This is a genomic window from Sediminibacillus dalangtanensis (assembly GCF_017792025.1).
In the GTDB taxonomy this organism is placed as follows: domain Bacteria; phylum Bacillota; class Bacilli; order Bacillales; family Amphibacillaceae; genus Sediminibacillus; species Sediminibacillus dalangtanensis.
Genome location: NZ_CP046956.1, coordinates 2,708,716 through 2,766,386 on the forward strand (window position 1 = coordinate 2,708,716; position 57,671 = coordinate 2,766,386).

Sequence of the window (57,671 nt, forward strand, 5' to 3'; positions counted from 1 at the left end):
CGTGTGTAACCGAAAATCCGCCTGCCTTGGAAAACTTTTCAGTGATCAGAGAAGAACTGATTTTATCCAGCCCCAATCCACCATACTCTTCTGGAACATCTACTCCAAGCAGACCTAATTCTCCTGCCTGCTTCAATAATTGAACGGAATGTTCAAATTCATGGTTTTCCAGCTGATCAATTTTCGGAACTACTTCTCCAGCAACAAAGTCCTCGGTTGTCTTGGCGATCATATGATGCTCATCCGTGAAATCTTCCGGAGTAATAATATCATCCGGTTCTAAGTCTTCTATAATGAATGCGCCGCCTTTAAACATTCTTTCTTTTGTTTCACTCATGTTTTTCGCCCCTTTTCCTTATTAAATAGAAATGTTTTAAACCAGTTCGAATACGCCTGCAGCTCCCATTCCTCCTCCAATACACATGGTGACGACACCAAACTGCTCATTCCGACGTTTCATTTCATGAATAAGACTGAGTGTCAATTTTGTTCCGGTGCAGCCGAGCGGATGCCCAAGAGCGATTGCACCTCCGTTCACATTTACTTTATCCTCATCCAGTCCCAGGGCACGAATCACGCGCAACGACTGGGAAGCGAACGCTTCATTCAATTCAAACAACCCAATATCAGCGAGATCTAAACCAGCAAGTTCCAAGGCTTTCGGAATGGCCTTTATCGGTCCAACACCCATGATTTCCGGTTCTACTCCTGCTAAAGCAAACGAACGAAATTTAACCAGTGGCGTCAGTCCTTCCGTTTCTGCTTTTTCTCTGTCCATTACAAGGACGGAAGCAGCTCCATCACTCATTTGCGAGGAATTACCGGCTGTTACCGTCCCTTTCAATGCAAACGCAGGCTTTAATTTTGCCAGCACCTCTTCTGTCGTATCGGCTCGTACTCCTTCGTCCTTACTAAACGAAAACGTTTCTTCTTCGACTTTGTTTTGCGAGCCGATTTTGCGGGTGGTAACTTCAACCGGAACCACTTCGTCGTCAAACTTCCCCTCTTTCAGAGCGTTGGCTGCTTTCCTATGGCTGTTAGCCGCAAAAGCATCCTGGTCCTCACGGGAAATATCAAACCTTCGGGACACTTCTTCAGCAGTATGGCCCATTGCCATGTAATAGCCAGGCGCATTTTTCACCAGCTCCAGATTCGGTTTGATGACATGGCCTCCCATAGGAATCAAACTCATCGATTCGGCTCCGCCAGCGATGATCGTATCGCTATGGCCCAGCATGATGCGTTCTGCAGCATAGGCGATGCTTTGCAGGCCAGACGAACAATAACGATTGACTGTAATGCCAGGAACCTCCAATGGCAATCCTGCCAGTCCGGCAATATTACGGGCCATATTCATGCCTTGTTCAGCTTCCGGCATCGCACAGCCGATAATCACATCATCAATATTGCCTTGATATCCGTCAGCCCTTTTCAATGTTTCTTTGATGGTCAAAGCTGCAAGATCATCGGGACGGACATTGGCTAAAGCGCCTTTTTTTGCCTTTCCGACCGGTGTTCTTGAGCCAGAAACAATCACTGCTTCTCTCACAGCACTTCCCCCTCTTCTAAAATAAGTGTGGCATTAATTGCGCAATGGTTTCCCCTTAAGCAGCATGTGCTGCATTCTTTCTTGTGTTTTTCTTTCACCGATCAAACTTAAAAATGCTTCCCGTTCCAAATCAAGTAAGTATTGTTCATCGACAAGGGTGCCTGGCTTCAGGCGTCCGCCTGCAAGTACAAATGCCAGTTTGTCTGCAATCTTTACATCATGCTCAGATGCATATCCCCCAAATGCCAGCGACTTGGCGCCCAGCAGCATGGCTGCATAACCAGCCTCTCCAACAACAGGAATTTTCTCCCGTTTTGGCGGTTGGTACCCGGCCTTACTTAAAGCAAGCACTTTTTGCTTGGCGTCATGCAGTAAATGGTCTGTATTCACACTTATTGCATCCCGGTTGTTTAGAAAGCCGTTTTCTCTGCCTTCAGCTGCCGATGTCGATACTTTGGCCATCGCAATTGTCTCAAAAACTTTATTGGCAGCTTTCTGCAAATCAAAATCGATTCCCTGCGGCAAATCTCTTACTTGTTTGATGTATAATTCTTTGTTGCCGCCTCCACCAGGAATAAGTCCTACACCAGCTTCCACCAGCCCAATATATGTTTCCTGGGCAGCCTGAATGGAGCTGGCAGGCAGACAAACCTCTGCACCCCCACCGAGCGTCATCCCAAACGGCGCCGCCACAACTGGTTTCTCTGCATATTTGACTTTCATCATGGCATTTTGAAAGTGCTTCACAACCATTTCGATCTCGAAGAAATTATCATCCTGCGCTTCCATCAGCATCATCGCCAGATTGGCCCCAACGCAGAAGTTTTTGCCTTGATTGCCGATGACAAGACCCTGGAAGTTCTTTTCAACTTCTTCCACGGAGTAGTTGATCATTTGGATGATGTCAAGACCAATCGCATTGCTCTTCGAGTGGAATTCCAATCCGGCCACACCGTCGCCTAAATCAATCAGACTCGCTCCAGTGTTTTTCTTGATGACTCCCTTTCTGTCTTTCAAACCTTTTATATTGATTTCTTTCTGGTTTGCCTGCTTCTGGCGGTATTCACCATCCTGATAATAAAACAGATTACCGGCTTCTTTTTTATAAAAAGATTCCGAGCCAGTGGCAAGCATCTGTTCTATCCAATCAGGAATGGCTTCGCCATCAGCCTTCATGCGTTCTACCGCTTTTCCGACGCCGATTGCATCCCACATTTCAAATGGTCCGAGCCCCCAGCCGAATCCCCATTTCATTGCTTCATCAATCGAAACAATGTCGTCTGCGATTTCTCCTGTGAGTCGCGCAGCATACAACAAAACAGGTTTCGTAATGGACCAAATCAAATCGCCTGCCGGATCATCTTCCGAATATACAAGCGCTTTCATTTTTCTGCCAGGGCCTTTTTCTTGTTTTGCTTGTTCAGTGGCTTTGGTTTTCAATTTCTTACGCTCCTGGTACTCCAGAGTGTCGGGATTCAATTCATATATCGTGCTGCTTCCGCCTTGTTTTTTCTTTAAATAGAATCCCTGACCGCTCTTTTGACCCAACCAACCTTTCTCATTCATACTTTGAATAAATTCCGGGATTTCGAATACTTGTTTTTCGTCTCCTTCGACCTGATCATAGACATTTTTAGCCACATGGATAAAGGTGTCAAGTCCTACCACATCCAACGTGCGGAAAGTAGCACTTTTCGGTCTCCCGATCATGGGACCGGTGATCGAATCCACTTCCCCGATACTCAATCCCTGTTTCCTCATCTCTCTCACGGTTACAAGCAGCCCATAAGTCCCGATACGGTTAGCGATGAAATTGGGCGTGTCTTTCGCCTCGACTACTCCTTTTCCGAGGATGTCTTCGCCAATTTGCTTCATTTCCCGTAAAACTTGCTGATCTGTCCATTTGGTCGGAATGACTTCGAGCAGTTTCAGATAGCGTGGTGGATTGAAGAAATGCGTCCCGAGAAAATGTTGTTTAAAATCATCCGAACAGTCTTCAGCCATTTTTTCTATAGAGATGCCCGACGTGTTAGAACTTACAATCGCTCCCGTTTTTCGGTACTTATCTACGTTCTGGAAAACCTGCTTTTTTACTTGAAGATTTTCCACGACTACCTCGATGATCCAGTCGACTTTTCCAAGCACATCCAGGTCATCCGACATATTTCCCGTATGGATCAAATCAAGACTGCCTTTGCTGGTAATCGGTGAAGGCTTTTGTTTTAGCAAAGCTTTTTTACTTTTTTCCGCGAACTTATTACGTATCACTTTGTCTTCTAAGGAAAGTCCCTTGGCCTGCTCCTTATCCGTTAATTCCTTGGGTACGATATCAAGCATCCAAGTTTCAATGCCGACATTTGCAAGGTGTGCAGCTATTCCCGATCCCATCACACCTGAACCTAAAACAGCTGCACGTCTGATTTTTCGAGTCATGCCTTTATCCCCCTATCGTTTTGAATGAATACTCATTCACTATGCATGTAAAAAAAGTAGATAGTTTCCTATCTGCGTCTAATTCAACTATAAAGTATTTTCAGATATTTCGCAATCGTTTTTTTCAGGTTAAATGTAGAAAACTTCCAGATTATATCAGTCCCTGCGCCATGCAGGGACTGACCGGGAGTTATTTACCGAAGACTCCTTTAAGAACAAACGCCACATTGGCCGGACGTTCGGCCAGACGCCTCATAAAATATCCATACCAGTCTGTACCGTAAGGAACGTACACCCGCATTTTATATCCTTCTGCTGTCAGTTCCTCCTGTCTTTCAACCCGGATGCCGTAAAGCATTTGAAATTCAAATTGATCCCTGGGAATCTCATGTTCTTTCTCCAATTGCTTCGTATAAGCGATTATTTCGTCGTCATGAGTAGCAATGGCGGTGTAATTTCCATTGAGCAAATGCATTTTGATGATTTTCTTATAATTTTCGTCCACATCCTGTTTATCCGGAAAAGCAACCTTCGGTGATTCTTTATAAGCACCTTTGACCAGCCGGAGATTCGGATGATAAGCATTCAATTCTTCTATGTCTCCTACAGTGCGGTATAGATAAGCCTGGATAACGGTACCGATATTTTCATACTCTTCCTTTAATTCTTTGAATATATCGATCGTCTTTTGGCAGCGCTCATAATCTTCCATATCGATCGTCACAAAAACACCATGTTGTTTACCGGCAGCAAGAATTTTTCGCATGTTTTCCATAACCAATGCTTCCGATATATCCAGTCCCATGGAAGTCATTTTTAAAGATAGCTGAGAGTCAAGGTGATGCTCGGCAATTTTTTCAATCATCTCCACGCATTCATCAGCTGCCTGGCGAGCTTCCTGCTCGCTATCGATAAACTCACCAAGATGATCAACGGTAACGACCATCCCTTTTTGATTCAATTGCTTAATAACCTTTGCGGCATTTTCTACCGACTCCCCAGCTACAAAGCGGCCGGCCCCGAAGCGAAGACCATATTTTTTGGCCAACTTGGTAAAAAATTTGTTTTTGGATAAAAATAAAAAGAAGTTACGCAGGATTTGTTCCATTATAAGCCCCCCCAGTAATCATCCAGTACAGCGGAACCGCTTTCTTGAAAATGCGAACGGTTGCTTATCTATTTCCGCCGCAGCCGATGTGAAAACTTTCAAACTAGTATGCTTTCTTGTACTATTCTATCATTTTTGTTGGGAAAGAGGTACTTTTTGCATACAAATTTCGTCATGGTATTGCAAGCAGAATATCCATCATTATATTGGTAATACTAAAACAGGATTCGACAGACACTTTTTGTAAAGGAGGAATTTCCTTGAACCAGCAACCTATGCAGCAGCCGCCGAATATGATTAGTTCAAAAGATTTGCTTTATTTGACCGATATGCTGTCTTGGAACTTGAATGCCAGCAAAAAGGCCAACTTCTACGCGGGGCAATGTCAAATGCCGGAAATTCAGCAAGCACTTGAAACAACCGCACAAATGCATCAACGCCACTATCAGCAGATTCTCAACCATTTGAATAACCAGCCTGGAACTGTCAATTAGAAAGGGGATTAGCATGAACCAACAGCAAAAAGTACAAAATACGGAAACCCAAGTACCGAAGACACCGCAAATGAGTGAAAGAGACTTTGTCAATGATGTATTGGCTTCAGAGAAATATTTAACCGGCGCATATAGTATCGCTTTGAATGAGGCGAGCAATCAAGGGCTATATCAGGACTTGGCGGCTATTTTCAAAGAAACACAGGATTGCCAGCGGAACCTTTACAATTTGATGTTCAAAAACGGCTGGTATTCACTGGAAAAAGCCGATCAGCATAAGATTCAACAAGCGTACCAGCAATACAGCGGATATATGAATCAGTTTCCGGCACAGTGACTTGATAAGAACCTTTCTAGTGAAAAAACGCTTTTAGGAGTGAGAGTTGACCTATATACAACCCTCTTTGCACTTTAGGCTAAAACCGAGAATGAGAAATTACCTCATTTCATATGCGATACCAGATAGGAAGCTTTAAAGGAACTTCTTTATTTATCCGGTTGTTACACAAAAGCTTGCAAAAGCGGAGTTAGGTAACAATAAAAAGGACAAAAGCGCAAGCGCCTGTTTAAAGGAGTACAGGCTAAAGCCGCCACGTCCTGTGGCAACGCCTGCATGACCCACATCGTTTGGGCCTTCGACAAGCTTAAGAACAGCCTCGGCGTGGCGCTTTTTGCCACACAGAGGGTGGGCTTAAGACCTCGAGGGGGTAGGCGCTGGAGCTGGACGTGGCTGGTTCAGCCAATAATGATCCACAGACAGTTAAATTTATCATTTCCTATACTAAAAAGAAAAACCGAACGGGATCGAATGCTTTGGAATTCGAACCATCGTTCGGTTTTTGCTTTACCTATACTAATTTTGTCCCAAGCAAGTTTTGGTACGACACTTGTATTATCTTTCCTGTACAACCAGGACACAACCTAGCGGCTCCACGATGGCAAGCTCGCGGCGTTCTTTATTCAGGTATGTAATTTAACTTTTCTAATTGATTTCTTTCTTAAAGACTCCTTGGAAGCATTGTCACTTATATCAGGTGGAGACTCCGTCGAGTATTGTCATATGATAGAGATACTTGTAGGATTTTGGACATCCAACGCCAATCCTGCCGCGTTATGCCGAAACTTCGTTTCTAATAAAAATGCGGAGTTGCATCGGTGGCATACTCGTAATCTAATGTACTGTACAAAGGGCTTTTAGGTGCTTCTCGATTACATTACTAAACCACAGCACAGACGAGAATCCCCTCAGCTTAAAACAACTTGACTCGCCTGCACAAGTCCTCCGAATGTTCGGTTTTATCCAGTTTTACAGCAGACAATCTATTTCGCGTACGCTGTAATAAATAACTTCTCACCTTATTACTATCGTTGATTAGTAAGAGCAATGCATGAACCGGATTTACCCTATGGAAAGATACTCCATAGAATTCCATTTCGGTTTCTGTAGCAGATAATTAGGAAGTCATATACCGGGGAGGGAATATATAGTGATTACGGTGGCCTACCAATCAAGGGACGTCTACTTCTTGAAGACATTTGGCAGCCGACTGCGCCAGTATCGGCTTCATCATCGGATGACGCAAGAAGAATTGGCTGATTTGGCTGGTTTTTCAAGATCCTATTACACAGAAATTGAAACCGGAAAAAGGAATATATCCTTGCTGAATATCCGCAGGCTCGCCGAAGCACTTGATATTCCCATAAAGGATTTATTCGACTTTCCATCTGAATAAAGTTTTGGGGAGGGAGCCTATGAAAACGAAGACGATATCTCAAGTGCTGCCGGAAGACATTTTGGCAGCGGACATTTATGTAGGAGAAACATTGATTATCAAAAAGGGAACAAAAATGACGGAAAGGCTTATCAACCGTTTAAAAAAACGGGGAATAAAGGAACTGAAGGTTTCACTTTCCGATCCTTACACCATGACGAAGCGAAAACCAACAACTGACTCGTTACCAACTGCAGGAAAACCGACAGAAACAAGTAAGGAGCAAAAATCAGAAGAGGAACTGGCAAAACTGTTTTTTCACATACTCGGAAAAATAGGTTATGAATATCGCTACGGAAAACTGCTGAACAGACAAGAAACGTTGTTGTTTCTAAAGCAGTTATTCATCAGCATCCATAAAAGTTACCGTATCACAGACACGCTTGCAGCTCTTTATAAATGGGATGCCTATGCATATATCCACTCCTTTGATGTTTTTATCCTCGGGAGTCTTATGGCGGAAAAACTAGCTGTTACAGACATAGAATCCTGCGCGGCAGGATTTCTGTTTCACGATATTGGAAAAATAGAAACCCCACGCGATATATTACATAAACCAGCTAAACTTACGGGAGCCGAATTTAAACAGATCCAGCAGCATACAACGGACGGAGAACGGATTCTTCATTCTCTGGGCTACGAACAGTTGGGAAGCTTTGCCCGCTCCCACCATGAACGACTGGATGGATCAGGATATCCTGACGGCCTTCATGGTGGACAGCTGCCATTAGAATTACGCATCTTATCTATTGTGGATGTCTTCTCGGCATTGACATTAAAGCGGGCATACAAAGAGGAACTACCGGCACATGAAGCGATAAAGCTATTGCTAAAAGATCAACAACAATTCGACTGGCATATTCTTTATCATTTTATCGATTCGCTCATGATTTATCCCTATGATGCAACAGTATTACTATCCAATAACGAGCAGGCAAAAATTTCAGGTGTCAGTAAATACTATCCCACTGTACCCCAAGTACGCCTGTTGAATGGAGGCGAACAATTTTCACTTCCGACCAATTTTTCGCTCACGGTACAGAAAATTTTGTCGTTTCAGCCACAATCGGAGGAACAATTGTTCAATGAATTTTTACATTACCTTTCTGCCGGTGACCATAAAGCAGTAAAATCCTTGTATCAGACGCTTGCTGACGGACTTCACTATCATCATATTTTCGAAAAGATTTTGCATCCTGCAGTGGCCAAAATTACTCAAATGGCAGCGTCGAATCAAATATCATCGATTGCCTTCCAACAGAGCGAGAAAATAATCAACGCGTTACTGGTCCAAATAGAACAGGAGACGGAACGTTATACAAATTTCCAATCAACCGCTATCATCTTATATCCGGAGCATGATAGCGCCCGCTTGCACGCACGATTGTTAGCCGGTTTTTTACGCCTGGAAGCCGTTCACGTAAAACTGACAACGAAGTCTGCAGGCCGCTTTGATCCGAACAAGTTTTCCAAAAATCAACACACGGATCACCTCCTCATCCTGAGTTTTTCGGATGACTGTCCTGCAGAGTTTACATGGAAGCAACAAGCTCAATTAACGCTATCTTCCTTCGATGAATCTAACACCAGGCTTCTGGTGGAATCCCTCCAGAAAAACAGGGAAGTATTGATTCATATCCCATTGGATGCTCCTGTCGTCCAACCTTACTAGTAACTTCAACTTGGACAGGTTCATCACCTTATCCAGACTGTGTGATTGCAAACAACTGCCCTCCCCTTCTATCTTCATTTAATGGCTCGCCACCCGCGAGTTTTCTTTGTCTATAAAAAGTAGCCGATGTCTACTCAAGCGTCATCTCACGAGGTCTAAATCCCATTCTCTTATGGAGATGAGCAAGACATCTGCTATTTTTCACTCTTCTTTAAAACGTAATCATTATTATTTACAAATCAAAACCATTACGATAGAATGAATGGTAATCTTTTTTATGGACAGGAAGAACAATAAGATGAAGTTGGTAAGATATCTTGCTTACCACACAAATAGAAAACGTGAAGAAACGAGGACAACGATGAAATGGAAGGTACTATTGCTGCTTCTATTCAGCGGAATCTTGCTACAAGCCGGATGCAGCCCCTCTTCTGGACAAAATGAACAAAAGACGGAACCTACTATCTATACGACTGTCTATCCCATCCAGTATATCATGGAAAGATTGGCCGGTGACTTCGTGGAGGTGACTACCATTTACCCTCCTGGCGCCGATGCTCATTCCTATGAGCCCACTGCCAAGACAATGACCGATATTGCGAAGGGAGATGCTTTCGTTTATCTTGGCGAGGAATTGGAGACATTTTCTTCGACCACAGCTGAAGCTTTGCAACAAGAAAAGGTCCGGTTGATCGGGCTTGCTGGACATGAGGAATTGTTTCATGACGAAAGCACAGCGGATAGGGATGACCATCCTGCTGAAACAAACCATGACGAGCATAAACACGGTAACCATGACCCACATGTTTGGCTTGATCCTCAAAGAATGCAGGAAATGGCTCTTATCATAGAAAAGCAATTAACGGACATATATCCAGACCGAAAGGCTGTCTTGCAGCAAAATCTTTCTTCCTTACAAGAAAATTTAAGGAAGCTTGATCGACAATTCGTAAAAACACTGCGTTCCAGCAAGCATAAGGAAATTTTGGTGTCCCATGCTGCATATGGTTATTGGGAAGAACGCTATGGGATTAAGCAGATTGCCGTCAATGGCATTTCGAACAGCAGTGAACCATCTCAGCAGGATCTAATCAACATTATAGAACAGGCAAGGACGCTCAAGATGGATTATGTGATTTTCGAGCAAAATGTCCAGGATAAAGTATCCAAGGAAGTTCAAAAGGAAATAGACGGAAAAGCCCTGCAAATTCATAATTTGGCTGTCCTGTCGGAACAGGATATAAGCCGAGGGGAAGATTACCTTTCTCTGATGAAACAGAACCTTGATGTACTCAAGACAGCTACAGATTAACCAGCAAAAAGAGGAGGATGGATGAATGGAGAACACGGTGATATCGATGAAAAATGTCGACTTCGAGTATGATCAAAAGCCAGCTTTACAACATATCAATTTTGAAATCCCACAAGGGGCATTCATGGGGCTGGTTGGTCCGAACGGCGGAGGGAAAACGACCCTGATCAAGCTGATCCTCGGTTTACTAAAACCTCAACGCGGATCAATCGAGTTACTTGGTACTCCGATCAATAAATTTAAAAACTGGAATAAAATCGGATTTGTTTCTCAAAAGGCCAACACCTTTAACCGAGGGTTTCCTGCTACAGTGGAAGAAGTGGTATCAATGGGCTTGACTGCCAAAGTCGGTTATCTTCGTTTTTTCTCCCGTAATCATCGGGAGAAAATAAAAGAAGCGGTCGATCAGGTCGGCATGGCCGCTTATCTCCATGAGAATATTGGTGATTTATCTGGTGGACAGCAGCAACGCGTATTTATCGCCAGGGCGCTTGTGAGTGATCCGGAACTATTGATTCTTGATGAGCCGACTGTCGGGGTAGATACAGAGCATGTGCAGAAATTTTACGAGTTGCTTCACAAACTCAATCAGGAAAAAAACATTACCCTGTTGCTGGTCACGCATGATATTGGGACCATGACACGCCATGCGACAAATATTGTATGCTTGAATAAAACCATGCATTTTCATGGGAATCCGGATCAGTTTTCTTCTTTATCCGACGCTGAACTATCCAACTACTATGGCCATGCCTTGAATTTGGTGTCACATGAGCATTAAGGAGCGAAATCAACATGTTAGCTAATTTTTTTCAATATGAGTTTTTACAAAACACTTTATATACCGGATTGTTGATCGGATTGATCGCTCCGCTTCTCGGTTCGTTTATTGTGGTCAGACGGCTTTCCTTGATTGCCGACGCTCTGTCCCATGTGACGCTGGCCGGGATTGCGTTTGGTTTACTGCTCGAAAAGAAATTTGCCGCCGGCTTTATAACCCCCTTCTATAGCGGAATGGGATTTTCGGTGATCGCTTCCATCTTCATCGAACAGTTGCGTGGTGTGTATAAAGCTTATCAAGAGCTGGCCATTCCCATTATCCTGTCTGGGGGTGTTGGCTTGAGCGTTGTCTTTATCTCGCTCGCCGATGGGTTCAATACAGACCTATTCAATTACTTGTTCGGCTCAGTCTCCGCAGTCAGCCGTTCTGATTTATGGACAATCATCGTTATTTCTGTGATTGTACTGGCGGTTCTATTTTTATTTTTTAAAGAGCTGTTTATGTTATCATTTGATGAAGAACATGCAGTCGTTTCAGGGATCCATGCAAAACGGATTCATTTCTTATTTATTTTGTTGACGGCCCTCGTCATTGCGGCTTCTATCAGGATTGTTGGTGTTTTACTTGTTTCAGCCCTAATGACGCTGCCGGTAGCGGCAAGCATCCGGCTTGCAAAAGGATTTAAACAATCCATCATATTGTCCGTTGTTTTTGGTGAAATTTCCGTTATTGCTGGATTGATTTCCGGCTACTATTTTGAAATACCTCCCGGAGGAACAATCGTCATGACATCTATTATCATTCTATTGGCTGCATTGGCCGTGAAACGTCTCCGGATGAATTTCTTTACAAGGAGGACGCAGCAATGAACATGGAAGAAGCATTGGGTATCTTGAAACAGAAGGGGTATAAGTACACCAAGAAAAGAAAAGATATCTTATCTTATTTTGACCAGGAAGACGGTTACCGCAGTGCGAAGGATTTGTTACATTTCATGGAGCCAGCCTATCCGGGCATCAGCTTTGATACGATTTACCGGAACCTTCATTTATTCGACGAACTGGCGATTTTGGAATCAACCGAACTGGAAGGGGAAAAACATTTCAGGATCAGTTGTGTCGGTCATCATCATCACCATTTCATCTGCAAAAAATGCGGAATTACCAAAGAAATCGATACATGTCCAATGGATAATGTCAAAGGGGAATTGGGCGGCTTCCAAGTTGAAGACCACAAGTTTGAAATATACGGGCGTTGTCCGTCGTGTCAGGCTTCCTGACAAATTAAATGCTGACTAAAAGGGCTTTCCCATAAGTTTTCATTCTTACGGGAAAGCCCTTTTTTCTATTCTGTCTCCTTTTAACGATCAATGTTTTATAGTACGGTCGATTTCATCCTTATTATTTGTGAAACCTGTATAAATAATATTTTTCTTTTTACCGATAAAGCCTTCTTGTTCAATCACGATAGTTGGCACTAAGTTTGTACCTGCTGCTGACTGCAACTGTCTTTGTTTTTCTTCGGATTCGGTAATGTCGACTTCTACGTACGGTACCTGGTCCTTCGACAAAAATTCTTTCAGCGACTGGCTTTCCTGGCAAGCTGCTTTTGTATAAATCTTTACCACTTGTTTCACCTTTATCGTCTCCTTTAACCAGTTTAATTTGCCTGGTACAGGGCCAGGTCCCCTTTTCTTCGAAGGCTGAGCCAACTATTTTTGTGTTGATTTGTTACCCGATTCCCAGTTTGGTTTTTTTTGAAACCGATTACGTTTAAATTCTTACGAAAGTACTATAGTCAGCAAAATAAACATGATTGATTACCTATTCCAGTGATTTGAAGCTGCGACATCCTCTCCCTGCCACATTTTATTCTTCCTCCTCTTTTCGCATGCACAGTAATTATTATTATCGCCATCCCTTATTGTTTCTTCTGAGGACTAAGTAATCGCAGTCCAAAAGAAATCAAAAGCCCATACAAGGAATATATAATTATCATTGTTTTAGACATACGCAGACTATCTAGTGAAATGGGTTTCCACAGCGCAATACCCCACACCGAGGGTGGGCTTAAGACCTCGAGGGGGTAGGCGCTGGAGCTGGACGTGGCTGTTTCAGCCAATAATGATCCACAGACAGTTAAATTTATAATTTCCTATACACTAAAAAAACATCGCCTTTTCACCAGGTGGGGGACTCCTTAACTGAAAAGACGATGTTTATTCATTATTGCTTCCATTTCTTCTTAATCATTAAAAATATACTTTTTTTACTAACTATTATGCCACGACTTTTTCAATCACTTTCATTTCTTCATGATCAAGCATATTCTTTCCTTCCACTTGATATATTTCCTTGTTCATATAGGATTCCATATCTTTTGCTTCTTCTTTCTCCCCTACGAGATAGATGCGGTCCCATTGATTGTCTTTGGCGAGTTTATCCAGCTTCGGTGCCAACCCTTTATACCACCGCTGCTGGTTCGCATTCACCCTCGCATTAAAGCTGTCACGGCTAGGATCCTTACCGCCTTTTCCCATCGACATCGGCCGTTTTTGTTCGGCAGTATATTCCCGCCAGTCCTCTGTATCAAGATCCAATTCATAATGCTTCGTTTCCAAAATCGTGCCTAATTCAGCTTCAATCACCTTTACCTGGTTCTGTTGAACAAGAATAACACCCGATTTTGGGAATGTATTCCATAATTTTTTCAGTTGATCGATAACCGGAGCATCTTCCCAATGAAACTCCGTTTGTATCCTCATCTGTAATCGCTCAGCAAACCATACCTGCTCATCTGCAGAAGCGAACAAAACAATGCCTTTTTTTAGTGCCTGTTCATTCCCCTGCACAAAGCGCTCCACTTTTTCACGGACTGCTTGAAAATTTTCCAACTCTTGTTTGTCTCCGCTTTCTTTCAAATAACTTTCAAAATGGCTAAGTCCGTTTTTTAAATGAATTTTCCATTCTCCGCCTTGTTGCTCTGGATCGGAAGGGTCTGTATTTAGATACATGGAGAGCACTCTGTTAGGACGTTGTAATTGAACATTTTCCAAATACTTCAGCTGATTATCGAAATTCATCAAGGCTCACTCCTTTAGAAGTGTTTTCCATTTATATAAAGTGTGTATCCCTTCAAGCAATAATTAAAACCTGTTTCGATCGGTGTTCCAAGCGGTTATGATAAAAGGGGAGAAAACGAAGGGCAGTGTATTTTTACGTTTAGTTGGAAACATGATAAACTTATAACCTAATCCCCAGAAAGAGAAGGATCATATGGCCAAAAAAGTAAAAGCACAGATACTTCAATTCAGTTTTATCGGTCTTGCCAACGCAGCGATCGACATCGGCGTCTTAAACCTCCTGTTGTGGATATGGCCGACAGAAGAAACGCGCATGCTGTTTATCTTGAACACAATCGCCTATTTTCTAGCGATATTGAACTCCTATATATGGAATGTAAAATATACTTTCAGTCATCATGCCCGGGTTAGTACAAAGGAAATTGGATTATTTACGTTACAGGCGATTGTCGCCTGGGTCATCAATAACGTTGTTTTTATCGGGTTGAGCAAGCTGCTATTCCAGTTTTCCGCCCTGCCACTATCAAGCTTTTTTGTACACAATATCGCCAAAGGAGCAGCAATGTTCCTTTCGTTCTCTACCAGTTTTCTTTTGATGAAGTTTATCGTCTTCAGAAAGAAAAAAATAAAAAAAGTCATGAAAAAAAGATAAGAACGGATATTAAAATGTCCTTTACAAAGGGTACACATTATATCTGCTCTTATCTTTTTTAAGTTAACTACTTCACAATCATAACCGGACAATTTGCCCGTTTTGCCACTTTGTGACTGACACTTCCCAACACCATTTCCTGCAACGAATTCAACCCGCGGCTGCCGATCACACAAACATCAAACGCTTTTTCATTCGCATATTTTACAATGCTTGGACCAGGATCTCCATGAAGAATGTTGATCTGATAACGTACTCCGGCATGTTTTAACTTTTGCTCCGTAAATGCAAGCTTTTCTTTCCGTTTAACGTCAATATCAGCTGCATTCCAATTTTGCAAAACGTCTGCCTTTGATTTGTCCCTATCCACTACATACACCACTTCAATGAAAGCGTTTGAATTGTTTTGCGCCAAAAGCAATGCTTTTTCTACTGCTCTGATTGCATGTTCAGAGCCATCTGAGGCTAATAATATTTTATTAAACATTCCATGTCCTCCAGAAAATCAGATTCCCTTTTCCCATTATAACAAACATTCTTTCCTGTTAAAGATGAATTTCTCTGGCGAAAAGAAAAAGGACAGGAGCTTTTATTCAGCATCCTGCCCGCATCTATCAATGGTTGGCCGCTTTTGCGTCGGGTTTATTATATACCGCGCGCTTCTCGACCAACATGGAACTCTCGTGATTCAAACCTATAACATTTACTTTTATTCCATTATCCTGATACTTTAAAACAATTTTATCGATTGCGCCGACAGCTGAATCGTCCCATAGGTGCGCTGCTTTCAAATCGATATCTATTTCCTCGCATGATTCTTTATAATCAAATGAAGCTACAAACTCATTGACCGATGCAAAAAACAATTGGCCTGTCACCACATATACCTTTTTACGTCCTGCTTCGACCTGTAGACTGTGGACATGGACCTTCGATATCTTGGCAGCGAAGAAGATGGCGCTCAACAATACGCCGACCAGTACACCGATTGATAAATTGTGGGTCAGCACAACAGCTCCCACCGTGACAACCATAACAACTGCGTCCGTTTTCGGCATCAAGTGCAAATGACGGAGTGATGACCAATCGAAAGTACCAATCGAAACCATAATCATCACACCGACTAGGGCAGCCATCGGAATTTGTACCAATAAATCATTGAATACCATGATCAGAATCATGAGGAAAACACCGGCAGTCAGGGTAGATAAACGTCCATTGCCTCCCGACTTCACATTAATAACCGATTGACCGATCATGGCACAGCCTGCCATACCGCCAAAGAAACCGGCAACGACATTCGCGATGCCCTGTCCTTTTGTTTCTTTATTTTTGTCACTTTCTGTGTCTGTCATATCGTCGACGATTTGGGCAGTCAACAGAGATTCTAACAATCCGACTACAGCCAGGGCAAGGGAATAAGGAAAGATAATCATCAATGTTTCCAAATTGAACGGGATATCCGGCAGTAAAAATAACGGAAGCGCTTGGGTAAGCTCTCCCATATCTCCAACGGTCCGGACTTCGCTTCCCGTATAGACCGCAATTAAGGTAATGACAACGATAGCGATAAGAGGAGCAGGTACAGCTTTAGTGAAGCGCGGAAGAATATAAATAATGGCCAACGCTCCTGCCACCATCGCATACATCGGCCAAGACTCGCCGACAAAATGCTGTAATTGAGAAGTAAAAATCAAAATAGCCAGCGCATTTACAAATCCGATCATCACCGATCTAGGAACAAATTTCATAAACCTGGCAAGCTTGAATATTCCCATCACAATCTGGATAATCCCAGTCAATATCGTAGCAGCCAATAAATACTGCAAACCATGTTCAGCAACCAAGGTGACCATGACCAATGCCATCGCCCCTGTTGCTGCGGAAATCATTCCCGGTCTGCCGCCGACAAAAGCAATAACGACAGCAATACAAAAGGAAGCATATAAACCGACCATGGGGTCGACACCGGCAATAATCGAAAAAGCAATTGCTTCCGGAATTAATGCCAAGGCTACGACCATCCCAGCTAATATGTCTCCCTTGATATTGCCAAACCAACTCTGTTTAATCGCAGTTAGGTTCAACACGACACCTCTTTCTTTTCTATTTAAAACTTTCTTCATGAAAGTAATTCCGCTCAAAACAAAGTGAATCTTACCACATCAGCTTTAATTAGACAAACCCGATGTAAACGTAAGTCATAGTCTTTTCTCTTTTATTTTCTCTTTTTTTCTTATCTTTTCGGCATTGTTTGTAAGAGGGGTTTTTTTAACTTTTGTCAATAATTTTTATCATTCCGTACAGAATAAGCTTGAACGTATATTTTAGCTTTAAAGGAGAGAATACCATGGAACATGTAAGAGCACTGGTCATCAAATTCGCAGTGACCGGGATTGTCCTTTACTCGATTCTAGGCATTTTTTATACAGCAACTGTCGGGGATATCTTTATCATCACCCTGCTTGTCACCGGAGTTGCCTACTTGCTTGGAGATCTATTTATCCTGCCGCGTTTCGGCAATCTGACTGCCTCCATAGCAGACTTCGGCCTAGCGTTTGCCGCAGTCTGGATATTGAGCGCCTTCTTTATCGGAACCGACGTATCCGTTGTCAATGCAGCGCTGTTTTCTGCCTTGTTCATCGCAGCTGCTGAGGTCATTTTCCATATGTACATGCAAAACAGGGTACTGGATGATGAACCGGATTACGAGGAAGCAAATAGACAAACAACTGCTCGTCTGCAAACAGAATTTGCAGACGAAAGTGAAGGGCAAGATATTATCGAATTGCAGGATGGCAAAACAGAAGAAAAAAAGGATGAGTAACCGGCCGTCCATGCCAGTCTGTCAGGTAGTTCACTGGACAGGCTGGCCGATTAAAGCGGGAACATAAAGGAACTATGGATTGGTGAGAAGTTTGCTGGCTTCTTCTGCAAGCAGCAGTCCAATCGACTGATTTTGTAGCCATATCGCAGGATAATATTCGACAGGAACTGGCCGGGGGCCAATGTATGGAGAAATTTCAGGGGTGAACGCCGGTCTTTTCATCTCTGTTAAAAACCAATCTGTGTATCCGCCCCCGCTTGGATCGGGACCTGGATCAACAAGGCGGTAACTGGTTTTTTCGCTTATCCTTTTGGCGATTTCATGGCTGATAGCCAGCAGATTTCCATCAATTTTGTACTTCCAATATATTTCTTCTCCTGATGAGTGGTAAGCAGCAGCGATATGGAAGCGATGCTTTTTTGTGAATTGATAAACAGCCTTTGCTTCCGGTTCGCTTAATGGGTGAGGTCCTTTATAATTCATTGGACCTGGACTGTCAGCAGATGGTTTGATTGTTTCCCAGCCTGCAGGATACTGTCGATTAAGATCTACCCCTCTTATGTTTGCCTTCCACCCAGAAAAGTCCGTTCGGTAATCGTTGAACCGTAAAACAGCATCTGGCTGCTGGGTTGCTTCCGCCCCCTTTTGCACAAGGTTGACGCCATCAGGATTGACCATCGGAATAAACCAAATGGAGGCCCTGTTGAGGAGATCGCGGACATCAAATCCGGTGATGTTTTCTTTACTAGACCAAGCCTGGGTGTAAGCCTCCGCCATTTGCATCAACAAATAAGAGGTCAGCCATTCCCTCGCATGATGCGATCCGTTTAAAAGCACTTTTGCCCTTCCTGTTCCCACTTTTAAAGCATAGAGGGGCCTGCCTTCTACTGATTCGCCGATTATTTCAACTTGAAAAAAGTCCGGATAATCTCTTTTCAATTCTTGAATATCCGCTTCCATTTTCTCAAAAGTATAGGGGAAATCATTTGTAATCAAGTGCGTCATAGAAATGTCTCTCCTCGATTCATTGGTTTCTGACAAAATGAGCGCGATCAAACATGGAATGATTTGCATCCCATCAGTAAAATGGTACTATATATATATTAACAAATGGATCGATAGGTGATGGGGTTCACCTTTAACCGCCAACAGGCTGATGACTCCTGCCAGTATATGCTCTGGCAGGAGTCATTTTATATTGGAAAATTTTGGAGGTATCTGCATGATTTATCTTTTTGTCGGGATAGCTGGATCACTTGGTGCCATGTTACGGTATGGAATCGGACTGGCTTTTTACCAGGCCGATGCCGCATTCCCAATTTCTACTTTACTCATCAATTTAGCGGGAAGTTTTCTGCTAGCATGGCTGACAGGATTTGTTTTCACTAAAGCAAACCTTTCGACCGCCGTTCAATCGGCTATTGGCACAGGGTTTGTCGGCTCTTTTACCACTTTTTCTACATTAAGTGTCGAAACAGTTGATTTGTTCCATGATGAAAGGCTGCTGCTCGCCATTCTATATGTATTGACCAGCATAATCGGCGGCCTTACAATGAGCAAGCTGGGATATCAGACGGTAGTGAGGGATGAATCGAGATGAGCGAAATAGTATTTATCTTAGTAGGAATTGGCGGGTTTGTTGGTGCGATCGCCCGCTTTGCCATCAGTCAACTTGTAAAACGCAACTTTCGATTTACCATTCCGGCTGCGACCGTGTTTGTTAATGTTGCTGGTTCTTTTTTGCTCGGTTTATTGAACGGTTTGCATGTCGGTGAATATATCCTTCTTCTGGCGGGAACCGGCTTTTGCGGTGCCTTCACTACTTTTTCCACGTTCAAGCTGGAAGCAGTCCAACTTCACCTCCGCGAACAAAAAAGAGCATTTATTTTCTATACTATTTTTACTTATGCAGGCGGTATCGCTCTTGCTTTTGTCGGCTATCAGCTCGGTATGTTGTTCCATTAAACCAAACAGCAGCCCGGATCAGCCAGGCTGCTGTTATTTTAAACAGATTTCAACGCTTTTCCGGCAAGCATTTGAATGACCATATCATCCATTGGCGGATTATGAAGTCCCGCTCTCACATTGCGATAATAGCGTTCAAAGTTGTACTGTTTCGACAAACCTCTGCCACCAGCAATCCGTAGTGCCAAATCCACTACTTCATTGGACGCATTGGTTACGGATGTTTTGACTGCTGCAAGCTCTGCACCAAGCTGTTCTCTCGACTCAGGTGATTCATCCCATTTGCGTGCGACCGCGTACATGAAATAATGTGCTTGTAATAATTTCAAATCCATCTCGCCGATTTTTTGCTTGATATGCGATACTTCGGAAATGGGCGTATTTAAGCTGTTTGGCTGATAATTTTTAGCGAAGGTGACAGCATCGTTGCGTGCGGCCACTGCGATCCCCAGATAACATGCCGGGATGTGAAGCAGCCAGCCCTTCGGTTTGGAGGGTTTTCCTTGATTCACTTCAACCAAAGCCTGTTCAGGCAACCTTACCTCCTTGAGGACCAGGTCATCACTGCCCGTTCCCCGCATCGCCATGGTGTCCCAGGTATGTTCAACCTCGACTCCTGGTGTACCACGCGGGATTAAAAAAGAGCCGACTGCTTCTTTTTCTTCTACATAAGCAGTTACGAGATAGTAGTCGAGTACGCTGGCCATGGTGGTAAACGTTTTTCTTCCATTGACAATGTAATGATCATCCTGCCTGATTGCTTTTGTTTCGGGTATGCCCCCACGAGTGGGACTTCCGGTGGCCGGCTCGGATGCAGCTCGATTGACAACCAGCTTTTTTTCTCCGAGTTCACGGGCAAAAGCTTCAAACTGATCCTGTCGCCATAGCTGTTGTTCACTGAGTTCCATTACCACTCCCATATGCCAGCCAATGGACAACGCTGCAGATCCGTCTCCTTCCGCCAATTTCTCCTGCATCATCAGCAATTCACTCAAATTGATTTGTTTTCCGCCAAACTTTTCTGGAAGCGGAAGCGTTACATATCCTTCTTCTTTTAAATCCTGTAGGTTTTCCGGCGAAAACTGAGCCGACTGTTCTGTTTCTTCCGTTCTTTGTTTTAGTTTTGCTGCCAAACGGTCAGCTGTCTCCAGCAGCTCCTGCTGTCGTTGATTTTCAACGAATGCCTTTAAGAAATACGACACCATTATCACTCCTGTCCTTCATTTCCATTTCTTCTTCTATATTACATAAGGAATTTCTTAAATGACAAGTTTTCAACTTGGATTACTTGTGTTTCTTATCCTCATAAATTAATCCACATCACCAAACCTTCAGCTTTCAGCATGCCTTTAGCTTTGGTATAGTTAACAAGGATAGCCGGAAAAAGGAGGAGGACCAATTATGCAGACGCTTAAACAGGAAAGTCCTTTTTATTTAGCAGGGCTGATCATTCTCACCTTAGGGATTGGTTTAACCATTCAATCGCACTTAGGAACATCTCCATTCGATGCCTTGCTGGTCGGATTGTATCGCACCTTCGGACTGACAATCGGCTCCTGGGAGATTGTTGTGGGTTTTTCCATGATTGTGGGAAATGCCTTAGCCAAAAAGAGCCGTCCCGAATTTAGTGCCTTGATTACTTCCTTTATTACCGGTGTAGGTATTGATGGCTGGGTATTTTTATTAAATGACAGGATAGAGCCGGAAAAATTGGTCGGACAGTCGGTTTGTTTCACTGCAGGGTTGTTATTCACGGCTGTTGGAGTGGCGACCTATCTTCAATCAAGAATCGCACCTAATCCTATGGACCGCTCCATGATTGTGATTACGGAAATCACCGGATGGAGCGTCACCTATTCAAGAGCTTTGATAAGTATCATTCTGGTTCTTTTAGCTTTTCTGTGCAGCGGGGCAATTGGTCCAGGCACCTTGATTAATGCCCTATTCAGCGGCGTTTTGATAAGCATTCTGCTCCCCTATATTAAAACGCTAAAGCATAAGGTAAGTATGGGAAAACATACTGCCCCTCATTGCTGAAGAAACAGAGCTCACAGAGGTATCTGGATAAAAATCCGTGCTGAATAAACAAGCGCAGTCCATTTGTCATTTAATTGACTATGGGCTGCGCTTGTTGTTTTTCAATGCTTTTAGCAAAGCAGATTGAAAAACCGAAAGATTCTATTTGGTATAACAGATGTTCTTTTTTTAAACAATGGGTCTTTGCATTACACTTTAAAACGTCCAATCAATCCATTTAAATTATCAGCCAGCCTGGAGAGTTCTGTCGACCTGTCTGCGATTTCTTCCATCGAACTGCTTGTTTGCTGAATGGAAGCAGAAGTTTCTTCGATGCCTGCTGCCGATTCTTCTGAAACAGCAGCAATATCTTCAATTGACTGGCTCATTTGCCCGCTTGTTTCCACGATACTGTTCAGGTTTCCAGTTATGACCGTGACACTGTCGACCATTTCATTTATGGAATGATTGATGCCGTCAAATGTTTGTCCGGTTGATTTGATTTGCGCTGTCCCGTTTTCCACTTCTTGATATCCGCCTTGAAGGGCTTCGGCGACAGAACCGGATTCTGCTTGTATGCTAGTGACGATACCAGTAATATCTGTTACCGAAGCAGATACCTGTTCAGCAAGTTTTCTTACTTCATCGGCCACTACTGCGAAGCCTTTTCCTTGCTCACCTGCACGCGCTGCCTCGATAGCGGCATTTAATGCAAGCAAATTGGTTTGCTCCGCGATATCTTTTATGACTCCAACCAGTTTTGATATTTCTTTTGACTGGTTGTCCAATCCTTTTACTTTTTCCACGGCATTTTTGACAATGGTATCAATTTGGCTCATTTGTGCAATGGAAGAATGCATCTTATGGCTGCCTTCCTCCGTCAGCTTCAGGACACCTCCGGATTTCTCATGAATCGTATTCCCGCTTTCATGCGCTTCCTTAATTTTATCCGTGAAACCGGCCATTGATGCAGCCAAATCTGTCGTGGTATTAGCCTGCGATTCCGAGCCTGAAGAAAGCTCTTCCATCGTGACTGCCACTTGGTTGCTTCCTTCTTTTACTTCATTTGCCGATTGACTCAATTCTTCACTTTGTCCAGAAACGGTCGTTGAAACCGAGGTGATTTCTGTCACCAATTCCCGCATATTTTCGTTCATTTGGTTGACTGCTATTACTAGCTGCCCGACTTCATCCCGGGAATGAACTTTCAGAGGTTCACGGCTCAAATCACCTTCCGCAACCAGTTTCATCCGTTTCATCACCCGAGATACGGGATTGGTGATCATACGCGCAGTTATAACTGCTATCAAGATACCAACCACAGCAACAAGGATGGAAATGGCTACACTGGTAATCTGTGTTGTTTTCCCTGAAGAAACCAGACCGTCTCCGACTGTTTTGATTTCCGCTTCCCTTTGCACAGCCATATCATTGAAACCTTCCATCAATTCCCCAGCCAGCGGTTTAACCTGCAAGGATAAATTAGAAATCGCCTGGTCTTCATCGCCGTCCTTATATACGGCAAATACTTGTTCCCGGACCGTCGTTTCCCATTCGTCCCCTTTGGCGACCAATTGTTTCACTTGCTCATTATCGCTTAAAGCTAAAATCGTTTTTTCCATCTGCTCAAGCTCTTCGGCATATCGATCAAATTGTTCCAGATAGTCCGGATCCCCATAGATCACATATCCTCTAGTCAACGCAATCATTTCTGCAATATGGAAAGCAGCCCGTTCATCTGCGATTAGTAAAGGGAGCTGTTCCGCGACTATCGACTCGGTATCTTGGTTTACCTTCTCTTGTGATAAATAATTATAAAGTCCGAATCCGATTACTAGTAAAATAACTACTGAGAAGCCCGCCAAAATCTTTGTTCTTAACCGTTTAAATTGAAATAGTTTCATTGCTTCACCTTCTCCCTTTGAATTAGGCCAAAAGCTGTTTTACAGTCACGGCACTAGTAAGCATATTTTCCCGCTGCATCAATCCTTTCTTTTCCATATTTCCAACTGCAAGACTTCTTCATGCTTTATGGATGGATCAACAAAGCGATCTCCATCTTGCCAATGGTTTCAAAGATCAACTCGACCTGTAGGGCTTGATGAAAGTTTCCAAGTACCTTATGCCCATCCGAAGTAACCAAAGGAGAAGTAATGTCTGTTTCCAATCCCTTTTCATAAATACCAGTTGACATGCTGCCGGCAATCATATTGCCGAGCTCACCCGAAAAGGAGTGGAGCATCTCTCCTTCCAGCGGCATGCCGAACATTGCTTCACCAATCGATCCAAATAAACCATCGTTGGCTTTCAAAACCAAAGTACCTTCGACATCTCCCGTTACCTCGATTACTACGCCGAAAGGAATCGTCAAAGATTCTTTTAGTACTTTTGCTTTGCCTATTTCTGCTTCCAACGGAATGACAGCTTGAATAGACTTTAATGTTTCATTGTATAATTCTTTTACAACTCGATTCTTTTCACTTGTTACGATGATAACCACTCCCCATTTTCGGAATATTCTAACAAAAATAGTCATAAAAAGTGGCTATTCCCGTTCTCTGAATAGCCATAGACTAGTTGAAAAGATATCGGCAGCCAGGCGATCATAGCCTCGGAGGCTTTAGACCCTAAGCTTTGCGTCCCCTTTTTTCAAAGAGTTTGCCCTTTTCGTTCGTTCTTTTTGACTAAGTATAAAGTATTAGTTGGTTTGCATTCATTATAATATATTTTCGACATAATTCAACATATTTTTGTGTAATTAGTAAATAAATTGTATCCTTTCCATTGTTGTGGTAATTTCCCCATCTTAATGAAAAAGCCCAAGTGCTGAATCAGAGGCAGTAAAACAAATTGAATGTGATTTTTTCCTCTTCCTGTTTCACCTCATCGACGGAATGAATAATAGTAATCAAAATTGCCGCTCATTTAGGATCGTTGGAACTGAAAAGGGTAATATCACAGAGCGAATAAAAAACACCGGAATCCTTTTGGAAGTCCGGTGTTTATGTGATTATTCCATACTGCTAGCAACTTCGTTTACCATTTCCGACACGGAAATCAATCCTCCGCCGGATAGGTACCAATAATCTGGATTCAGATAAACAATATTCTCTTCTTTATATGCTTTTGTATCTTGTACTAGTTTGTTATCCAATGTTTTTTCGGCAGAGGATTCACCGCCTACTACTTTATTCCGATCCACGACAAATAAATAGTCCGGATCTTTTTCTACTAAGTATTCAAAAGATATATTTTGTCCATGTGTGGAAGCTTCGATGTTTTCATCAACTGCCGGAAATCCAAATACATCATGAATCACGCCAAAACGGGAACCAGGACCGTAAGCATTGATGCTGCCATCGTTGGTAAGGATGATTAAACTATTTTTCCCGCTTGCGGAAGCTTTTTCATTCAAGTCGGAAATTTGCTCGTCGATTGTAGCCAGTTCTTCTTCCACTTCAGACTCTTTACCGAAAATTTCTCCCAGTACTGTTGCGTTTTCTTTAAAAGAATCCATATACCTGGTCGTGTCGACACCAAGATGGATGGTAGGTGCCAGCTCGTTCAAATCCTCATATGCTTCGGCAGTACGGCCAGAAATGATGATTAGATCAGGATCGATCTCGCTTAACTTTTCGAAATCCGGTTCGAAAAGGGTACCGGCGTTTTCATACTCCTCACTATCATAATCAGCTAGGTAAGAAGGGAGATTTTCCTTTGGTACGGCTGTTACATCGACATCAAGTTTTTTCAATGTATCGAGTGATCCAAAGTCAAATACCACTACCTTTTCTGGATGGACAGGTACCTCGGTCTTGCCTAATTCATGCTCGACCGTAACGGTCTCCTGTTCCCCGTTATCTGAAGCAGCCGCAGCATCATCACTGGATGAATCCTGACTTCCGCATGCTGCTGTAAACACAGCTAATATAAGAATGGAAATTAGCACTGCTAATCTTTTTGTCATAACCTTTCACCTCTTGTTAAAATATGTTTTTAATAGACAGGATAAAGCATTGCTCGTCTTCCTCGCACTGTCGTCCTGCTTTCCTTTCGACATCATGGAACAGTTATTACTTGGGGCCCACTGTCAGAATGCCATTCAGGACTGCAGTTGGCAGTGCTACCGAAAAGTCACTATACTATCCTGTCATTTGATGCACAGTGTTAAGAAAAATACAAACAAATCCTGCATTGATCGATATCCTGGATATCGATATCCATATCATACACTTCTTTCAAGACCGCCTTGTCAATAATCTCATTTGTCGGTCCCTTGTTCACAATCTTTCCGTCTTTTAATGCCACAATATAATCAGAATAAACAGAAGCAAAGTTTACATCATGAATGACGAGGATGACCGTTTTTCCAAGATCATTGACCAGCCTGCGCAAGACTTTCATGATTTGCACGGAATGCTTCATATCAAGATTGTTCAGCGGCTCGTCGAGCAAAATATATTCTGTATCCTGTGCAATGACCATGGCGATATATGCCCGCTGCTGCTGTCCTCCACTTAACTGATCGAGGAATTTGTCTTGAATGTCCTGTAACTCCATATAGGCAATTGCTTCATCGACGAATCGCTTGTCTTCTTTGCTTAATTTTCCCTGGGAATAAGGGAAGCGGCCAAAGCTGACCAGTTCTTTTACAGTAAGCCGGATACTTATATGGTTGGACTGACGCAAAATCGATATTTTCTTGGCCAGCTCTTTGTTTTTACTTTCACTCACTTCCTGGCCATCTATCAAAATTTCACCATGGTCTTTCGCTATTAAACGGCTGACCATCGACAACAGGGTGCTTTTACCGGCCCCGTTTGGACCGATAAAAGAAGTAATTTTTCCTCGTGGTATATTCATTGATACATTATCCACTACATTTTTCATTCCATATTGCTTGGAAACCTCTTTTACAACTACCATGCTTTACTCTCCTTTAATAAAAGATAGATAAAGTAAACACCACCGACAAAATTGACGATTACACTCAAGGTCGTGGAAAAGCTAAACACTCGTTCAACGATCAGCTGTCCGCCGACAAGGGCGACAATGCTAATTAAAACAGACCCAAGAATCAGGTAGCGATGGCGATAGGTTTTCAAGAATTCGTGGGCCACATTTGCCACCAACAGGCCAAGAAAGGTTATCGGGCCGACCAGTGCCGTGGATATCGACACCAGAATTGCAATGATGACCAGCATCCGTTTGACCACATAATCGTAATCAACACCCAAATTGATTGCCTGTTCCTTTCCTAGTGCCATCACATCCAGATACTTGGAAAAACGCCAAAAATAAATCGCTATCAGCAACACCAGCACAAATGAAATGGTAAGCAAGTCGGTATTTACATTGTTGAAACTGGCAAACATTTTATTCTGGACGATCATAAATTCATTTGGATCGATCAGAACCTGCATGAAAGTCGACAGGCTCTCAAAAAAGGTACCAAAAATCAGTCCGACCAAAAGGAGAAAGTAAATATTCTTGCCACTCTGTTTAAAAAGCAGCTTATAAAGCACTCCGGCAAACAAGACCATCATGCCGACAGAAAGAATGAAATTGAAATTTTTATTTAAAACCATCATGCTATTAGATCCAAATACAAAAATGATAAACGTTTGAATCAGTAAGTAGAGCGAATCCAAACCGATAATGCTCGGAGTGAGAATCCGATTGTTGGTGATGGTTTGAAAAATGATAGTTGAAAATGCGATTACTCCGCCTGTAAGCACGATAGCCAAAATCTTCGTTGTCCTTCTTGGCAATATGTAGTCCCAATTGCTGCCTGCGCTTCCGAACAGGAAGATGAGCACCAGGACAGCAGACATCACTGTAAGGATGATTAGTTTTGTTCGATTACTCATATGCTTTTCTCCTCAATACCAGGTATAGAAAAATCCCGCTGCCGATTACGCCGACGGTGACACCGATGGCAATTTCATAGGGATAAATGATCACCCTGCCGATCACATCACAGGCAAGAACAAATACGGCACCTAGTAAAGCAGTATGAGTAAGGCTTTTTTTCAGATGGTCTCCCTGATAAATAGTAACGATATTCGGAATGATCAAACCCAGAAAAGGAATCATTCCGACAGTCAGAACGACTACCGTAGTTACCAGTGCGACTATCACCAAACCGATATTGACAACTTGTTTATGGTTCAACCCCAAGTTGGTTGAAAACTCCTCGCCCATACCGGCTATCGTAAAGCGATTGGCGTAAAGGTAAGCAATAGCCAGCAATGGAATACTGATAAACAATATTTCGTATCTCCCCTGCATAATCAAGGCGAAATTGCCTTGCAGCCAGGATGACATGTTTTGAATCAAATCCTCTTTATATGCAAAAAAAGTAGTGATCGAGCTGACAATATTGCCGAACATCAATCCAACGAGTGGAATGAAGATGGCATCTTTGAATTTTACCTTGTCGAGAATTTTCATAAAAATAAAGGTTCCCAACAAAGCAAAGAAAAAAGCAACCATCATCTTTTGCAATGGTCCTGCTGAAGAAAACAGCATCAACGACATCAGAATGCCGAACCTGGCCGAATCAATAGTTCCAGCCGTAGTAGGAGAGACAAATTTGTTTCTGCTCAGCTGCTGCATAATCAAACCGCATATGCTCATTCCCATTCCGGCAATCAATATACTGATAAGCCTTGGTATCCTGCTCACCCACAAAATCTCCAGCTGGTCTCCTGTGAGATGAAATATATCGGAAGGTGACAAGCTTGTCACTCCGATGAATAATGACGCGAAAGATAATACGAGTAATGCCAGTGCCAAATAACGTAACTTCATAAATAAATCCTTCACTTTCCGTCTGCTCAAAAATAAACTCGGTACCCAATCAATAATGAGATTCATTATCAATTAGCTACCCTTATATTATCATGTAATTTTCATCTGTCAACGGACTAGCGAAAAATATCAGATTTTTTAGGTGGATTAAGCAAGAAACCATGCTGATTCTTTAAGGAATCACTGGAATGGTTCCTTCCTACATGAAAAGAAAAATCGAGTCTGTTTCCTGCAGCTCTCTTGATCGATAGACCACCCGACTCGATTCAAAAGCGTTGACAGCTATACCTTGTGTAGACCGATAAAAAAACCGCCTGCAAATCATGCAGCCGGATAATAGGATGTATGGGGTTTTTTATAGGCTCTTTTCTCAGAAGTTTTAACAGTATTGGATATAAAATGTGAACTAACTCTCCTGCGGTTCCTGTTCCTGCCTCTTCCTATCCTTTGCAGGTTGAGTGCTAATTCCACATTATCCAAACCTCACCATCTTTACGAAAACAGCCTTTCTATACTAGACTCCCAGCAATACGGCCAAGCGTTCTTTATCAAATCCCATGACAACTTCTTGTTCATCGTCTTCTTGGATAACTGTCACCGGAGTAGCACTTGCCCCCAAGGCCATCACTTCATTCATATATTGAGAATCACTGCGAATATCTCTGTCTTCAAATGCGATTCCGTTATGTTTCAGCCACTCTTTTTCCGCTTGACAAGGACTGCAGGTCTCTTGGCTATAAATGATCACTTGTTTCGCCATCTTGTCATCCCTCCTTTTCTCTGTTATTACTATACCCAAAACAGAAAGTGTTTTAAAGAAAGCAATCTTTTCAGTCCTTCTCAATCAGCCAAAGCTTTTCCTGTTTGCTTTTTACTTGGACAAATAATAACAAGCTTCTTTCCTTAGCTTGGAAACAAAACACGGCCATAGGATTGTCTGGATAATGGAATATCGCCAGAAAGTCTGGTAAAATCTCTAGACAAGAAGGCTTGAAAGGGGGAATATAAATGAAACTAGTATCGATAGAGCCTACTCCCAGCCCACATTCGATGAAAATCAATGTCGATGAGGAATTACCTGCAGGGCAAAACCATAACTATAAACAAGGAGATGACTTACGTTCTGCTCCTGATTATATTCAAGCACTATTTGACATAGAAGGTGTAAAGGGCATTTATCGTGTCGCAGATTTTCTTGCTTTAGAACGCCATCCCAAATATGCATGGGAAACAATACTCCCGGCGGCAAGACAGGTTTTTGGTGAAGAACAAGGGGAAGCAGTCGGCAATTCGGGAGTCGGCCAGATTCCTGTAGATGCTTTTGGCGAAGTGAAAGTATTCATCCAAATGTTCCGTGGATTACCGATGCAAGTAAAACTGGAGGACGGCGAGCAAGAACAGCGATTTGGACTGCCACAGCGGTTTTTAGATGCAGCAATGGAAGCATCCTCTGCCTCCCCTAACATGGTAATGGAACGGAAATGGGTCGAACAAAGTCCGCGGTATGGCCCGCTAGAAGAAATCGGAGAAACGGTGGTCGATGAAATAACGGCAAGTTACGATGATGGACGTCTCAAAAAATTGGTCAAGCTTGCTTTTCAGAATGAAACAGAGCAGAAAGGCACAGCAAAGGAGCGGCCAAGTCTCGAAATGCTGGACGACTCTGACTGGAAAAACCGCTATGCAGCATTGGACAGATTAGTGGAACCTGATAAGGAAGATCTTCCTTTTTTGGCTAAAGCACTAAAAGATGATAAAGCGTCGATCAGGCGTTTAGCCACAGCTTATTTAGGGATGATAGAAGATCCCGACGTTTTGCCTTACTTGTATCAAGCACTTCAAGATAAAGTCGTTACAGTCCGCCGCACGGCAGGCGATTGTATCTCAGATCTTGGTTTCAAACAAGCAATGCCACAAATGACTGAATCGCTGAAAGACAAAAATCGTCTTGTGCGTTGGCGTGCCGCCATGTTTTTATACGAGGTAGGGGATGAAAACGCGATTCCTGCCTTGGAAGCAGCCAGCAACGACCCAGAGTTCGAAGTGAGAATGCAGGTAAACCTTGCACTCGAGCGAATCAAAGGCGGCGAAGAAGCAAAAGGGTCGGTATGGAGCCAGATGACTGAAGCAACCCAAAAAAAGACCGATTGAGGAGGAAAACGGATGAATGCATATGAACAATATATGAAAGAAATTTCTCAGCCAATGAGAACGGAATTGACGGAAGCTGGATTTAAGGAATTGACTTCTACGGAGGCAGTCGATGAATTTATTCATTCAGCAGAAGGTACTTCTCTCGTCGTAGTTAACTCGGTCTGCGGCTGTGCAGCAGGACTTGCAAGACCTGCGGTAAGAGAATCTTTGAATAACAGTAAAAAGCCAGATAACCTGGTGACCGTGTTCGCCGGACAAGACCGGGAAGCTACTTCACGCATGCGTGAATATTTTGTTGGGATTGAACCGTCCTCCCCATCCATGGCAATTATGAAAGATGGAAAAGTACTCCACTTTATTCCGCGGGAAGAGATTGAAGATCATGAAGTGGAAGAAATCGTATCAAACCTTACCCAAGCTTATAACGAACACTGTTAACGAAAACAAAACGGCAGCTCCTTTAACGATTAGGAACTGCCGTTCTGTCTTTCTCCGGATTACGCATTTATGCTTTTCTACTAAAAATACTGGCTTTTCTCTGCAATATTTTCTCCATTTAAGCGGAATGCTCAAAACTGATGGACGACGTTATATTCTCTGCCCGCATCGGAAAAAGTTGAGAACCGTCCGACTCGGCTGCGGAGTAATCTTCACTTACTCGTTTAACTCGTCATCCTCTCATCAGCCCTTCCATCATAGTGGATAACACCAGGGAAAGGCAATAAAGCACCCCTGGATTTACCGTTTGTTTTTTATTTGTTTTTCTGCCATTTCAATCATTTCTTTTACCATATTGCCGCCAATCTTTCCGCCGATTTTTCCGGCATCTTTCGCTTTGATATCTCCATTGGAGCCTTGTTTTAAATCAATCCCTTGTTCTTCGGCTGTTTCGTACTTGGCATTGTCCGCATTTTGCGAATTGGATACTTTCGCCTTAAGTCTGTCCAAGCCTTCCCTGGCTTCAGGAACAAGGATTTTATTCCTTCTTGCCATCTGCGCTTTCTCCTTCCGTCAATTTCTTTTATTGGAAATGTCTTTTCCATGATGGTTTTTTAAATTGCCGTTGTCGTCTACTTCATCAATCGCCCCATCGATCGTACCCTCTGTATAATCGTCAGAAACTTGCTCATGGGTTACTGCCATCCCTTTGGATAATTGATCATTTTTTTGATAATCTGATGGGTCATACATTTTCTCAGCTACCTTTTCCGCATTCTTATTCATAGCTTTTCGATTGTTCGCCATTCTAATTTCCTCCTATCATTTTTCTACAAATGGGCAATTATCTCGTCCAACTCCGATAACAATTGCTTTGCCTCCTGTTGGTTCAACAGAATGGGGATTTGATCATTCACCGTAATCGTGCAGCTCTCCTGCCTGTTATTCTGCCTGGACAAATAATGATGCAGTTGTTCTAACTGCCGGTTGGACAGGATAGACTGCGTTTGCAGGTTTTTGACCCGGCGTAAGTAGAATAACTCATCGTCATCTGAAAATTCACCACTAAATAAAACACCGTCAAAGTGATTCACTGGATTACTCCTTTTTCTTTCTTTTTTCTTCTGTTAGTATGCAGCATTTTCAACAGAATCATGCTATCTGGTTTAAGAAAAAGCGAGGATACTGGACTAGACATCGTCAAATCTTGATTTTGGATAATGAGACTGAAAAGCATCGTACCCAAAACAAAAACCGAAGGATAATTCGTACTCCTTCGGTTTTTCTTTTCTAATTTTTATTAACCTGGATTTAGCTTAGCAAAAAGTACTTCGTTCTAACTTGCTTTACATTTGGTGTAAAGATTCACTCCACTCCGACAAGGTAGTTTGCTTTCCGCGGGCACGGCTTCATAACTTGTAAAGAAAGCACTTTACAAAGCTGTGCTCTCCCTCAGGATTCGCACGTGCCTTGCCTCCGTTGATTTGAGACACTTCAATTAGAGTGAAACTTTACCTTTTGCATGCTTCCCTACATCACAACACGTTTGATCCACTTCCGGAAAAACAACAATCCGATACCTGCCATTACAATGATCCAAAGATAGGAAAAACTGGACTGTTTATCGGTATGATCGGCTGCTGCTTTTTTGTTTTTCTCAGCCTCTTGTTTCTCCTTGTCCCCTTCTAGTACAAAAGAAGTGTCCAGTGACTCTTTATCCTGGTTAATGGCCAAGGTTCCTTGATCATCAACCGAAAGTTCTGCATCCTGCCCCTTCATTTTTGAATAAACGATATCGCTGCCAGTGCGATACGTAGTACCATTGTCACTGGTGAATTTCGTTCCTTCCGGGACGGTGACTGTTTCGAAATGATCAAAACCGAAGTCAAGCAGCACTTCAGCATCTTGATAAGCCCAAGCCTGTGATTCTGCTTTTAACGTTACGGCAATCAAACGGAGATCGCTACGCTTAGCGGTGGTAATCAACGTATGCCCTGATTCATCCACGTAACCGGTTTTGCCTCCGGTAATCCCTTCATAGGGATTTTCACGTATCATTTTATGATGATGATAAAGTGTTGTCGACCAGGCTTCGCCTTCCCATTTCAATTTTTTGGTTCTGAAGATTTCCCTGAAAGTGGAATTTTTCATGGCGTATTGGGTTGTTTTTGCCAAGTCGGAAGCCGTAGTAGTATGATTTTCATTGAACAAACCATGGGCATTGGTGAAATGTGTGTTGCGTACACCGACCACAGCCTGTAAATAGCTGTTTAAATCCTCTGCGAATAGTTCGGATGTCCCTCCTAGATGTTCTGCAATTGCTACTCCCGCGTCATTGCCTGAATTGATCAGCATTCCCTGAATCAACTTTTTTAAAGGTACCTGCTCTCCTTCCTCCAGGTATACCCTCGTTCCTTCTACAGCACGCGCTTTCGCACTGACAGTTACCATTTCATCCATATCTGCGGTCTCAATTGCATAAATGGCCGTGGCTACTTTGGTAAGACTGGCGGGATACATCGATTTTTCCGCATTTTTTTCGTAAAGTACTTGCCCGGTATCCGCATCGATCAGTATGCCGGATTCGCTCAACAATTCTTGTTCCAAATCTGCCGCTTCGACGTTTGATGGTAGTAGAAAATGGGTAAAAATAGTAAGTAGTAAAAGACAAAGCTGTTTCAAAATAGCACCCCGCTCGCTAAACATAAAATCATTCAAAAAGAGGAATTTTTCCCTTGCGCCAAAAGCCGGCCGAAAATGTATACCTAACTTAGTTATCCTACGGCAACATTTGACAGTATACTTCTTATCGTTTGCTGATAGTCAACAAGCAGCAATAAAAAGAGAACTCTCCATAACGGAAAGTCCTCTATGTTAACTTTTCATTTAACCGTTCAGTTCATGACCCGGACAACATGGCCTTTAAAATGTTTTTTCCAGTAGCCGCTGGTCATATTAGCTACCGCAACTCCGGTAGAACTTTGAGAACCGATGAAGTTTCCGCCACCGATGTAAATACCGACATGTCCATCTTTTTTGTATGTATCAAAGAAAACCAAGTCTCCAGGTTTCATATTACTAGCTGATACTTTGCTTCCCGCACCTGTTAAAGCACCCGTGCTTGCAGGTACACTGACGCCAGCTTGGGAGAAAGCCCAACTCACAAACCCGGAACAGTCGAAACGACCATTTGCAATGTCAGAGGCCGTTCTGCCTCCACCAAATACATAAACCGAGTTACCGATATATTTATACCCTGCTGAAATAACAGTGCTGACATTTCCGCTCGCTCCAGTAGCTTTTGGACTGGAAGAAGCTGCCGAAGATTTACCGGAAGATTTTGATGCATCATCACGGGACTGCTCGACGCTCATCGCCTGAACCTGTGCTTCCTGCTTCTCGCGCTGTTCGATATCTTCCTGAATTTGCTGTACTTGAGAAGCCAGCTGCTGGTCTTTTTCCTGTAACGATGCTTTTTCATCACGAGTAGCTTTTTCTTTTTCCTTCAGTTCCGCTTTCAGTTGATCATTTTGTTCCTTTTGCTCTAGGATTTGAGCCTGCATACCTTCTAATTCTGTTTTCATGTCATTTAATTCAGCCAGTTTGTCATCCATATCCTGGCGCTTTGTTTCCAATTTTTCTTTATCAGCTTCATGCTGTTCCAGAAGATCCGCATCGGAATCCATCACTTTCGATACAAGGTTCACTCGGTCAATAAAATCACCAAAGTTTTTCGAACCAAGAATGACTTCCATGTAGCTGACCGTTCCGCCATTTTTTTGTAACGTCTTTGCACGCTCTTTCAAAATATCGAATCGTTTTTCCATTGTTTCTTCAAGCTCGGCAATTTCAGCTTCCAGTTTTTCAATGTCCTGTTTGGTCTGCTTGATTTCTGTTTTTGTATCTTTGATTTTCTGTTCGTTGTCTTTAATTGCCTGCTCTACGCGCTTGATTTGTTCGTTTAATTGCTCCAGTTCTGCCAGTACTGCTTCAATTTCTGCTTGTTTCGCATCGATATCAGCCTGTATTTCCGACCGTTCGCTTTGTACTTGTTGTTTTTCGTCCTCAAGGCTTGTTTCTGCAGAAACCGCCGGTGCTGCGATCACGCTTCCAAAACAAATCATTACGGCAGTGTTAATCCCGATCCACTTTCTCGTAAGCATGCTATTCCCCCTAGTACCTTGTTAACATTTAATAGTTTTTTATGTATGAACTCTCTCGTAGTAATTGTTCTCTATTTTTTCGTAAATCTATCGGTTGCAGTTAGTAGTATATCACTACAAAATGACAGAAATATTATCTCAATATTACAATTGTGTATCAATTACAGGTAAAAAGTAACAAAAATCGCCATGAAAGCTGTTTGATTGTGTAACACTATTGAATTGGTTATGCTGTATTTCCCGATTAATCGCCGTTTACAGCGGGTAAATATGATAAGACCTCTTTTGTCATTCTTGTTGCTGGTAACTCGAATAAAGGCAAAAGTGGTTTTCTCCATTTTTTTACAAAAAAACAATAATCTATTCCTACTGTCAATGCAAACAGAACAACCAACCCCCCCCCGCGGGAAAATAGTCCGCTTTGACAAGCGGTATGAATTCAATTGTTTGTCGAATGGCTGAAGCGTTAATCGGAAAAAGTAACAGTAATTTCGAAACAGAAGAAAGAAGGGGTAATGATGAAAGCAGTTATCATTGATCAATATGGCTCTGCAGAGCAATTACATGAAGCCGAAGTGGAAAAACCGGAGATAGAATCCGGGCAAGTATTAGTTGAAATGCATGCCACCTCTGTCAATCCAATCGATTGGAAGCTGAGAGAGGGATATTTAAAAGAAATGCTGCCGTTTGAATTCCCGATTATTTTAGGGTGGGATGCTGCAGGAATTGTTAAAGAAATTGGTTCTGACGTATCCGGATTCCAGCCTGGTGACCGTGTATTTGCCAGACCGGCCACGACCCGGAATGGCACGTATGCAGAATACGCAGCGATCGACGAAAAATTGTTGGCGAAAATACCTGAAAATATAAGCTTTGAGGAAGCTGCTGCTGTTCCATTGGCTGGCCTTACTGCTTGGCAGTGTCTCGTAGACTTTGCTGAAATAAAAGAAGGCGATAAAGTTCTGATTCACGCAGGTTCAGGCGGGGTCGGCAGCTTTGGCATCCAAATCGCCAAAAGCTTTGGGGCTTATGTTGCCTCTACAGCCAGTGGAAAGAATGAAGACTTTCTGAAAGTGTTAGGTGTCGACCGGTTTATCAATTACCAGGAAGAAGATTTCGCAGATGCACTTGAGGATTATGATATCGTCGTCGACACTTTAGGCGGTGATATTCAGAAAAAAAGCTTTGATATCCTGAAAGAAGGCGGAAAGCTCGTTTCGGTTGTCGGCGAACCAGATAAAGAACTCGCCAGTAAAAAGCAAATCAAATCGGGATCCTTATGGCTTAATCCTGATGGCAATCAGCTTGCAGAGCTCGGAAAATTGATGAAGGATGGCAAATTGGACGCCACCATCGGGCGAACATTTCCTCTAACGACAGAAGGTGTTCGAGAGGCACATAAACTAAGTGAGACAAACCATGCCCGGGGGAAAATCGTGATAAAAATAAGATAAAGCAGTAATAAGTGGATTCGACTAGAAGTCCAAAATTGAAAGACACGCAGCAAACGTTCATCTTACGCTGCGTGTTTTTTGCGTCTCAGAAGGATACTATAGTATGATGATGAAATGCTTCTTATGGAGAGGGCCACATGAAAGCCTCTCCTATTCAGAACCCTTCACTCCGTCAATTTTTCAATGGCGATGGTTTGAAGGCGGTTTTCTTCTACTTGCAGGATTTCAAATTGCAAGTTTTGTAAATAAATGATATCCCCTTCCTCAGGAAAACGTCCGAATTCACGTAACAAAAAACCGGATAAAATATCCTCTTCTTCCGGAATATTCGTTCGAAACATCTCATTCAACCGGTGAAGGGATATTTTTCCGTTACATACGATTCTGTTTTCCGCAAATTCCTCAATCAGGAGTTCCTCGTTATCATCTGTTTCATCTTTAATTTCCTGTCCGATCATCGCTTCGATAATATCTTCATTGCTCAATATCCCGCTAGTTCCGCCGTACTCGTCCAGGACGATTGCCATATGCTTCCGCTCTTTCAGCATTAATTTGAACACCTTCTCGATTGAGTAAAACTCAAAAACGTACAATGGTTCTCTATCCATGAATTCCTCTAATGGCTTGTCCTGTTCCAGCGACCAGGCCAGCAGTTGTTTAGCATGGAATACACCGATGATGTTATCCATATTGTTCTGGTAGACAGGATAGCGGGTATGGTTGCTATTCATGACAAGAGAAAGGGCAGCTTCATAATCGGCTTCAGCTGGAATGCCATCAATCTCCATTCGCGGTGTTTTTAACGCGTCCCTCACATCAAGACGTTGAAAATCGATGACTCCTTTTATCCGCTGCTTTTCTTCACTAGCAAACGTCCCCTCCGCAGTGGCAATATCGACCATAGTGATAAATTCTTCTTTTGAGATGGATACTTTATCTGGATCTTCACTGGATACAAGCCGAATAACAAGCCTGGTTAACTTATTCAATAAATAAGTTAGAGGTCTGGTAATCAACATCAATAAACGGATTACAGGAAACACTATATAAGAAACTTTCTCTGCAAATGCAGCGGCAATCGATTTTGGCAATACCTCCGCAAAAACGATCAACACGAAAGTCAAAATACCCGTCGCCATTCCCACATTAAATCCATATTCGATAGCGACCATGGTTACAAGCGTGGGTAGCATAATATTGGATATATTGTTACCAATCAGAATGGCTGTGATCAATTCGTCAGGCTTCTGAATCATCTTCAATAATATTTGTGACCGCTTGTCCCCTTTTTCTGATTTGGACTTCACTCTCATTTTGTTTACTGCAGTCAAAGCAGTCTCACTGCCTGACAGAAAAAAAGATACAAGTAAAAAGAAAACAATGGCGAAAAACACGTTTCACCCTCCATTTTTCCATCTTGATTGATAGAGTTCCCTAATACGTAGCATTTAAGCCGCAAATCGGCAACGGGGAACGAACGGCAGCGCAGTTAACTCCCACCGCCACTTCCATTCCCCCTGGCCATACTAAATAAACAGCAACAAACTTAATGCCATGACAGCCATGCCGCCGATCAGTCCATAAATGGAAAGATGGGCTTCATCATACTTTTTGGAAGCTGGAAGCAGTTCATCAAGTGAAATAAACACCATGATTCCAGCGACCGCGGCAAAGATCATGCCAAACATCACATCATTCAAAAATGGCATGAGAAGGAAGTAGGCAGCAACAGCGCCAACCGGCTCAGACAACCCGGACAAGAAGGACAGTTTGAAAGCTTTTCGCTTATCCCCCGTGGAGAAATAAACAGGAACCGAAACAGCAATCCCTTCCGGAATATTATGAATCGCAATAGCGACAGCTATCGCAAGACCGAGTGCGGGGTCCTGCAAAGCCGATGTGAAAGTGGCAATCCCTTCCGGAAAGTTGTGGATTCCGATTGCCAGTGCGGTAAACGTACCCATTTTCAATAATGCCGGATCACTGACAGACCTTTTTGTCTTGGACATATCCTCCACTTTCTTTACTTCATGAGGATTCCCCTGCTTCGGAATCACCTTATCGATCAGTGCAATCAACAACATTCCGGCAAAAAAACCGATAACCGTAAACCAGTGCCCCGGTCCGTTGCCAAGTGCTCCAACAAGGGCATCCTGGGCTTTCACAAAAATTTCGATCATGGAGACATAAATCATGACCCCGGCCGAGAAGCCGAGTGAAAAAGATAAAAACTTTGTATTGGTAGTGGAAGTGAAGAAGGCCAGCAAACTCCCGATACCAGTGGCCAGACCTGCCATTAAAGTGAGGGCGAAAGCAAGCATTACATTTTCCAAAGCACATCTTCTCCTCTGCTCACAAGATAGCCATCAAGTGGGATTAGTATATGTTCATCCGCCGATATCTTTACAGGAAATCTTCCTGTAACAAGTATATTCCCATTGGGCGGATAAATTTGTCTCTGGAAAAATAGTATGCAGTAAGAACACAAAATGTCCATCACAGAGCTCATCTATCTGACTATTTATAACCGACTAACGTAACGACGAAATTTTTATACAGTAAAAAGGTAAAGGTAACACATTTACCTTTACCTTTTTAAGGTTAGATACTTTGATCGATACATTCTATTAAACGTTTCTCGATATCTGCCGCAAATTCTTTAAGCGAACGATCGGTGATCATTTCAATTAAGGCAGTTGGTCTGGGTAAACCGATTTTAACTTTTCCCTCATCTTCATATACAACAATTTTACAAGGCAAAAAGTAGCCAGCCATCAGATTTTGCGTTAATACTCTTTCTGCCTCTTCAGGATTACAAACCTCAAGTACCAAGTATGGTTGATGAAAGTCTAATCCCTTTTCTTGCAGCTTAGATTGTATATCAAATTGCCATAGCACTCCAAATTGTTCATTTTTCAAGTTATTTGTTAAAGATTCAACCGCCTCTTCCAATGATTTATTCGTCACTACTGTATAATGAAACATCTAAACTCCTCCTTCAATTCTTTATCAGTATTTTGGGGACGTTCAGCGTGTTTTCCAACTATTCTTTGCAGGTTAATTCAAATACATACACATACGGGTAAGTGTATGTTCAAACCTAAAAAATAACTGGTGATAAATATAATAAAAAGGCTAACCAATCTTCAGATTAACCTGTTAAAAGAAACTAATTAAGTGTATTATCTACTTTTCACAAGTAAATTTACCGCTTCTTTTATTAAGTCTTCGGAGCTTTCGCCAGCTTCTTGTTCCTCACGAATGCATCGCTCCAGGTTGGTACTTACAATAAGCGCGGCTGTTTTATCCAGAGCACTTCTTACAGCTGACATTTGCGTAACGACGTCTCTGCAATCCTTTTGTTCCTCCATCATTCGTACTAGGCCTCTAACTTGCCCTTCAATCCTTTTCATTCTATTTTTCATTTGAGCATTGTACTCCATAACCGTACTCCTCCTTCTTCTTTTTACCAGCTAAGAAATAGCCGACTACCCGAAAACCTTTCTTTCTTAAAAACCTTATACTCAAATAGCTCTCCGTTCGATCGGAATTAATTACAATCAAATCTTTATCTATAGGCTAAATTGTCATAATGGCGTTTCAATTTGGGAAGTGGTATACAAAAATTATTTCCTTCCATTTTATCTTTTGACGAGGTTTGGTAATCCCTTGTATCTAAAAATATCACACCTGATTTGCTATTTAAATCATTTGTTCGTTTTCTCATTCTTTGACTCCCGACACAGGGATATATCTTTGATAGGGAATCAGAAAAACGAGTATGAAAATGATTGATCCCCCCCCCACTCCTTCATTCAAATGCGATTGTTATCTCTTTTCGATTATAATATCCGTTTTAAAGAATCTCCATCCATACCTTCACTGCAGTTCCTGCTATCAACAATGCCAGGATCATTTGCAACACTTTCGTATTTGTTTTTTTAGCTGCCTTTGCTCCCAAAGGCGAAGCAATTAAACTAGCAACAACCATAATTGCAGCGGCAAAGTACTCTACTTGCCCTGTAGAAACTTTCCCTATCATTGCTCCAATGGACGATAAAAAAGTGATAGCTAATGAAGATGCGATAGTCATTCTTGTGGGGATTTTCAAAACGCCCAACATAATCGGCACCAAAAGAAATGCACCGCCAGCACCCACTATACCAGCACCAATTCCAACTAAAAAAGCTAGAAATGCCGCTAGACCCTTGTTGAAAGTCACTTGTTCCAGAGGAATCTCCTCATTTCTCTTTTTCGGAAGGAACATCATGATAACTGCAATAATTGCCAATACTCCATAAACGACATTGATACTATTTTCTGCTAGATGGGTCGAGCCGAATCCACCAATAAAACTTCCGATTAAAATACTAACCCCCATGTAACCAATCAAAGAGATATTCAACATTCCGCCTTTCCGATAGGCCCACACACCGCCGATCGTTGCAAAAAACACTCGGATGGCAGTAATTCCAGAAACTTCATGGGCACTGAACTCGGCCACTCCCAAGGCAGCAGGAATATACAATAGCATGGGAAAGTTTATAATAGATCCGCCGATACCAAGCATTCCTGAAAAAAACGAACCTACAAAACCCAAGAAGAAAATCGTAACAATAACAAAAAAATCCATGGTCGAGCCTCCTTATAAGAAAAGCGCAAGCGCCTTGGTCACCCCCGACAAGCTTAAGCGAATCCTCGAAGTGGCGATCTTTTGCCACACAGAGACTTCGTTTAATACCTCGAGGGGGTAGGCGCTGAAGCTAGACAAGAAAAGCGCAAGCGCTGTTTAAAGGATTACAGGCTAAATCCGCCACCTCTTGTGGCAACGCCTGCATGACCCACTTCGTGTGGGCCTCCGAAAAGCTTAAGTCCTCGAAGTGGTTTATGCTTTCTTATCTTTTAAAAAAGAGGAACCTGGGGCGGTTCCCTCATTTATCCCTTTTTGATCCAAAATTTTAAAACATCATTTTCTTCGGTATCTTTTAGTAGCTCATGACCTCCGGATTTTGCCCAAGCCGACAAATCGCTTTTCGCCCCTTTATCTGTGGCATGTACTTCAAGGACTTGACCAGATTCCAAATCGTTCATTGCCTTTTTTGTCCTTACGATCGGCATGGGGCAAGCCAATCCTTTTGCATCTATTACTTTAGTTACATCCATCTTTTATTCCTCCTTAATATTTTTCATTTTCTCTTTCCTCGATCAACGAACTGCACAGCGGTTTGGCCCGATCTCCATTTCTCTTTGCTTTTCTTCTTCCGGGTCGATAATACCCATATTTGTTTCGCGGATCTCATGGTATGCATTAGGCTGTGGCGGTAAGTTTTCCGTCACGAGTCTCCTGAACTCTGTTTCATCCTCTATATTTAACCCATGATTTTGTTGAAAGAGCACACCTAATTTTTCTCCAACACTTCCATCTTCATTCAATTCATCAATAATCATAAAGTGTGCGGGTAAAACAATTAATTCCGAAGACAATTCTCTATAACGGGAATATAAGCTTTCTCTTAAATCACCGACCCAGTCTTCGGCCCTTCCTGCCAAATCAGGTCGTCCAATAGAGTCGATGAATAAAATATCCCCAGTCAGTAAAAACTTGTCATCTACGACAAAAGATGTGGAGCCAATCGTGTGTCCTGGTGTATATAGTGCATGGATATCAATCGCTGTGTTCCCAATGGTTACTGCCTGTCCACCTTCTAATGCTGTAAATGTGAAAGTAACTTCCTGTGCATCTTGTGAAGGCATCCAGTATGTTGCACCTGTTTGTTCAGCGATTTTTCTCCCCCCTGAGATATGATCTGCATGAAGATGCGTATCAAAAACGTTGGTTATCTTTGCTTCTTTACTTCTTGCAAAATCTATAAAAATATCTATCATCCGTGTGGCATCGATGATTGCAGCTTCCCCATCCGAAAGAACCATGTAAGACAAGCAACCTTTCCCGATACGCACAAACTGATAAACTTCACCGCCGCCTTTCAGGTCTCCTACTTTGACAGGCTCTAAATGTTCACTCCAAGCTTTCATCCCACCTTGCAAAACAGAGACCGTCAAACCTTCGTCAGACAGCATTTCTGCTACCATTACAGACGAACCCTCTTTTGCACAAACCACTAATACTTCTTTTTTTGAAGGGATTTTATCCAAGACTTCATCCACTCCATCCAACAGTTCAAAATAAGGGATGTTCAAATAGTCGAAGTTTTCTCCTTCAATCTTCCAATCAGCAAATGCATCTTGATTCCGAACATCTAAAATAAATAGCTCTTCCTTGTTGAATACCTTTTTTGCGACTTCGTGAGCTGTCATCATGTTCACGGACATGTCATTACCCCCTATTGTATATTTTCATTCAAAAAATCTTGTACACTAAAGTTTCTATACTGGATTAAAAACGAATATCGTTGAACAATTTACTTCTAAATTTTTGTTTTTTCGTCTACTCAATTGTTTAGTTTTTTCGTTTCTCCGTTCCACTGACTCATGCCTGGCACAACATTGACGACATGTTCAAAACCGTTTTCTGTCAATTTCTGTGCAGCTAGATCACTTCTACTTCCAGTGCGACACACGACATAGATTTCATCCTCCTTGTTTAATTCGTCCAGACGGTTTTCCAGATCTCCTAGTGGGATAGAAACCGCACTCGGGATGTGATTGAACGCAAATTCTGCTGTCTCCCTTACATCGAGAACAACAATGTTTTCCGATAACTTTGCTTGTAAATCTTCATTTGTCGCGGTTTTAGGATGTTGTTTTTCAACCGTTTCTTCTTCGGATGCTTTTCTTAAATAGTGTTTTAACGTTGTGCCTTCCTCCAGTGTACCTAAATATTGGTGCCCGGCACTGTTGGCCCACGCCTCGATATCAGCTTTTGATCCTTTATCGGTTGCTTGTACTTCGATTACTTGCCCCGCTTCCACATCTTTCATCGCTTTTTTCGTTTTCACGATTGGCATTGGACATGCCAAGCCTTTCGCATCCAACACTATATTGGCTTTCACGTTTTCCATACTACTTTGGCCTCCCTTTTATACCCAACGGGGTATAAATGAATTTAAAAAAATTATTCTATTTCGCCTTCCCAAGCAAGCATGCCGCCAGTAATGTTGATTGCTTGGAATCCCCGACTTTCTAAAAATTGTACAGCTTGAGCGCTTCTGCCGCCAGATCGACAAACCACCATATATTCCGCCGTTTTAACCAATTCATGCATTCGTAATTCCAACAATCCAAGCGGAATGTTCACCGCACCCGGTATTTTTCCGTCTGCCACTTCAGCAGCCTCCCTGACATCAAGGATGTTTAACGTTTGATTCTTATCTATTAAACCTTGCAGTTTTTTAGCTGTTATTTCTTTCATGCTAATAATCTCCTTTCTATGACCCTTGTTTTAAACAAATACCAATCATTTACATTGAGAATAAATATAACTCATCCCTTTTCCGTGACCAGGGAGAACCTAAACGATCAGATAAACAGGTTTACATTGCCATCTTCTGCGTCACCAAGGTACGCTGCAACCCCGGCATACTCTATATCATCTAAAAGTTCTTCTTTTTGAAGTCCCAATAAATCCATTGTCATCGTGCATGCCACTAGCTTTACATCTTGTTCTTGGGCCATTTCCATTAAGTTCGGCAGGCTCATTGCATTATGCTTTTTCATGACTTTCTTGATCATTTTAGGACCAAATCCAGCAAAATTCATCTTTGATAAACCCATTTTGTCTACGCCACGTGGCATCATTTTCCCAAACAATTTCTCCATGAATCCTTTTTTCACTTCCATGCTTTCTGCTTTTCTAAGTGCATTCAAACCCCAAAAGGTATGGAATATGGTGACTTCATGGTCATATGCAGCAGCGCCATTTGCGATGATGTATGCCGCCATTGCCTTATCATAATCGCCGCTGAATAGAACGATTGTTGTTTTTTTCGTTTTTGACATAGTAATAATCCTCCTGTATTTATGATTTACATTTAATACCCATACGGGTATGTGTGAAAATAAATAAAAAGCGGGCTTCAGCCCTATTGCCAACGACATTAAAAAGAACCCCTTGTCTTATGACAACATCAACAATATACCATATGGGGTATATTGTCAACAAAAGAACTCCCAACTTTAAGTTGCCCATCATATTTCCAGAGCAAAAAAATAAAGCATAAGCTTCCACTTTAGGAAAGCTTATGCTTTATAGCGGTTTATGATATAGAAAATCCACCAAAACCATGTTCTATGTATTTGGTGGAGACGGTGGGAATCGAACCCACGTCCAGAGATATCGTCACTCAGGCATCTACGAGCGTAGTTGGTATATTATCATTCACTACCCTTTCAGCCTACCAACAGGCTTCCGGAGAGCTAGTCTGATTAATCTCTTCTGGCATCCTCAGACGGTGGATGACAGCGTAGCCCGCTTCAGTTGAGACCCTTCAATCTGCCACACGGGCGATGGCAGGAAGGATCCTTTAGTGCTACTTACGCAGCTGCTAAAGAGTAATTGTTTTCTTTGCCAGTTATATTTAGGCGATTAACGGTTTACGAGACGTAACCTCGACCCGCAGCCTGAGCTCGATCTATCCCTGTCGAATCCGTAACGTCCCCAATATAAAAAGGGTACAACGGAATATATGATCAAGCATTATCATATGGAGTTGTAAATGTCCCTAAGACAATTCTTATTATATCATAAACACATGAATTTTCAACCCTGTGCCATCATTGCAGGCTTTCCTTCATTGCTCTGTCGACATCGCGTTTAGCCTGTTTGCGTTTCAAATCTTCCCGTTTATCATATTTTTTCTTTCCTTTTCCTAAGCCGATCAGCACTTTCGCAACGCCATTTTTAATGTAAACCTTCAGCGGCACTAGCGAGTATCCCTGCTGCTGGGTGGCTCCAATCAGTTTATCGATTTCTTTACGGTGAAGCAGCAGTTTTCGTGTCCGGGTTGGATCATGATTGAAACGGTTGCCCTGTTCATAAGGAGAGATATGCATATTCATCAAATAGGCTTCTCCTTTGTCGATACGGGCAAAGCTGTCTTTCAGGTTTACCCTGCCGGCACGGATTGATTTAATCTCGGTGCCTTTCAAGGCGATGCCTGCTTCAAATGTTTCTTCTATAAAAAAATCGTGTCCTGCTTTTCGATTCTGGGCGATTGTGTTCCCTTGTCCTTTTGGCATCCCTATTTCCTCCTATAATTCCGTACCTTTCATTTTAACAAAAAAAACTTGTGATTCCAATTATCGGGCCGTTTTCATTAAGAAGATTACCGCGAATCTTTTTTAGTGCAAATCGCAAAAGTCTGTGAGAAAATATCGAAAGAAATATCAGCAGAAGGAGTACGATGAACCGTGCCTCACGACTTATTGCAAATCAGAAAACTTGCAGCCGATGATTGGAATTTAGTAAAACATATGAAAACAAATTTAGAATACGATTACGTCGTTGATATTTTCCCGGATTTGATTAGTTCAAACGCTCATGAGCTTTATGGTTTATTTTCCGGAAACCAACTGGCCGCCATAGCAGGTTATACGCTGTTTCCCGGTGGAATGGCCATGCTTGGGAGACTGCGAAGTGATAACCGCTTCCTTTCTCAAGGACATGCGACAGAACTTTTAGCTTATATCATTGCCAGCCTGAAAGAAAATCCACAAATACGGTGGGTTGGAGCGAACACGAATGAGCATAACTTTCCAGCAAGGCGTGTACTGGAAAAGTTGAACCTGGAGATTTTTACAACATTGCATTCTTTGCCGGTTGTAGACCCCCAATTGATTTCCGGCACACCCGGGCCCAAATGGGAACGCGTAAACAACTTGGAAGAAAAACGGGCTTTACTCCGTTCGTTGGATGAAAATGCGATCAATGTATTTCCATACGAATGTTATTATCCTCTTCCGTTGACACAAGAATTACTGACGGATGAATACTTAGCTGAATCGGCTTTTTATCTAAGCCCGGACAGACAACGATTCTGCACCATAAAAAACGATCACAAGCGCGAATGGTATGCCCAGGTTAAATACTTCTGGAATGATCAATTTGACCAGCCCGGCTTCATGGAAACGGTCATGGACCATTTAGATAAGGATGATCTTCAACCGACTGCCTGGTTTGATTTTTCTCAAACAGCTTTTGAAAACATTCCAGATAAACGGGCTTTTCGGATTGAAGATGCCTGGGTATTGTATGGTACCTGGATTTAACGGGAAAGCTTTTCGGGTAAACAGGTAATAAGATATTTGAGATAAGGAGAGGATCGCGATGGACCAAAACAAACAATTCACGCTTAACTCCTTATATATCCCGCTGATAATTGCCATCCCGGCAAACATTTTGTTTTTAATCCGGCTCCAGTTTGGTCTCCCTTACCGTTGGGGTTGGGTAGCCTTTGCCGTATTCACCTTGTTTCTTTTTATTACAGGAGGAATTTCCGTTCGGAAAAAGGACACAAAATCACGCACACTTGGACTTGTTTACTTGATATCGGCCATCTTGTTCATTTGTTTGGCACTTCTGCTCTCCTGATCCTTTGAAAAACACTCGCTGAAACCTCTGCGAGTGTTTTTTCTACGTTTCTTCTCAAACCTTTTTACTTTTTCGTAAAAAATATAAACTGCGACATAACCTTGCTGTTTTTTCCTCCTAGTCTTAACAGAATGAGTGCTAATCCACCGCTTCGGTAGCATTCTTCGCTTTCCGCGGGCACGGCTTCAGCTAACTTGGTAAAGAAAACCGCTTTACCAAGTGGATCTTCAGCTCGTGCTTTTCCCGCAGGAGTCTGTGTATGCTCCCTGCGCTAAGAAGCATGCTGATTAGCGTTAGCGAAGAATTTTTTCCTTGAAACCCAACAAGAATTCTTAAAAACGGTTGTCAGGAAACGCGTGCTTTTCTTCCTAGAAAACAGTTGGGGTTCCGTCTTTTTCTCCTTCTCTTGGACTTTTTTGCTTGTTTTTCTAACTACATAAGGGACCAAGTGATTCAAGATTAAAAATGTCTCGTACACTTGTTTAGAAACAGGAATCTGTTTCCAGCGAAGGAAATACCCGAAGACTCCTGCGGGAGGAAAGGCCTCGGTGAGATCCCGCAGAGCGTCAGCTCGAGGAAGCTCACCAGCCGCCCGCGGAAAGCGCAGGGTATTTCCGCAGCGTCTAACCTGCACATTTTCTAGTCAAGGACAGAAAGGAATCATTTAGTTCGCAGTTTCTATCAACAGCAAATTAACGCACAGCCAAGTGCACGTGAAAAGACAAATGAAAAGACAAGCAAAAAGGCTGCCGGTATGCTGCCGACAGCCAAAAAACACATGCCTCTACTTCTTCTTTTTCTTTCGTTTCCCATTGCTCTTTTTCGACGAGCCTTTCGGTTTCTTGCTTGCTTTCCCGTTTTGTTTGTTGGTACGTTCCCTTTTGGGCGTGATCACCTTCGGTCGATCCGGAGCAACCCGTTCCTTTCTCGGCTTCATTCCGACAATCTCGAAGTCGACAACTCGTTCGTCTAAATTGACATTCACCACACGGATCGTGATTTCGTCTCCTATCCGGAAAATGTTGCCGGTCCGCTCACCGATCATCGCGTAATGCTTTTCGTCAAAATGATAATAGTCGTCGGTCAAGTAGCTGACATGGACAAGTCCTTCAATCGTATTCGGCAATTCCACAAACAAACCGAATCCTGTTACCGAACTAATGACACCATCGTACTCTTCGCCGATTTTATCTTGCATATATTCCGCTTTCTTCAAATCATCGGTTTCACGCTCGGCATCGACAGCTGCCCGTTCCATTTCAGAAGAATGCCTGGCGATTTCCGGCATCTTTTCTTTCCAATGCTTCTGTGTTTGCTGATCCAACTGGCCGTTTACCAAATAGGTCCTGATCAGTCGATGAACAATCAAATCCGGGTAACGACGGATCGGGGAAGTAAAGTGGGTATAAAAATCTGTCGCCAGACCAAAATGACCGATGCTTTGCGGATCATATTTCGCCTGTTGCATGGAACGAAGCATCAGTTTGGAAATGATCATCTCTTCCTGCGTTCCCTGAACTTCCTCCACTATGCTTTGAAGAGCCTGCGGATGGATTTCGTTCGATGTCCCTTTCACAACGTAACCCAGGTTAGCGATAAATTCGAAAAAATGCTGCAGCTTATCCGGATTAGGATCCTGGTGAATCCGGTGAATGAATGGAACATCCATCCAATGAAAATGCTCGGCCACTGTCTCATTGGCAGCAAGCATGAATTCTTCAATCAAACGCTCGGCCACAGAACGTTCCCGTAGTGCGACATCTACTGCTTTTCCTTCCTTATCTACCAAAACTTGTGCTTCTTTGAAATCAAAGTCGATGGCTCCGCGATTCATCCGCTTACGGCGTAAAATGGCTGCAAGCTCTTCCATATCCTTGAACATGGGAACCAATTCCTCATAGCGATCTTTCAAAGCTGGATCATCGTCCACTAAAATTTTATTCACATCATGGTAGGTCATTCGTTCATTCGTCTTTATGACACTTTGGAAAATGTCATGGTTGACGACTTCTCCTTGTGGTGTGATTTCCATTTCACAACCAAGTGTCAGTCTGTCCACTTGCGGATTCAAGGAACAAATCCCGTTGGAAAGCCTGTGCGGGATCATCGGTATCACGCGATCCACTAAATACACACTGGTCGCCCGTTCATTTGCTTCCTCATCAATCGGCGATCCTTCTTCTACATAATAAGAAACATCTGCGATGTAGACGCCTAGTTTATAGTTGCCATTATCCAATTGTTTAACAGTGACAGCGTCATCTAAATCCTTTGCGTCGGCGCCGTCAATCGTAACAATCATTTCATCGCGCAAATCTTTCCGATTGGCGATTTCCTCCGGTCGAATGGTTTCTGGTGTGTTTTCCGCCTGTTCCAAGACCGCCTCTGGGAAGTCGATTTTGATACCATGTTTGTAGATAATGGAAATAATATCGATGCCAGGATCATTTTTGTGACCTAGGATTTGCATTACTTCTCCCTCGGCACTCATGCGGCCTTCAGGAAACTTAGTGATTTTGACGATCACTTTATGACCGTCTACTGCCCCCTTGGAAGCACTTTTCGGCACGAAAATATCATTTGGAATCCGTTTGTCGTCCGCAATAACAAAACCAAAATTTCCGTTGTCATCATACGTACCGACCACTTCAGTAGCAGCACGCTCCAAGATGCGGACGACGACTCCTTCTGGTCGCTTGCCGTGCTCGTCCCTTCCTTCAATCCGTACGAGGACTTTATCGTTATTCATTGCCGACTGTAAGTCTGCATGATTGATATAGACATCGTCCAATCCTTCTTCTTCCGGTATCAGGAATGCAAAACCTTTCGCATGCATCTGGATTTTTCCGCGGATTAAATTCATTCTTTCAGGAGGACCGTAGCGGTTTTTTCTCGTCCTGACCAGTTCCCCTGCTTCTTCCAGCTCATTAAGATTTTTCATCAGGATTTTAAAATCGTCAGCCTCCTGTAAATCGAGAATTTCTTCGATTTCCTGTACAGACAATGGCTTGGACGCATTCTCTTTGAAATAATCCATTATTTGCTGTTTCATCTCGTTTTCCAAACGCTCACCTTCCTTCACTAATCTTTATTTCGTTACGTTCGGTCTTTTTCCAGAATGGTATAAGTATTTCTATTATGCCTTAACTCCATTCCAAGGATTCTAAAAATTGATAAATATCCTCATGAAGCTGATCTTTTTCTTTGTCCAGTGTTATCACATGAGAGGATTGTTCATACCATTTCATGTCTTTGTGGTCCGCTTCCACATTTTCATATATGTAAGAAGCACTATCCGTATTGATCATTTCATCATTCCGAGCCTGTACCACAAAGGTTGGTGCATAAATTTCATCCACCTTTCCCTTTACTTCAGTAATCAATCCGCCCAAATCATGGAACATACGGCTGGAATGATCAAGTAGTTCCTGAACTTCACGATCAATCGTCTGCTCGTCTTTTTTCTCTAATTGTTTGAACTCTTTCGCAAATGACTGGAACCCCTTCGTCAGCTGCTTTTCGTTGTCAAAAAACATCGGTGCGCACATCGGAATCACTGCTTTGACAGGTCGGGAATGTGCCAGCTTCAACCCAAGCACCCCGCCAAGAGACAGACCAGCAATTGCAATTTCCCGGTGGCCCATATCCTCCAGGTGTTTCATTGCTGCTTGGACATCTTCCCACCATTGATCAGGATGAGCCTTGATCAATTCTTCTGGCGGTGCCCCATGCCCGCGATAAATGGGTGCATGGCAGGTGTACCCTTTTTTTTGCAGGTATCTGCCCAGCATCCGCACATCAGCCGTATGGCCTGTGAATCCATGTAATAATAATACCGCGCGCTCTCCACCTTCAAACGTAAATGGTTCCGGCAGTTTAATTTTCATAATTGCTTCCACTCCTCATTTTTCGCTGTTCAATGTATTTCCTGTGTACAACGGAATTTCTGCTTCTTCATACAGGTATCACCGTCGTGTTTCTCTTCCCCTATTTTAGCTTTCTTATGAACGATTGTAACGGAATAAGGTTTTCCTTCCCGGGACTAAACTAAACGATCCCCTGCCGCACTTGCAGCAAGGGATCATTGGGATACCTTATTCAAATTCACTCAGCCCTGTTCAGGCTACAGTCTTATGGTTGCAAAATAAAACCAACAACAAATGTCAGCACGAACAAAACAACCGAAGCTACTACGGTCGCCCGGTGAAGTACTAAATCCATTCCCCGTGCTTTCTGTTTGCCGAAAAGCTGCTCCGCTCCGCCAGAGATTGCTCCCGAAAGACCGGCACTTTTTCCAGACTGAAGTAAAACCAATACGATAAGTGCAATTGCATCAATGATTAATACCGTAATCGCAGCTGCATACATGCTGCTACACCCCCTAATAAACTATCCGGCTGGTTACCGCCGATAATAAGTACATCCAGAAATTATCCTTGTCCAATCTATTTCTTATCGAATAACCCTTCATAAAAACGGACGATTACATATTAGTAATGTAGCATAATCCCCCGGCGCTTAGCAAGCCGATATTAGACGGTTTTCCAAATAAATATTATGATGAAATAAAAGGAGAGGAAAAATATGGAGCAAAAAACGTATTGGCTGACAACAGCTGATCAAGAAGAGGTTTTTGTCCGGAATTGGTACGAGCCAAACCAATCACCGAGAGCCATCATCCAGCTGGCTCATGGAATGGCCGAACACACTGCCAGATACCAGCGGTTTGCCGAATTTCTAGTTGAGCAAAACTTTGCTGTGTATGGCAATGATCATCGAGGGCATGGTTACACTGGAAAAAAGCAAGGCACTCTCGGTTTTCTTGACGAAAACAATGGCTTTGATAAAACAGTCGACGATTTATGGAGCGTAACGAAAACGATTAAAAGAGAACATCCCGAAAAGCCAGTGTTTCTGCTCGGCCATAGCATGGGATCTTTCCTATCAAGACGCTACATTCAGCTGCACGGTGATGTACTTAACGGTGTCATTTTATCCGGAACAGGAAGCCATCCTGGATTCATGAACAATATCGGAAAAGGGCTGGCAATTGCAGAACGAAATCGCAAGGGGGTAAAAGTCCCCTCCAAGCTACTCAATCGACTGGTTTTCGCCAGTTATAATCGGCACATTGACAATCAGGTGACCGAATTTGATTGGTTGAGCAGAGATCAGGAACAAATCCGCTCTTATATGGAGGATCCGTACGCGGGTTTTGTCCCGACAGCCGCTTTCTTTTTTGATTTATTCACAGGATTCGATCTTATTGATGATCCCGAAGGCATTGATTCCATTGCGAAACAACTGCCGATGCTGTTTTTCTCAGGGAGCATGGATCCTGTCGGTGCACAGACAAAAGGTGTATTTCGCGCTGCTGATACATATTATCGGCATGGAATAACCGACATCACCATCCGGATATATGAAAACGGACGTCATGAAATGTTGAATGAACTAAATAAAGAAGAAGTTTTTGCCGACATCGTTGACTGGATCCATGATGTACTGCCTTAGGCTGCTGCTGTTCGCTCTATGATTTGCTCAGAATATCCCCAGTTCTAACACTGCGGAACATACAGGCTCTACGGGGGATCACCGGGCCTCCCCCTCCCCCCCCCCACTTGAGTTATTATCTTTTCCCTGCTTCTTTTTTTGCATGAAGACTACACCCACCTCAACATGGCCCTTTCATTTATACTCAAAATCAACTTATTTAAAAAGCCCGACTCTTCTCACCTGACTTTCCCGGCCATCACTTATTTTCTTAGAAAGATAACTTGTTTTATACACAACATAACAACGTTACTATAGCCCTCAGCCCTTGTATCTACAGACTCGAACAAACAGACAATTAGGAGAAAAAACTGCTAAAAAGTGTTATATTCGTGACTATTTCATGACAAAAATGAATGTTTTTGAATGTTTTTGAACATTTATGATTGAAAAATGTAAGGGGTTGCTTTATGATTTAGTTGGTTGAGAGAAAGCAGAGGTGATGACCTATCCTGACACCAGAACGACACCAATTAATCGTACAGCAGATCGCAAAACATGGAACCGTTGCCATTCAGGATCTAATCAAGTTGACCGCAGCTTCCGAATCGACGATTCGCAGAGATTTGAGCGAACTTGAAAACCAAAACAAGCTGGTCCGAGTCCATGGCGGAGCAGCTTCAAGGCAGACAATCAGCCAGGAATTAAGCATTCCGGAGAAAACAACCAAAAACCTTCAAGAAAAAAAACGGATTGCGGCTGAAGCAGCTTTGCTGGTGGAACCCGATGAATATATTTACTTGGATGCAGGGACTACGACATTCGAAATGATCCCTCATTTAAAAAACAAGAATATTACGGTTGTAACAAATGGTCTCACCCATTTAGACGCATTGAGTGCCCAGCAAATAACCACGTATCTGACCGGCGGTTTAGTAAAACATAAGACAAGAGCTTTGATCGGCCGCGGAGCACAGATTGGTTTGCAAAGTTATCGTTTCGACAAATGTTTCATCGGAGTCAACGGTATTGATTTAGCTTATGGCCTGACTACCCCTGACCCAGAAGAAGCATTGATTAAACAACAGGCTTTGCAATCTGCTCAACAGTGTTTTGTGTTGGCGGACTATACGAAATTTGGTCAGGTATCTTTCAGCAAGATTGCAGATTTGGAAGAGGTGTTCCTCATCACAAACAAAATGAAGGAAGATGTCCTCTCCCCTTATCAAGACAAGACAAACATAAAGGTTGTGTAACAAATGATTTATACATGTACATTGAATCCATCCGTGGATTACATCATCCATGTGGAGCAGTTTTCCCAGGGAGGATTGAACAGAGGGACAGATACCGCTTATTATCCTGGCGGTAAGGGAATCAACGTGTCCCGAGTGCTGCAGCAATTGGGACAGCAGAATACGGCCCTCGGGTTCCTCGGCGGTTTTACCGGTGTCTTCATAAAACAAGAGCTGGACAAGGCCCATATCACCCACGATTTTATCGAAACGGACGGCCCAACCCGAGTGAATATGAAATTAAAATCAGAAGAAGAGACGGAAATCAACGGACCCGGCCCGGCCATTTCCGAAGAACAAGAGCAGAAACTGTTTCAAAAAATCGCCAATTTGAACAAAGGTGACTACCTGGTTGCTGCTGGCAGCGTTCCATCTACCGTTTCCTCTGACTTTTATGTAAAAGCTGCAGAAATTTGCCGGAAAAATCAAGTGAACATGATAGCGGATACCTCCAGTAACGCCCTGAAAAAAATCGTCGGCCAGGAAGTATTTCTGGTAAAACCAAATCACCATGAGCTGGGTGAATTGTTCGATACCACGATCACCACGGTGGAAGATGCCGTTTATTATGGCAGAAAACTGCACGAGCAAGGGGCCAAACATGTCATTATTTCGATGGGCGGACAAGGAGCTGTTTATGTAAGCGGCGATATGTACTTGCAGGCAAATGTCCCTGCTGGAGAAGTTCGAAACACTGTGGGATCCGGTGACTCGATGGTAGCAGGATTTCTCGCAAGCATTTCTGCAGGAAGCAAGCCGGAAAAAGCTTTTCAAACAGCGGTTGCGGCAGGCAGTGCTACTGCATTTCAAGATGATTTATGCGAAAGGGCAGACGTTGACAGCCTGCTCCCTCACGTTACGGTACACTCATTAGATAAAGGGAGGTTCTAAAGATGAAAATCACTGACTTATTGAAAAAAGATACTATAATTTTGGATTTAAAGGCTTCTGGTAAAACAGAAGTTATCGACGAGCTCGTAAACAAGCTCGATGAAGCTGGCCGTTTGAACGATAAAGAGGAATATAAAAAAGCAATCCTCGATCGGGAAACGCAAAGTACGACTGGAATCGGCGAAGGGATTGCCATCCCTCACGCCAAAACGGCTGCTGTAAAAACGCCGGCTATCGTGTTCGGAAGGTCTTCTGAAGGAATTGATTATGAGGCATTGGACGGAGCCCCTTCCCACTTGTTTTTCATGATTGCAGCCTCTGAAGGCGCTAATCAAACACATTTGGAAACCCTGTCACGATTGTCTTCCTTCTTGATGGATAAAAAATTCCGTCAGAAGCTGGAAGAAGCATCCACAGCTGAAGAAGTTATCGCTGTCGTTGATGCAAAAGAACAAGATGAGGCAGCCGAAGAGGAAACGACCGATGGAGCTGCTTCCAGTCGGATATTGGCTGTGACCGGCTGTCCTACAGGGATCGCCCATACTTACATGGCGGCGGATAAACTGAAAGAAACCGCCTCTGAAATGGGCGTCTCGATTAAAGTAGAAACGAATGGTTCCGGCGGAGTAAAAAACCGGTTGACCAAAGAAGAAATCGAAGCTGCCGATGCGATTATTGTCGCAGCCGATACAAAAATCGAAACCGAACGATTTCGCGGAAAACCTTTGATCCAAGTCCCTGTAGGCAAGGCGATCCATCAACCGCAGGAACTGTTGAATAAAGCGATTGAAAAAGATGCACCGATTTACCAAGGCGATGGAGACGCAGGTAAGGATGAAGGACAACAGGAAGAAAAAGGACGTACCGGCTTTTATAAACATTTGATGAATGGTGTTTCCAACATGCTTCCATTCGTTGTCGGCGGCGGTATCCTGATTGCCATTTCTTTTTTGTGGGGCATCAATTCAGCCGATCCGGAAAGTACCGATTATAATCGGTTTGCCGAAATGCTTAATACAATAGGCGGCGGAAATGCCTTCTTCCTGATGGTTCCCGTCCTAGCCGGATTTATTGCTTCCAGTATCGCTGACCGCCCTGGTTTTGCACCAGGTATGGTTGCTGGTTTGATTGCCATCTCTTCCGGTGTGGAAGGTGCAGATGGCGGTTCCGGGTTCCTTGGCGGTTTGATTGCAGGTTTCCTTGCCGGGTATATCACCCTGCTAGTAAAAAAAGCGATGGAAGTATTGCCGGCTATCTTTGATGGATTAAAGACTGTATTGCTATATCCCGTCTTCTCAATTGGCATTACCGGATTGATTATGCTGTTGATCAACCCACCATTGACGACGATTTATACTGGATTATCCAGCTGGCTGGAAAGCCTCGGCGGTTCTAATCTAGTCTTACTCGGATTGCTGTTGGGAGGCATGATGGCGATTGATATGGGCGGACCGATCAACAAAGCTGCCTATACATTCGGTATTGCCATGCTCGACGCTGATAACTTTTCGTTTATCGCGGCCATTATGGCGGGTGGAATGGTGCCACCTCTGTCACTGGCACTAGCTACGACCTTTTTCAAAAACAAGTTTACCAAACAGGAACGTGAAGCAGGTAAATCCGCCTATGCCCTTGGTGCATTCTTTATCACGGAAGGTGCTATTCCGTTCGCAGCAGCCGACCCGGCCAGAGTCATCCCATCAGTTGCCATCGGTTCCGCCATCGCAGGCGGACTGACCATGCTGTTCGATATTGGACTAAGAGCCCCCCATGGTGGTATTGTAGTAGCTGGGCTTGTGGAAGGAAATCCACTACTGTACTTACTGGCAATCCTTGTCGGTTCTGCTGTGAGTGCTGTCATTCTTGGATTCTTGAAAAAAGACCTGACAAAAGAGTAAAATAGGACAGGGAGACTGCCCGTTGTTTGCTTATTATAAATTTTATAGGAGGTTTTATCTATGGTAGAACAAACAATGACTATCACAGACGAAACAGGAGTTCACGCACGTCCAGCGACGGTTTTAGTTAATAAAGCTGGTAACTTTGAATCAGACATCAACCTGGAATATAACGGAAAATCCGTCAATCTTAAATCGATTATGGGCGTAATGTCCCTTGGTATTCCAAAGGATGCTGAAATCAAAGTGACTGCCGACGGTTCTGATGAAGAAGAAGCGTTGCAGACAATTGTCGACACTATTAAAAACGAAGGGCTAGGAGAATAAACATAATGAACAGCATTAAGGGTATTGCAGCATCAAGCGGGATCGCGATCGCCAAAGCATACAAGCTAGAGGTCCCGGAACTTACTTTCGATAAGAAAAATATCGAAAATCCTGAAGCGGAAATCGAGCGCTTAGACGATGCGTTATCCGTATCCAAGCAAGAGCTGGAGATCATTAAGGAAAATGCCAGAAAATCACTCGGCGATGAACATGCTGAGATTTTCTCGGCACACTTGCTTGTACTTAGCGATCCGGAAATGATCAACCCGATCAAGGATAAAATCAAATCAGAGAACGTCAATGCAGAAGCAGCATTGGATGAAACGGCAAACATGTTTATCGATATGTTCAAAAACATGGACAATGAGTACATGAGAGAGCGCGCTGCTGATATCCAAGATGTCACCAAACGTGTCATGGCTCACCTGCTGAAAGTGACCTTCCCCGATCCAGCATTGATCGATGAGGAAGTTGTCATTGTAGCAGAAGACTTGACTCCTTCTGACACTGCGCAGCTGAACAAACAGTTTGTC

Annotated in this window: 61 protein-coding genes, 1 other RNA gene and 2 riboswitches (2 of these 64 only partly in view); of the genes, 24 read left to right on the forward strand and 38 right to left on the reverse strand. The window is 42.9% G+C overall.

What is annotated here, in order from left to right:
- The 4 genes from ERJ70_RS13615 to ERJ70_RS13630 all read right to left on the reverse strand — a co-directional run.
- Positions 1-337: the 5' portion of an acyl-CoA dehydrogenase FadE gene (locus tag ERJ70_RS13615; protein ID WP_209365370.1), read on the reverse strand. It extends 1,448 nt beyond the left edge of the window; only the first 337 of its 1,785 coding nucleotides appear in the window; the start codon lies at positions 335-337; the stop codon falls past the left edge of the window.
- 36 nt (positions 338-373) lie between these two features.
- The gene (locus tag ERJ70_RS13620; RefSeq protein ID WP_209365371.1) at positions 374-1,549 is read right to left on the reverse strand and encodes an acetyl-CoA C-acetyltransferase; all 1,176 of its coding nucleotides are present in this window, start codon (positions 1,547-1,549) and stop codon (positions 374-376) included.
- A 33-nt stretch (positions 1,550-1,582) separates the two neighbouring features.
- Positions 1,583-3,982, reverse strand: coding sequence for a 3-hydroxyacyl-CoA dehydrogenase/enoyl-CoA hydratase family protein (locus ERJ70_RS13625; protein ID WP_209365372.1), 2,400 nt, complete (start codon positions 3,980-3,982; stop codon positions 1,583-1,585).
- Positions 3,983-4,172: 190 nt separating this feature from the next.
- The gene (locus tag ERJ70_RS13630) at positions 4,173-5,090 is read right to left on the reverse strand and encodes a proline dehydrogenase family protein (protein ID WP_209365373.1); all 918 of its coding nucleotides are present in this window, start codon (positions 5,088-5,090) and stop codon (positions 4,173-4,175) included.
- A 260-nt stretch (positions 5,091-5,350) separates the two neighbouring features.
- On the opposite strand from ERJ70_RS13630, the gene ERJ70_RS13635 reads away from it, so the two are divergent.
- The 8 genes from ERJ70_RS13635 (at position 5,351) to ERJ70_RS13670 (ending at position 12,400) form a co-directional block, all read left to right on the forward strand.
- Positions 5,351-5,584, forward strand: a complete 234-nt coding sequence (locus ERJ70_RS13635) for a hypothetical protein (RefSeq protein ID WP_374099729.1) — start codon at positions 5,351-5,353, stop codon at positions 5,582-5,584.
- A 13-nt stretch (positions 5,585-5,597) separates the two neighbouring features.
- Positions 5,598-5,921 (forward strand): spore coat protein, encoded by a 324-nt coding sequence (locus ERJ70_RS13640; RefSeq protein ID WP_209365374.1) that lies wholly within the window; start codon positions 5,598-5,600, stop codon positions 5,919-5,921.
- A gap of 1,150 nt (positions 5,922-7,071) precedes the next feature.
- Entirely contained in the window at positions 7,072-7,317 is a 246-nt protein-coding gene (locus tag ERJ70_RS20045; protein ID WP_245207971.1) for a helix-turn-helix domain-containing protein, read from the forward strand.
- A 19-nt stretch (positions 7,318-7,336) separates the two neighbouring features.
- A complete protein-coding gene (locus ERJ70_RS13650) occupies positions 7,337-9,028 on the forward strand; it encodes an HD-GYP domain-containing protein (RefSeq protein ID WP_209365375.1) in 1,692 nt (563 codons plus the stop codon).
- Positions 9,029-9,326: 298 nt separating this feature from the next.
- Positions 9,327-10,340: a metal ABC transporter solute-binding protein, Zn/Mn family gene (locus ERJ70_RS13655; protein WP_245207975.1), complete on the forward strand. Its 1,014-nt coding sequence runs from the start codon at positions 9,327-9,329 to the stop codon at positions 10,338-10,340.
- A 25-nt stretch (positions 10,341-10,365) separates the two neighbouring features.
- Positions 10,366-11,121 (forward strand): metal ABC transporter ATP-binding protein, encoded by a 756-nt coding sequence (locus tag ERJ70_RS13660; protein ID WP_209365376.1) that lies wholly within the window; start codon positions 10,366-10,368, stop codon positions 11,119-11,121.
- A gap of 14 nt (positions 11,122-11,135) precedes the next feature.
- Complete coding sequence (locus tag ERJ70_RS13665) at positions 11,136-11,990, forward strand: metal ABC transporter permease (RefSeq protein WP_209365377.1); 855 nt, start codon at positions 11,136-11,138, stop codon at positions 11,988-11,990.
- Entirely contained in the window at positions 11,987-12,400 is a 414-nt protein-coding gene (locus ERJ70_RS13670) for a Fur family transcriptional regulator (protein ID WP_209365378.1), read from the forward strand. Before ERJ70_RS13665 ends, ERJ70_RS13670 begins: the two co-directional genes overlap by 4 nt.
- Positions 12,401-12,487: 87 nt before the next feature.
- Here the strand turns inward: ERJ70_RS13670 and ERJ70_RS13675 are convergent, their stop codons facing one another.
- Positions 12,488-12,757 carry a glutaredoxin family protein gene (locus tag ERJ70_RS13675; RefSeq protein WP_209365379.1) on the reverse strand — a complete coding sequence of 90 codons (270 nt, stop codon included), beginning with the start codon at positions 12,755-12,757 and terminating at the stop codon, positions 12,488-12,490.
- A 642-nt stretch (positions 12,758-13,399) separates the two neighbouring features.
- Entirely contained in the window at positions 13,400-14,203 is an 804-nt protein-coding gene (locus ERJ70_RS13680) for a VLRF1 family aeRF1-type release factor (protein WP_209365380.1), read from the reverse strand.
- A 193-nt stretch (positions 14,204-14,396) separates the two neighbouring features.
- Here ERJ70_RS13680 and ERJ70_RS13685 point away from each other — a divergent pair, with 193 nt between their 5' ends.
- Positions 14,397-14,855 carry a GtrA family protein gene (locus ERJ70_RS13685; RefSeq protein ID WP_209365381.1) on the forward strand — a complete coding sequence of 153 codons (459 nt, stop codon included), beginning with the start codon at positions 14,397-14,399 and terminating at the stop codon, positions 14,853-14,855.
- A gap of 67 nt (positions 14,856-14,922) precedes the next feature.
- Here the strand turns inward: ERJ70_RS13685 and ERJ70_RS13690 are convergent, their stop codons facing one another.
- Both ERJ70_RS13690 and ERJ70_RS13695 read right to left on the reverse strand, forming a co-directional pair.
- Positions 14,923-15,342: a universal stress protein gene (locus tag ERJ70_RS13690; protein ID WP_209365382.1), complete on the reverse strand. Its 420-nt coding sequence runs from the start codon at positions 15,340-15,342 to the stop codon at positions 14,923-14,925.
- A gap of 127 nt (positions 15,343-15,469) precedes the next feature.
- Positions 15,470-16,981, reverse strand: a complete 1,512-nt coding sequence (locus tag ERJ70_RS13695; protein WP_374099730.1) for a SulP family inorganic anion transporter — start codon at positions 16,979-16,981, stop codon at positions 15,470-15,472.
- Positions 16,982-17,205: 224 nt separating this feature from the next.
- On the opposite strand from ERJ70_RS13695, the gene ERJ70_RS13700 reads away from it, so the two are divergent.
- Positions 17,206-17,682, forward strand: coding sequence for a YndM family protein (locus ERJ70_RS13700; RefSeq protein WP_209365383.1), 477 nt, complete (start codon positions 17,206-17,208; stop codon positions 17,680-17,682).
- A 72-nt stretch (positions 17,683-17,754) separates the two neighbouring features.
- Here the strand turns inward: ERJ70_RS13700 and ERJ70_RS13705 are convergent, their stop codons facing one another.
- The gene (locus ERJ70_RS13705; RefSeq protein ID WP_209365384.1) at positions 17,755-18,687 is read right to left on the reverse strand and encodes a M14 family metallopeptidase; all 933 of its coding nucleotides are present in this window, start codon (positions 18,685-18,687) and stop codon (positions 17,755-17,757) included.
- Positions 18,688-18,794: 107 nt separating this feature from the next.
- Positions 18,795-18,855: riboswitch (Fluoride riboswitch) on the forward strand.
- Positions 18,856-18,904: 49 nt separating this feature from the next.
- Here ERJ70_RS13705 and crcB point away from each other — a divergent pair.
- Positions 18,905-19,282, forward strand: a complete 378-nt coding sequence (gene crcB, locus ERJ70_RS13710; RefSeq protein WP_209365385.1) for a fluoride efflux transporter CrcB — start codon at positions 18,905-18,907, stop codon at positions 19,280-19,282.
- On the forward strand, positions 19,279-19,647 hold the full coding sequence (locus ERJ70_RS13715; RefSeq protein ID WP_209365386.1) for a fluoride efflux transporter FluC: 369 nt from the start codon (positions 19,279-19,281) through the stop codon (positions 19,645-19,647). Before crcB ends, ERJ70_RS13715 begins: the two co-directional genes overlap by 4 nt.
- Positions 19,648-19,685: 38 nt before the next feature.
- Here the strand turns inward: ERJ70_RS13715 and ERJ70_RS13720 are convergent, their stop codons facing one another.
- On the reverse strand, positions 19,686-20,852 hold the full coding sequence (locus ERJ70_RS13720; protein WP_209365387.1) for an acyl-CoA dehydrogenase family protein: 1,167 nt from the start codon (positions 20,850-20,852) through the stop codon (positions 19,686-19,688).
- A gap of 196 nt (positions 20,853-21,048) precedes the next feature.
- On the opposite strand from ERJ70_RS13720, the gene ERJ70_RS13725 reads away from it, so the two are divergent.
- On the forward strand, positions 21,049-21,684 hold the full coding sequence (locus tag ERJ70_RS13725) for a YczE/YyaS/YitT family protein (RefSeq protein WP_209365388.1): 636 nt from the start codon (positions 21,049-21,051) through the stop codon (positions 21,682-21,684).
- A gap of 188 nt (positions 21,685-21,872) precedes the next feature.
- On the opposite strand, the gene ERJ70_RS13730 is transcribed toward ERJ70_RS13725, so the two are convergent.
- The 7 genes from ERJ70_RS13730 to ERJ70_RS13760 form a co-directional block, all read right to left on the reverse strand.
- Positions 21,873-23,567: a methyl-accepting chemotaxis protein gene (locus tag ERJ70_RS13730; protein ID WP_209365389.1), complete on the reverse strand. Its 1,695-nt coding sequence runs from the start codon at positions 23,565-23,567 to the stop codon at positions 21,873-21,875.
- 125 nt (positions 23,568-23,692) lie between these two features.
- On the reverse strand, positions 23,693-24,199 hold the full coding sequence (locus ERJ70_RS13735) for a chemotaxis protein CheX (protein ID WP_209365390.1): 507 nt from the start codon (positions 24,197-24,199) through the stop codon (positions 23,693-23,695).
- Between the two features lie 51 nt (positions 24,200-24,250).
- Positions 24,251-24,336, reverse strand: a riboswitch (cyclic di-GMP riboswitch).
- 337 nt (positions 24,337-24,673) lie between these two features.
- Positions 24,674-25,630 (reverse strand): siderophore ABC transporter substrate-binding protein, encoded by a 957-nt coding sequence (locus ERJ70_RS13740; RefSeq protein ID WP_209365391.1) that lies wholly within the window; start codon positions 25,628-25,630, stop codon positions 24,674-24,676.
- Between the two features lie 200 nt (positions 25,631-25,830).
- Positions 25,831-26,589: an iron ABC transporter ATP-binding protein gene (locus ERJ70_RS13745; protein ID WP_209365392.1), complete on the reverse strand. Its 759-nt coding sequence runs from the start codon at positions 26,587-26,589 to the stop codon at positions 25,831-25,833.
- Positions 26,583-27,497, reverse strand: a complete 915-nt coding sequence (locus ERJ70_RS13750) for an iron chelate uptake ABC transporter family permease subunit (protein WP_374099817.1) — start codon at positions 27,495-27,497, stop codon at positions 26,583-26,585. Before ERJ70_RS13750 ends, ERJ70_RS13745 begins: the two co-directional genes overlap by 7 nt.
- A gap of 28 nt (positions 27,498-27,525) precedes the next feature.
- Positions 27,526-28,476 (reverse strand): ABC transporter permease, encoded by a 951-nt coding sequence (locus ERJ70_RS13755; RefSeq protein WP_209365394.1) that lies wholly within the window; start codon positions 28,474-28,476, stop codon positions 27,526-27,528.
- 514 nt (positions 28,477-28,990) lie between these two features.
- On the reverse strand, positions 28,991-29,236 hold the full coding sequence (locus tag ERJ70_RS13760) for a glutaredoxin domain-containing protein (RefSeq protein WP_209365395.1): 246 nt from the start codon (positions 29,234-29,236) through the stop codon (positions 28,991-28,993).
- Between the two features lie 248 nt (positions 29,237-29,484).
- On the opposite strand from ERJ70_RS13760, the gene ERJ70_RS13765 reads away from it, so the two are divergent.
- Complete coding sequence (locus ERJ70_RS13765) at positions 29,485-30,627, forward strand: conserved virulence factor C family protein (protein WP_209365396.1); 1,143 nt, start codon at positions 29,485-29,487, stop codon at positions 30,625-30,627.
- A 12-nt stretch (positions 30,628-30,639) separates the two neighbouring features.
- Positions 30,640-31,068, forward strand: coding sequence for a BrxA/BrxB family bacilliredoxin (locus ERJ70_RS13770; RefSeq protein ID WP_209365397.1), 429 nt, complete (start codon positions 30,640-30,642; stop codon positions 31,066-31,068).
- 300 nt (positions 31,069-31,368) lie between these two features.
- Here ERJ70_RS13770 and ERJ70_RS13775 read toward each other — a convergent pair whose 3' ends face one another.
- From ERJ70_RS13775 to ERJ70_RS13795, 5 genes are all read right to left on the reverse strand, one after another.
- Entirely contained in the window at positions 31,369-31,623 is a 255-nt protein-coding gene (locus ERJ70_RS13775; RefSeq protein WP_209365398.1) for an alpha/beta-type small acid-soluble spore protein, read from the reverse strand.
- An 18-nt stretch (positions 31,624-31,641) separates the two neighbouring features.
- Complete coding sequence (locus ERJ70_RS13780; protein WP_209365399.1) at positions 31,642-31,875, reverse strand: YozQ family protein; 234 nt, start codon at positions 31,873-31,875, stop codon at positions 31,642-31,644.
- Positions 31,876-31,898: 23 nt separating this feature from the next.
- Positions 31,899-32,162, reverse strand: a complete 264-nt coding sequence (locus tag ERJ70_RS13785) for a hypothetical protein (protein ID WP_209365400.1) — start codon at positions 32,160-32,162, stop codon at positions 31,899-31,901.
- Between the two features lie 436 nt (positions 32,163-32,598).
- Positions 32,599-33,750, reverse strand: coding sequence for a D-alanyl-D-alanine carboxypeptidase family protein (locus ERJ70_RS13790; RefSeq protein ID WP_245207980.1), 1,152 nt, complete (start codon positions 33,748-33,750; stop codon positions 32,599-32,601).
- 212 nt (positions 33,751-33,962) lie between these two features.
- Entirely contained in the window at positions 33,963-35,231 is a 1,269-nt protein-coding gene (locus tag ERJ70_RS13795; protein ID WP_209365401.1) for a coiled-coil domain-containing protein, read from the reverse strand.
- A gap of 518 nt (positions 35,232-35,749) precedes the next feature.
- Here ERJ70_RS13795 and ERJ70_RS13800 point away from each other — a divergent pair.
- Positions 35,750-36,685, forward strand: a complete 936-nt coding sequence (locus tag ERJ70_RS13800; RefSeq protein WP_209369385.1) for an NADP-dependent oxidoreductase — start codon at positions 35,750-35,752, stop codon at positions 36,683-36,685.
- A 164-nt stretch (positions 36,686-36,849) separates the two neighbouring features.
- On the opposite strand, the gene ERJ70_RS13805 is transcribed toward ERJ70_RS13800, so the two are convergent.
- The 13 genes from ERJ70_RS13805 to smpB all read right to left on the reverse strand — a co-directional run bounded on the left by ERJ70_RS13805 (position 36,850) and on the right by smpB (position 45,883).
- A complete protein-coding gene (locus ERJ70_RS13805) occupies positions 36,850-38,079 on the reverse strand; it encodes a hemolysin family protein (protein ID WP_209365402.1) in 1,230 nt (409 codons plus the stop codon).
- Positions 38,080-38,211: 132 nt separating this feature from the next.
- Positions 38,212-39,006 carry a zinc transporter ZupT gene (gene zupT, locus ERJ70_RS13810; RefSeq protein WP_209369387.1) on the reverse strand — a complete coding sequence of 265 codons (795 nt, stop codon included), beginning with the start codon at positions 39,004-39,006 and terminating at the stop codon, positions 38,212-38,214.
- Positions 39,007-39,286: 280 nt separating this feature from the next.
- Complete coding sequence (locus ERJ70_RS13815; RefSeq protein WP_209365403.1) at positions 39,287-39,670, reverse strand: DUF302 domain-containing protein; 384 nt, start codon at positions 39,668-39,670, stop codon at positions 39,287-39,289.
- 197 nt (positions 39,671-39,867) lie between these two features.
- Positions 39,868-40,128 (reverse strand): metal-sensitive transcriptional regulator, encoded by a 261-nt coding sequence (locus tag ERJ70_RS13820; RefSeq protein ID WP_209365404.1) that lies wholly within the window; start codon positions 40,126-40,128, stop codon positions 39,868-39,870.
- Between the two features lie 125 nt (positions 40,129-40,253).
- Positions 40,254-40,412, reverse strand: coding sequence for a hypothetical protein (locus tag ERJ70_RS13825; protein WP_209365405.1), 159 nt, complete (start codon positions 40,410-40,412; stop codon positions 40,254-40,256).
- 129 nt (positions 40,413-40,541) lie between these two features.
- Positions 40,542-41,318 (reverse strand): sulfite exporter TauE/SafE family protein, encoded by a 777-nt coding sequence (locus tag ERJ70_RS13830; RefSeq protein ID WP_209365406.1) that lies wholly within the window; start codon positions 41,316-41,318, stop codon positions 40,542-40,544.
- A 302-nt stretch (positions 41,319-41,620) separates the two neighbouring features.
- Positions 41,621-41,848 (reverse strand): sulfurtransferase TusA family protein, encoded by a 228-nt coding sequence (locus ERJ70_RS13835; RefSeq protein ID WP_209365407.1) that lies wholly within the window; start codon positions 41,846-41,848, stop codon positions 41,621-41,623.
- 42 nt (positions 41,849-41,890) lie between these two features.
- Entirely contained in the window at positions 41,891-43,018 is a 1,128-nt protein-coding gene (locus ERJ70_RS13840) for an MBL fold metallo-hydrolase (RefSeq protein ID WP_209365408.1), read from the reverse strand.
- Positions 43,019-43,137: 119 nt separating this feature from the next.
- Complete coding sequence (locus ERJ70_RS13845) at positions 43,138-43,707, reverse strand: sulfurtransferase TusA family protein (protein WP_209365409.1); 570 nt, start codon at positions 43,705-43,707, stop codon at positions 43,138-43,140.
- A gap of 53 nt (positions 43,708-43,760) precedes the next feature.
- On the reverse strand, positions 43,761-44,057 hold the full coding sequence (locus ERJ70_RS13850) for a rhodanese-like domain-containing protein (RefSeq protein ID WP_209365410.1): 297 nt from the start codon (positions 44,055-44,057) through the stop codon (positions 43,761-43,763).
- 107 nt (positions 44,058-44,164) lie between these two features.
- On the reverse strand, positions 44,165-44,644 hold the full coding sequence (locus ERJ70_RS13855) for a DsrE/DsrF/DrsH-like family protein (protein WP_209365411.1): 480 nt from the start codon (positions 44,642-44,644) through the stop codon (positions 44,165-44,167).
- 298 nt (positions 44,645-44,942) lie between these two features.
- Positions 44,943-45,304, reverse strand: a transfer-messenger RNA (tmRNA) gene (gene ssrA / locus ERJ70_RS13860).
- Between the two features lie 114 nt (positions 45,305-45,418).
- Entirely contained in the window at positions 45,419-45,883 is a 465-nt protein-coding gene (gene smpB, locus ERJ70_RS13865) for an SsrA-binding protein SmpB (RefSeq protein ID WP_074598484.1), read from the reverse strand.
- 171 nt (positions 45,884-46,054) lie between these two features.
- Between smpB and ERJ70_RS13870 the strand changes: the two genes are divergently transcribed.
- Together ERJ70_RS13870 and ERJ70_RS13875 are read left to right on the forward strand one after the other, a co-directional pair.
- Complete coding sequence (locus tag ERJ70_RS13870; protein WP_209365412.1) at positions 46,055-46,912, forward strand: GNAT family N-acetyltransferase; 858 nt, start codon at positions 46,055-46,057, stop codon at positions 46,910-46,912.
- Between the two features lie 58 nt (positions 46,913-46,970).
- Positions 46,971-47,234, forward strand: coding sequence for a hypothetical protein (locus ERJ70_RS13875; RefSeq protein ID WP_209365413.1), 264 nt, complete (start codon positions 46,971-46,973; stop codon positions 47,232-47,234).
- 784 nt (positions 47,235-48,018) lie between these two features.
- Here ERJ70_RS13875 and rnr read toward each other — a convergent pair.
- The 3 genes from rnr to secG form a co-directional block, all read right to left on the reverse strand.
- Positions 48,019-50,286 carry a ribonuclease R gene (rnr, locus tag ERJ70_RS13880; protein WP_209369389.1) on the reverse strand — a complete coding sequence of 756 codons (2,268 nt, stop codon included), beginning with the start codon at positions 50,284-50,286 and terminating at the stop codon, positions 48,019-48,021.
- Positions 50,287-50,377: 91 nt separating this feature from the next.
- Positions 50,378-51,121 carry an alpha/beta hydrolase gene (locus tag ERJ70_RS13885; RefSeq protein WP_209365414.1) on the reverse strand — a complete coding sequence of 248 codons (744 nt, stop codon included), beginning with the start codon at positions 51,119-51,121 and terminating at the stop codon, positions 50,378-50,380.
- 244 nt (positions 51,122-51,365) lie between these two features.
- Entirely contained in the window at positions 51,366-51,602 is a 237-nt protein-coding gene (gene secG / locus ERJ70_RS13890) for a preprotein translocase subunit SecG (RefSeq protein ID WP_209365415.1), read from the reverse strand.
- 216 nt (positions 51,603-51,818) lie between these two features.
- On the opposite strand from secG, the gene ERJ70_RS13895 reads away from it, so the two are divergent.
- The 6 genes from ERJ70_RS13895 to ptsP form a co-directional block, all read left to right on the forward strand.
- Entirely contained in the window at positions 51,819-52,748 is a 930-nt protein-coding gene (locus tag ERJ70_RS13895; protein ID WP_209365416.1) for an alpha/beta hydrolase, read from the forward strand.
- A gap of 488 nt (positions 52,749-53,236) precedes the next feature.
- On the forward strand, positions 53,237-53,983 hold the full coding sequence (locus tag ERJ70_RS13900) for a DeoR/GlpR family DNA-binding transcription regulator (protein WP_209369391.1): 747 nt from the start codon (positions 53,237-53,239) through the stop codon (positions 53,981-53,983).
- A gap of 3 nt (positions 53,984-53,986) precedes the next feature.
- Positions 53,987-54,913 (forward strand): 1-phosphofructokinase, encoded by a 927-nt coding sequence (gene pfkB / locus ERJ70_RS13905; protein WP_209365417.1) that lies wholly within the window; start codon positions 53,987-53,989, stop codon positions 54,911-54,913.
- A 2-nt stretch (positions 54,914-54,915) separates the two neighbouring features.
- A complete protein-coding gene (locus tag ERJ70_RS13910) occupies positions 54,916-56,811 on the forward strand; it encodes a PTS fructose transporter subunit IIABC (protein ID WP_209365418.1) in 1,896 nt (631 codons plus the stop codon).
- Between the two features lie 60 nt (positions 56,812-56,871).
- Positions 56,872-57,138, forward strand: a complete 267-nt coding sequence (locus ERJ70_RS13915) for a phosphocarrier protein HPr (RefSeq protein WP_209365419.1) — start codon at positions 56,872-56,874, stop codon at positions 57,136-57,138.
- Between the two features lie 5 nt (positions 57,139-57,143).
- Positions 57,144-57,671: the 5' end (the start) of a phosphoenolpyruvate--protein phosphotransferase gene (gene ptsP, locus ERJ70_RS13920; RefSeq protein ID WP_209365420.1), read on the forward strand. 1,188 nt of this gene lie beyond the right edge of the window; the window shows 528 of its 1,716 coding nt (coding positions 1-528); the start codon lies at positions 57,144-57,146; the stop codon falls past the right edge of the window.

Coding starts and splice junctions, on each gene's coding strand:
- ERJ70_RS13625 (WP_209365372.1), bottom strand. CDS start 3,982: ATGACTCGAAAAATCAGACGTGCAGCTGTTTTAGGTTCAGGTGTGATG.
- ERJ70_RS13630 (WP_209365373.1), bottom strand. CDS start 5,090: ATGGAACAAATCCTGCGTAACTTCTTTTTATTTTTATCCAAAAACAAA.
- ERJ70_RS13640 (WP_209365374.1), top strand. CDS start 5,598: ATGAACCAACAGCAAAAAGTACAAAATACGGAAACCCAAGTACCGAAG.
- ERJ70_RS13650 (WP_209365375.1), top strand. CDS start 7,337: ATGAAAACGAAGACGATATCTCAAGTGCTGCCGGAAGACATTTTGGCA.
- ERJ70_RS13655 (WP_245207975.1), top strand. CDS start 9,327: ATGAAGTTGGTAAGATATCTTGCTTACCACACAAATAGAAAACGTGAA.
- ERJ70_RS13660 (WP_209365376.1), top strand. CDS start 10,366: ATGGAGAACACGGTGATATCGATGAAAAATGTCGACTTCGAGTATGAT.
- ERJ70_RS13665 (WP_209365377.1), top strand. CDS start 11,136: ATGTTAGCTAATTTTTTTCAATATGAGTTTTTACAAAACACTTTATAT.
- ERJ70_RS13670 (WP_209365378.1), top strand. CDS start 11,987: ATGAACATGGAAGAAGCATTGGGTATCTTGAAACAGAAGGGGTATAAG.
- ERJ70_RS13680 (WP_209365380.1), bottom strand. CDS start 14,203: ATGAATTTCGATAATCAGCTGAAGTATTTGGAAAATGTTCAATTACAA.
- ERJ70_RS13685 (WP_209365381.1), top strand. CDS start 14,397: ATGGCCAAAAAAGTAAAAGCACAGATACTTCAATTCAGTTTTATCGGT.
- ERJ70_RS13690 (WP_209365382.1), bottom strand. CDS start 15,342: ATGTTTAATAAAATATTATTAGCCTCAGATGGCTCTGAACATGCAATC.
- ERJ70_RS13695 (WP_374099730.1), bottom strand. CDS start 16,981: ATGAAGAAAGTTTTAAATAGAAAAGAAAGAGGTGTCGTGTTGAACCTA.
- ERJ70_RS13700 (WP_209365383.1), top strand. CDS start 17,206: ATGGAACATGTAAGAGCACTGGTCATCAAATTCGCAGTGACCGGGATT.
- ERJ70_RS13705 (WP_209365384.1), bottom strand. CDS start 18,687: ATGACGCACTTGATTACAAATGATTTCCCCTATACTTTTGAGAAAATG.
- crcB (WP_209365385.1), top strand. CDS start 18,905: ATGATTTATCTTTTTGTCGGGATAGCTGGATCACTTGGTGCCATGTTA.
- ERJ70_RS13715 (WP_209365386.1), top strand. CDS start 19,279: ATGAGCGAAATAGTATTTATCTTAGTAGGAATTGGCGGGTTTGTTGGT.
- ERJ70_RS13720 (WP_209365387.1), bottom strand. CDS start 20,852: ATGGTGTCGTATTTCTTAAAGGCATTCGTTGAAAATCAACGACAGCAG.
- ERJ70_RS13725 (WP_209365388.1), top strand. CDS start 21,049: ATGCAGACGCTTAAACAGGAAAGTCCTTTTTATTTAGCAGGGCTGATC.
- ERJ70_RS13730 (WP_209365389.1), bottom strand. CDS start 23,567: ATGAAACTATTTCAATTTAAACGGTTAAGAACAAAGATTTTGGCGGGC.
- ERJ70_RS13735 (WP_209365390.1), bottom strand. CDS start 24,199: ATGACTATTTTTGTTAGAATATTCCGAAAATGGGGAGTGGTTATCATC.
- ERJ70_RS13740 (WP_209365391.1), bottom strand. CDS start 25,630: ATGACAAAAAGATTAGCAGTGCTAATTTCCATTCTTATATTAGCTGTG.
- ERJ70_RS13745 (WP_209365392.1), bottom strand. CDS start 26,589: ATGGTAGTTGTAAAAGAGGTTTCCAAGCAATATGGAATGAAAAATGTA.
- ERJ70_RS13750 (WP_374099817.1), bottom strand. CDS start 27,497: ATGTCTGCTGTCCTGGTGCTCATCTTCCTGTTCGGAAGCGCAGGCAGC.
- ERJ70_RS13755 (WP_209365394.1), bottom strand. CDS start 28,476: ATGAAGTTACGTTATTTGGCACTGGCATTACTCGTATTATCTTTCGCG.
- ERJ70_RS13760 (WP_209365395.1), bottom strand. CDS start 29,236: ATGGCGAAACAAGTGATCATTTATAGCCAAGAGACCTGCAGTCCTTGT.
- ERJ70_RS13765 (WP_209365396.1), top strand. CDS start 29,485: ATGAAACTAGTATCGATAGAGCCTACTCCCAGCCCACATTCGATGAAA.
- ERJ70_RS13770 (WP_209365397.1), top strand. CDS start 30,640: ATGAATGCATATGAACAATATATGAAAGAAATTTCTCAGCCAATGAGA.
- ERJ70_RS13775 (WP_209365398.1), bottom strand. CDS start 31,623: ATGGCAAGAAGGAATAAAATCCTTGTTCCTGAAGCCAGGGAAGGCTTG.
- ERJ70_RS13780 (WP_209365399.1), bottom strand. CDS start 31,875: ATGGCGAACAATCGAAAAGCTATGAATAAGAATGCGGAAAAGGTAGCT.
- ERJ70_RS13795 (WP_209365401.1), bottom strand. CDS start 35,231: ATGCTTACGAGAAAGTGGATCGGGATTAACACTGCCGTAATGATTTGT.
- ERJ70_RS13800 (WP_209369385.1), top strand. CDS start 35,750: ATGAAAGCAGTTATCATTGATCAATATGGCTCTGCAGAGCAATTACAT.
- zupT (WP_209369387.1), bottom strand. CDS start 39,006: ATGCTTGCTTTCGCCCTCACTTTAATGGCAGGTCTGGCCACTGGTATC.
- ERJ70_RS13815 (WP_209365403.1), bottom strand. CDS start 39,670: ATGTTTCATTATACAGTAGTGACGAATAAATCATTGGAAGAGGCGGTT.
- ERJ70_RS13820 (WP_209365404.1), bottom strand. CDS start 40,128: ATGGAGTACAATGCTCAAATGAAAAATAGAATGAAAAGGATTGAAGGG.
- ERJ70_RS13825 (WP_209365405.1), bottom strand. CDS start 40,412: ATGAGAAAACGAACAAATGATTTAAATAGCAAATCAGGTGTGATATTT.
- ERJ70_RS13830 (WP_209365406.1), bottom strand. CDS start 41,318: ATGGATTTTTTTGTTATTGTTACGATTTTCTTCTTGGGTTTTGTAGGT.
- ERJ70_RS13835 (WP_209365407.1), bottom strand. CDS start 41,848: ATGGATGTAACTAAAGTAATAGATGCAAAAGGATTGGCTTGCCCCATG.
- ERJ70_RS13840 (WP_209365408.1), bottom strand. CDS start 43,018: ATGTCCGTGAACATGATGACAGCTCACGAAGTCGCAAAAAAGGTATTC.
- ERJ70_RS13845 (WP_209365409.1), bottom strand. CDS start 43,707: ATGGAAAACGTGAAAGCCAATATAGTGTTGGATGCGAAAGGCTTGGCA.
- ERJ70_RS13850 (WP_209365410.1), bottom strand. CDS start 44,057: ATGAAAGAAATAACAGCTAAAAAACTGCAAGGTTTAATAGATAAGAAT.
- ERJ70_RS13855 (WP_209365411.1), bottom strand. CDS start 44,644: ATGTCAAAAACGAAAAAAACAACAATCGTTCTATTCAGCGGCGATTAT.
- smpB (WP_074598484.1), bottom strand. CDS start 45,883: ATGCCAAAAGGACAAGGGAACACAATCGCCCAGAATCGAAAAGCAGGA.
- ERJ70_RS13875 (WP_209365413.1), top strand. CDS start 46,971: ATGGACCAAAACAAACAATTCACGCTTAACTCCTTATATATCCCGCTG.
- rnr (WP_209369389.1), bottom strand. CDS start 50,286: ATGAAACAGCAAATAATGGATTATTTCAAAGAGAATGCGTCCAAGCCA.
- ERJ70_RS13885 (WP_209365414.1), bottom strand. CDS start 51,121: ATGAAAATTAAACTGCCGGAACCATTTACGTTTGAAGGTGGAGAGCGC.
- secG (WP_209365415.1), bottom strand. CDS start 51,602: ATGTATGCAGCTGCGATTACGGTATTAATCATTGATGCAATTGCACTT.
- ERJ70_RS13895 (WP_209365416.1), top strand. CDS start 51,819: ATGGAGCAAAAAACGTATTGGCTGACAACAGCTGATCAAGAAGAGGTT.
- pfkB (WP_209365417.1), top strand. CDS start 53,987: ATGATTTATACATGTACATTGAATCCATCCGTGGATTACATCATCCAT.
- ERJ70_RS13910 (WP_209365418.1), top strand. CDS start 54,916: ATGAAAATCACTGACTTATTGAAAAAAGATACTATAATTTTGGATTTA.
- ERJ70_RS13915 (WP_209365419.1), top strand. CDS start 56,872: ATGGTAGAACAAACAATGACTATCACAGACGAAACAGGAGTTCACGCA.